Annotated in this window: 44 protein-coding genes (1 of these 44 running past the window's edge); 24 read left to right on the forward strand and 20 right to left on the reverse strand. The window is 63.2% G+C overall.

Going from position 1 to position 57,671, the window contains the following annotated elements:
* The 6 genes from QQF40_RS13440 to QQF40_RS13465 all read left to right on the forward strand — a co-directional run.
* Positions 1 to 4,636: beta strand repeat-containing protein (locus tag QQF40_RS13440; protein WP_285461631.1), on the forward strand; the 4,636-nt coding region annotated here is incomplete at its 5' end.
* Positions 4,637 to 4,733: 97 nt separating this feature from the next.
* Positions 4,734 to 6,908 carry a type I secretion system permease/ATPase gene (locus QQF40_RS13445; protein WP_285461632.1) on the forward strand — a complete coding sequence of 725 codons (2,175 nt, stop codon included), beginning with the start codon at positions 4,734 to 4,736 and terminating at the stop codon, positions 6,906 to 6,908.
* The gene (locus QQF40_RS13450; protein ID WP_285461633.1) at positions 6,901 to 8,283 is read left to right on the forward strand and encodes an HlyD family type I secretion periplasmic adaptor subunit; all 1,383 of its coding nucleotides are present in this window, start codon (positions 6,901 to 6,903) and stop codon (positions 8,281 to 8,283) included. The genes QQF40_RS13445 and QQF40_RS13450 overlap by 8 nt, the downstream gene beginning before the upstream one ends.
* A 33-nt stretch (positions 8,284 to 8,316) precedes the next feature.
* Complete coding sequence (locus QQF40_RS13455) at positions 8,317 to 9,624, forward strand: TolC family outer membrane protein (protein WP_175089211.1); 1,308 nt, start codon at positions 8,317 to 8,319, stop codon at positions 9,622 to 9,624.
* Positions 9,625 to 9,690: 66 nt separating this feature from the next.
* Entirely contained in the window at positions 9,691 to 11,640 is a 1,950-nt protein-coding gene (locus tag QQF40_RS13460; RefSeq protein ID WP_285461634.1) for a bifunctional diguanylate cyclase/phosphodiesterase, read from the forward strand.
* 22 nt (positions 11,641 to 11,662) lie between these two features.
* A complete protein-coding gene (locus QQF40_RS13465) occupies positions 11,663 to 12,331 on the forward strand; it encodes a transglutaminase-like cysteine peptidase (RefSeq protein ID WP_285461635.1) in 669 nt (222 codons plus the stop codon).
* A 163-nt stretch (positions 12,332 to 12,494) separates the two neighbouring features.
* On the opposite strand, the gene QQF40_RS13470 is transcribed toward QQF40_RS13465, so the two are convergent.
* A complete protein-coding gene (locus QQF40_RS13470) occupies positions 12,495 to 12,908 on the reverse strand; it encodes a DUF7079 family protein (protein WP_107336043.1) in 414 nt (137 codons plus the stop codon).
* A 350-nt stretch (positions 12,909 to 13,258) separates the two neighbouring features.
* Here QQF40_RS13470 and fabV point away from each other — a divergent pair, with 350 nt between their 5' ends.
* The 7 genes from fabV (at position 13,259) to astB (ending at position 22,281) form a co-directional block, all read left to right on the forward strand.
* On the forward strand, positions 13,259 to 14,461 hold the full coding sequence (gene fabV / locus QQF40_RS13475) for an enoyl-ACP reductase FabV (RefSeq protein ID WP_285461636.1): 1,203 nt from the start codon (positions 13,259 to 13,261) through the stop codon (positions 14,459 to 14,461).
* A 227-nt stretch (positions 14,462 to 14,688) separates the two neighbouring features.
* Complete coding sequence (locus tag QQF40_RS13480) at positions 14,689 to 15,690, forward strand: GlxA family transcriptional regulator (RefSeq protein WP_175089215.1); 1,002 nt, start codon at positions 14,689 to 14,691, stop codon at positions 15,688 to 15,690.
* A gap of 156 nt (positions 15,691 to 15,846) precedes the next feature.
* Entirely contained in the window at positions 15,847 to 17,067 is a 1,221-nt protein-coding gene (locus tag QQF40_RS13485) for an aspartate aminotransferase family protein (protein WP_175089216.1), read from the forward strand.
* Positions 17,068 to 17,090: 23 nt separating this feature from the next.
* On the forward strand, positions 17,091 to 18,152 hold the full coding sequence (locus QQF40_RS13490; protein WP_043334469.1) for an arginine N-succinyltransferase: 1,062 nt from the start codon (positions 17,091 to 17,093) through the stop codon (positions 18,150 to 18,152).
* Positions 18,152 to 19,183: an arginine N-succinyltransferase gene (gene astA / locus QQF40_RS13495; protein WP_285461637.1), complete on the forward strand. Its 1,032-nt coding sequence runs from the start codon at positions 18,152 to 18,154 to the stop codon at positions 19,181 to 19,183. Before QQF40_RS13490 ends, astA begins: the two co-directional genes overlap by 1 nt.
* Positions 19,184 to 19,334: 151 nt before the next feature.
* Positions 19,335 to 20,834, forward strand: a complete 1,500-nt coding sequence (astD, locus tag QQF40_RS13500; RefSeq protein ID WP_175089218.1) for a succinylglutamate-semialdehyde dehydrogenase — start codon at positions 19,335 to 19,337, stop codon at positions 20,832 to 20,834.
* Between the two features lie 100 nt (positions 20,835 to 20,934).
* Complete coding sequence (gene astB / locus QQF40_RS13505) at positions 20,935 to 22,281, forward strand: N-succinylarginine dihydrolase (protein ID WP_285461638.1); 1,347 nt, start codon at positions 20,935 to 20,937, stop codon at positions 22,279 to 22,281.
* Positions 22,282 to 22,397: 116 nt separating this feature from the next.
* On the opposite strand, the gene QQF40_RS13510 is transcribed toward astB, so the two are convergent.
* Positions 22,398 to 23,588 carry an MFS transporter gene (locus QQF40_RS13510; protein ID WP_175089220.1) on the reverse strand — a complete coding sequence of 397 codons (1,191 nt, stop codon included), beginning with the start codon at positions 23,586 to 23,588 and terminating at the stop codon, positions 22,398 to 22,400.
* A 585-nt stretch (positions 23,589 to 24,173) separates the two neighbouring features.
* On the opposite strand from QQF40_RS13510, the gene QQF40_RS13515 reads away from it, so the two are divergent.
* The 4 genes from QQF40_RS13515 to QQF40_RS13530 all read left to right on the forward strand — a co-directional run bounded on the left by QQF40_RS13515 (position 24,174) and on the right by QQF40_RS13530 (position 28,911).
* Positions 24,174 to 24,767: a (2Fe-2S)-binding protein gene (locus QQF40_RS13515; protein WP_502871436.1), complete on the forward strand. Its 594-nt coding sequence runs from the start codon at positions 24,174 to 24,176 to the stop codon at positions 24,765 to 24,767.
* Positions 24,754 to 27,138: a xanthine dehydrogenase family protein molybdopterin-binding subunit gene (locus QQF40_RS13520; RefSeq protein ID WP_285461639.1), complete on the forward strand. Its 2,385-nt coding sequence runs from the start codon at positions 24,754 to 24,756 to the stop codon at positions 27,136 to 27,138. The genes QQF40_RS13515 and QQF40_RS13520 overlap by 14 nt, the downstream gene beginning before the upstream one ends.
* A gap of 103 nt (positions 27,139 to 27,241) precedes the next feature.
* The gene (locus tag QQF40_RS13525; protein WP_285461640.1) at positions 27,242 to 28,267 is read left to right on the forward strand and encodes an XdhC family protein; all 1,026 of its coding nucleotides are present in this window, start codon (positions 27,242 to 27,244) and stop codon (positions 28,265 to 28,267) included.
* 32 nt (positions 28,268 to 28,299) lie between these two features.
* Positions 28,300 to 28,911 (forward strand): nucleotidyltransferase family protein, encoded by a 612-nt coding sequence (locus tag QQF40_RS13530; protein ID WP_285461641.1) that lies wholly within the window; start codon positions 28,300 to 28,302, stop codon positions 28,909 to 28,911.
* A 139-nt stretch (positions 28,912 to 29,050) separates the two neighbouring features.
* Here QQF40_RS13530 and QQF40_RS13535 read toward each other — a convergent pair whose 3' ends face one another.
* The 13 genes from QQF40_RS13535 to QQF40_RS13595 form a co-directional block, all read right to left on the reverse strand.
* Positions 29,051 to 29,461, reverse strand: coding sequence for a hypothetical protein (locus QQF40_RS13535; RefSeq protein WP_054555691.1), 411 nt, complete (start codon positions 29,459 to 29,461; stop codon positions 29,051 to 29,053).
* A 190-nt stretch (positions 29,462 to 29,651) separates the two neighbouring features.
* The gene (locus QQF40_RS13540; RefSeq protein WP_175089226.1) at positions 29,652 to 32,846 is read right to left on the reverse strand and encodes an efflux RND transporter permease subunit; all 3,195 of its coding nucleotides are present in this window, start codon (positions 32,844 to 32,846) and stop codon (positions 29,652 to 29,654) included.
* Positions 32,843 to 34,132, reverse strand: a complete 1,290-nt coding sequence (locus tag QQF40_RS13545) for an efflux RND transporter periplasmic adaptor subunit (RefSeq protein ID WP_285461642.1) — start codon at positions 34,130 to 34,132, stop codon at positions 32,843 to 32,845. The genes QQF40_RS13540 and QQF40_RS13545 overlap by 4 nt, the downstream gene beginning before the upstream one ends.
* Positions 34,133 to 34,466: 334 nt before the next feature.
* Positions 34,467 to 35,231 (reverse strand): transporter substrate-binding domain-containing protein, encoded by a 765-nt coding sequence (locus QQF40_RS13550; protein WP_175089228.1) that lies wholly within the window; start codon positions 35,229 to 35,231, stop codon positions 34,467 to 34,469.
* 249 nt (positions 35,232 to 35,480) lie between these two features.
* A complete protein-coding gene (locus QQF40_RS13555; RefSeq protein WP_225348169.1) occupies positions 35,481 to 36,233 on the reverse strand; it encodes an ABC transporter permease in 753 nt (250 codons plus the stop codon).
* A 41-nt stretch (positions 36,234 to 36,274) separates the two neighbouring features.
* Entirely contained in the window at positions 36,275 to 36,991 is a 717-nt protein-coding gene (locus QQF40_RS13560) for an ABC transporter permease (protein WP_043334396.1), read from the reverse strand.
* 41 nt (positions 36,992 to 37,032) lie between these two features.
* A complete protein-coding gene (locus QQF40_RS13565; RefSeq protein WP_285461643.1) occupies positions 37,033 to 37,857 on the reverse strand; it encodes a transporter substrate-binding domain-containing protein in 825 nt (274 codons plus the stop codon).
* A 187-nt stretch (positions 37,858 to 38,044) separates the two neighbouring features.
* Entirely contained in the window at positions 38,045 to 38,839 is a 795-nt protein-coding gene (locus QQF40_RS13570) for an ABC transporter ATP-binding protein (RefSeq protein WP_175089314.1), read from the reverse strand.
* 570 nt (positions 38,840 to 39,409) lie between these two features.
* Positions 39,410 to 40,432 carry a succinylglutamate desuccinylase gene (locus QQF40_RS13575; RefSeq protein ID WP_285461644.1) on the reverse strand — a complete coding sequence of 341 codons (1,023 nt, stop codon included), beginning with the start codon at positions 40,430 to 40,432 and terminating at the stop codon, positions 39,410 to 39,412.
* A complete protein-coding gene (locus QQF40_RS13580) occupies positions 40,429 to 41,247 on the reverse strand; it encodes a DUF1338 domain-containing protein (RefSeq protein ID WP_285461645.1) in 819 nt (272 codons plus the stop codon). The genes QQF40_RS13575 and QQF40_RS13580 overlap by 4 nt, the downstream gene beginning before the upstream one ends.
* A 336-nt stretch (positions 41,248 to 41,583) precedes the next feature.
* Complete coding sequence (locus QQF40_RS13585) at positions 41,584 to 42,141, reverse strand: lipocalin family protein (RefSeq protein ID WP_175089232.1); 558 nt, start codon at positions 42,139 to 42,141, stop codon at positions 41,584 to 41,586.
* Between the two features lie 164 nt (positions 42,142 to 42,305).
* On the reverse strand, positions 42,306 to 43,481 hold the full coding sequence (locus QQF40_RS13590; RefSeq protein ID WP_285461646.1) for a GGDEF domain-containing protein: 1,176 nt from the start codon (positions 43,479 to 43,481) through the stop codon (positions 42,306 to 42,308).
* A 131-nt stretch (positions 43,482 to 43,612) separates the two neighbouring features.
* Entirely contained in the window at positions 43,613 to 44,845 is a 1,233-nt protein-coding gene (locus QQF40_RS13595; protein ID WP_285461647.1) for a TauD/TfdA family dioxygenase, read from the reverse strand.
* 213 nt (positions 44,846 to 45,058) lie between these two features.
* Here QQF40_RS13595 and QQF40_RS13600 point away from each other — a divergent pair, with 213 nt between their 5' ends.
* Entirely contained in the window at positions 45,059 to 45,982 is a 924-nt protein-coding gene (locus QQF40_RS13600; RefSeq protein ID WP_285461648.1) for a LysR family transcriptional regulator, read from the forward strand.
* A gap of 182 nt (positions 45,983 to 46,164) precedes the next feature.
* Here the strand turns inward: QQF40_RS13600 and QQF40_RS13605 are convergent, their stop codons facing one another.
* A complete protein-coding gene (locus QQF40_RS13605) occupies positions 46,165 to 47,010 on the reverse strand; it encodes a M90 family metallopeptidase (protein WP_285461649.1) in 846 nt (281 codons plus the stop codon).
* A gap of 4 nt (positions 47,011 to 47,014) precedes the next feature.
* Positions 47,015 to 48,574, reverse strand: coding sequence for a carbon-nitrogen hydrolase family protein (locus QQF40_RS13610; RefSeq protein WP_043334381.1), 1,560 nt, complete (start codon positions 48,572 to 48,574; stop codon positions 47,015 to 47,017).
* A gap of 371 nt (positions 48,575 to 48,945) precedes the next feature.
* Between QQF40_RS13610 and QQF40_RS13615 the strand changes: the two genes are divergently transcribed.
* Both QQF40_RS13615 and QQF40_RS13620 read left to right on the forward strand, forming a co-directional pair.
* Positions 48,946 to 49,665, forward strand: a complete 720-nt coding sequence (locus tag QQF40_RS13615; protein ID WP_166020010.1) for a glutathione S-transferase N-terminal domain-containing protein — start codon at positions 48,946 to 48,948, stop codon at positions 49,663 to 49,665.
* Positions 49,666 to 49,751: 86 nt separating this feature from the next.
* On the forward strand, positions 49,752 to 50,441 hold the full coding sequence (locus QQF40_RS13620) for a glutathione S-transferase N-terminal domain-containing protein (RefSeq protein ID WP_285461688.1): 690 nt from the start codon (positions 49,752 to 49,754) through the stop codon (positions 50,439 to 50,441).
* A gap of 94 nt (positions 50,442 to 50,535) precedes the next feature.
* On the opposite strand, the gene QQF40_RS13625 is transcribed toward QQF40_RS13620, so the two are convergent.
* Positions 50,536 to 51,450: a LysR family transcriptional regulator gene (locus QQF40_RS13625; protein ID WP_285461650.1), complete on the reverse strand. Its 915-nt coding sequence runs from the start codon at positions 51,448 to 51,450 to the stop codon at positions 50,536 to 50,538.
* Positions 51,451 to 51,966: 516 nt separating this feature from the next.
* On the opposite strand from QQF40_RS13625, the gene modA reads away from it, so the two are divergent.
* From modA to QQF40_RS13645, 4 genes are all read left to right on the forward strand, one after another.
* A complete protein-coding gene (gene modA / locus QQF40_RS13630) occupies positions 51,967 to 52,767 on the forward strand; it encodes a molybdate ABC transporter substrate-binding protein (RefSeq protein ID WP_285461651.1) in 801 nt (266 codons plus the stop codon).
* Between the two features lie 174 nt (positions 52,768 to 52,941).
* Positions 52,942 to 53,634, forward strand: a complete 693-nt coding sequence (modB, locus tag QQF40_RS13635; RefSeq protein ID WP_043334370.1) for a molybdate ABC transporter permease subunit — start codon at positions 52,942 to 52,944, stop codon at positions 53,632 to 53,634.
* Complete coding sequence (gene modC / locus QQF40_RS13640; RefSeq protein WP_285461652.1) at positions 53,627 to 54,850, forward strand: molybdenum ABC transporter ATP-binding protein; 1,224 nt, start codon at positions 53,627 to 53,629, stop codon at positions 54,848 to 54,850. Before modB ends, modC begins: the two co-directional genes overlap by 8 nt.
* Positions 54,851 to 54,909: 59 nt before the next feature.
* A complete protein-coding gene (locus QQF40_RS13645) occupies positions 54,910 to 55,725 on the forward strand; it encodes an MOSC domain-containing protein (RefSeq protein WP_175089239.1) in 816 nt (271 codons plus the stop codon).
* Between the two features lie 129 nt (positions 55,726 to 55,854).
* Here the strand turns inward: QQF40_RS13645 and QQF40_RS13650 are convergent, their stop codons facing one another.
* Both QQF40_RS13650 and QQF40_RS13655 read right to left on the reverse strand, forming a co-directional pair.
* On the reverse strand, positions 55,855 to 56,829 hold the full coding sequence (locus QQF40_RS13650; RefSeq protein WP_285461653.1) for a histone deacetylase family protein: 975 nt from the start codon (positions 56,827 to 56,829) through the stop codon (positions 55,855 to 55,857).
* Positions 56,813 to 57,671: the 3' portion of a metallophosphoesterase family protein gene (locus QQF40_RS13655; RefSeq protein ID WP_285461654.1), read on the reverse strand. Its footprint extends 1,325 nt past the window's final position; only the last 859 of its 2,184 coding nucleotides appear in the window; its start codon lies off the right edge, out of view; its stop codon occupies positions 56,813 to 56,815. Before QQF40_RS13655 ends, QQF40_RS13650 begins: the two co-directional genes overlap by 17 nt.

The following is a 57,671-nucleotide window of genomic DNA, read 5'->3' on the forward strand; positions in this document are numbered from 1 at the left end:
GACCGTCACCGAGACCTACACCGTCGAACTCAGCGATGGCTCGACCACCACGGTCGACATCCTGATCACCGGCGTGGACGATGCAGCCCCCATCATCACGCTGGCTGACAAGGAAGTGACCGAGGCCACGGGGGAGACGGTCACTGACACCTTCCAGGTGGACGCGGATGCCGGCATCGCCAGCGTCACCATCAATGGCACGGATATCACTACGGCGTCAGTGGATAATCCCATCGTGATTCCGGGCGCGACTGATGACGAAGGCACGCTGACCATCACGGGCTACGATTCCGGCACCGTGTCCTACACCTATGTGGAGGATGGTACGGCTGCGGATCACTCGGCTGGTGACGATAGCGTGTTCGACAACTACGCCGTGGTCGTCACTGACCTGGCTGGGCAGAGCACCAGTGACAGTCTTGATGTCAAGATTCTGGATACCGCGCCTGTCGCCAATGACGATACCTACACCATTCGCGAAGATGATACGTCTCCGGATGGTGAACCGGTGATCAACACCAATGTCATTTCGAGTGTTGTCGGCGGCGGACAGGATGAGCTGGGCGCTGATGGCGTGACCATCACGCATCTCGATGGCACTTCACTGGTAGACAATGAGGGCAGCGTTACCGTCGAGGGCAGCTACGGTAGCTTGACCCTCAATACCGATGGCACCTTCAGCTATGACCTGGATGATGTACGTGCCCAGGCGTTGGGAGCGGGTGATCTGGTCAAGGAGGAGTTCGAGTACACCATCCTTGATGCGGATGGGGATTCGGATACCGCTGTCATCACCATCAATGTCCAGGGCTTGAACGACAAGCCAGTGGCCTATGACGATGGCCCGATTCTGGTCGAGGAAGATACTCCGGTCAGCGGCAACGTCCTGAGCAACGACGTCGACGCCGATGGTGATGAGTTGAGCGTCGTCAGCTTCACTGTTGACGGCGATACATACGACCCGGGCGAGACAGCGGATCTTGGCGAAGTCGGCACACTGCTTATCAATGCCGATGGTACCTTCACCTTCACGCCCGGCGAGAATTACAACGGTCCGGTACCTGACACCACCTATGTGATCACGGATGGCACCGAAGTTGATGAAGCCATTCTCAGCTTCCAGGGTGTCACGGCGGTCGATGATCCGGTTGTCATCAGTGCAGATGATGGGGCAGTGGCCGAAGATGGTGTGACACAAGCTTCAGGTACGCTGACCGCAACCGATGTCGATAGTGACGCCCCGACGTTCGCGCCGGCCACTGACGACAGCAGTCTCTACGGTACCTTCGCTGTCGATGCCGACGGTAGCTGGACCTATACGCTGGATAACGACACTGCCGCTGTGCAGGGACTGACATCTGCCGACACGATCAATGAGCAGTACATCGTGCAGCTCAGCGATGGTTCCACCACGACAGTGGATATCGTGATCACCGGTACTGATGATGCTGTGCCGGTCATCAGTTCACTGGAAGATCAGTCGGTCACCGAAGCGACAGGAGGTACTGTCACCGATACCTTTACCGTGAAAGCTGCGGCAGGTATTGCGGCAGTGACAATCGCTGGTGTGGATATCACGGACGCCAACACCGCACCGGTAGTGATCTCCAAGCCAGATGGCGAAGGAACGCTGACCGTTACTGGCTATGATGCCGACACCGGGGTGGTCTCCTACAGCTATGTGGAAGATGGCACTGCGGCTGATCATGCCGGTGGCGATGACAGTGTCATTGACGACTTCGCTGTCGTGGTGACGGATCTTGCCGGTCAGAGCACCACATCCAGTCTGGATGTCACCGTTCTGGACACCGCGCCGATCGCCAACGCTGATACCCGCAGCATGAACGAGAATCGTAGTGCTGCCGTTACCGGCAACGTGGTGGACGGCTCATCTGCGACGGCGGACACCCTGGGGGCCGATGCGGTCACCGTCACCGCCGTCACTTCTGGATCAGAAACCGTCACGGTGAGCGATGGCGCGGCGGCCGTGATCACGGGTGAGCACGGCGAGCTGACCCTGGCGGCGGATGGCTCCTACAGCTACCAGTCAGCACGCGACGACCTGCAGTACCTGGCGGTCGGTGAGTCGGTCACGGACGTCTATACCTACGTGATCACGGATGCTGACGGTGATACCTCCAGCACCACTCTGACGATCACCATCAATGGTCGCAACGACGGCCCGGCGATCAGTGTCAGCAGTGGCGACAGTACCGCCGCCAGCCTGACGGAGACGGATTCACCGCTGAGTGCCAGCGGGACTCTGTCGGTGGATGACGTGGATCTCAGCAACATCGTGACGCCGAGCGTCACCGGCGTCTCCAGTGCTGGAGACACCGGTACGCTGGACAACGATGACCTGCTTGCGCTGCTGGGCGTGGATACCGGGGCCATCATCGATGATGAGAGCACTGAAGGTACGCTCAACTGGTCCTTCGACAGCAGTGCTGCCGGGGAAAGCTTCGACTACCTGTCTGCAGGCGAGTCACTGGTTCTGACCTACACCGTCACTGTCACGGATACGGCAGGAGCGACAGCTACCCAGGATGTCACCATTACCATCCAGGGGACGAACGATGCCCCGGTGGTGACTGCGACTGAAGGCCGTGTCAGTGAAGAAGGGCTCGAAGGCGGTATCGCCGACAGTGATGCGGATGATGGCTTCACGGATACCACCGATGCCACCACCGTCACCGGTACGGTTTCCGTCACGGACGTCGATAGTGACAGCGTGTCGCTGGTATTGACGGCTCCTGCCACGGCCATCACCTCCGGTGGCAGTGCGGTGGCCTGGTCCGGCAGCGGTACCCAGTCAATGGTGGCAACCGATGCTGATGGCAATGAAGTCGCGACGGTGACCATCGATGACAGCGGTGCCTATACCTTCACTCTGAGTCAGGCGGTCGATCATTCGGGTGATGGTGAAGATGTCCTGTCTCTGGACTTCGGTGTGCTCGCAACGGATAGCGAAGGCGCCAACTCCACCGGCACGCTGACCATCGGCATCGAGGATGATGCACCCGAGCAGCAGGAAGCGCAGAGCTTCTCCTCGACGCTGGTGGACACAAATCTCACTATCATTCTTGATGTGTCAGGTTCCATGAATACAACTGATGGAATCGATGGTGAAACTCGCCTGCAGAGCGCCATTGATTCCATCAAGTCTCTGATTGAGGCCTACGATGACTTTGGTGACGTACGTATCAATCTGGTCACGTTCTCAACCATTGGCACAGCGCAAGATGCATGGATGACCGTCGGTGAAGTTGAAATCATATTGGATAGTCTTGTTGCCAATGGAGTCACTAACTACGACTCTGCGCTAGCTGCTGCCATCGAGAATTACTCCCAAGATGGGGCGTTGGAAGATGCGCAAAGCATTTCCTATTTCTTCTCCGATGGTGAGCCAAACTATGGTGATGGGGATTCTAGGGAATTGAATGTCCTTACCGGTGGGTTCGTGTATAGCGCTGATGCCGGTATCTCGAACGATGAAGAGGATATCTGGACTGACTTCCTGGTCGATAATGGCATCAAGTCCTACGCTATCGGCTTGGGTAGCAATGTCACAGAGTCCAATCTTGATCCGATTGCCTATGACGGCTCAGCGGTTGAAGACCTTGATAGCACTGTCGTTACCAGCTTTGAGGATCTCGACGATACCCTCGCCGCTACTGTCCAATCACCGGTCAGTGGTCAGCTTGTCTCGGGCAGCTCCGTGGATGGCAGTCTGTTGGGAGCGGATGGCGGTTATCTGCAGTCGGTCACCGTGGATGGCACGACCTACAGTTATGATCCGGATACCAATGCTGTTTCTGCCACTGGCACCGACAACAGCAGCTACGATGCAGACAGCCTGGAGCTGACCATTTCGACGGAACTGGGCGGCAGCATGCTGTTCAATCTGGGGAGCGGTGATTTCTCCTACACACCGCCGGAGAATGTCAGCGAGCGCTCCACGGACAGCTTCGATTACGTGACGGTCGACAATGACGGGGATACCAACACTTCCAGCGTCAGCATCGATGTCGACAAGCTGTCAGTCCTGATAGGTACCAGTGCCAACGATACCCTGACGGGGGACGGAGACGGGCCTTTCTATGCGGACTATCTGATCGGGCAGGCTGGCGATGACACCTTGAGTGGAGGTGTAGGCAGTGATCGTCTGGAAGGCGGCAGCGGCAGCGATACGCTGCGGGGCGGCACCGGCAACGATATCCTCTCTGGTGGTGAGGGTGATGATCTTCTGGTCGGAGGTACCGGCAATGACATCCTGACCGGCGGCGATGGTGCTGACACCTTCCAGTGGCTGGGTGGTGATGACATCAATAGCGAAGGCGGCATGGCGACGGATACCATCACCGACTTCAGTGTCGCGGATGGCGATGTCATCGATCTGTCTGATCTGCTGGAGGCTGATGAGGATGCCGATACGCTCTCGAGCTTCCTGCACTTCGAGTCAGATGGAGAGGGTGGTACCAATATCGAGATCAGTGTCGATGGGTCCGATGGCAGCAATATCACGCAAGAGATCAATCTGCAGGATGTCGACCTGACATCAGGTGGCGACACGGATACGCAGATCATTCAATCTCTGCTCGACAGCAACAGTCTCAAGACGAATGTTGACGGCTGAATCGATGTGATAGGGGAGATGGCTTAGGCTGTCTCCCCTTGCTGTATTAGACTTTGCCGTAGAGACATCTGCGAAGTGCCCTACTAAGGAGGACAGGTTGAGCGATCAACCCACGCCATTAAGACCGGAGCCTGTTGGCGAGAGGGAGGGCGATCCCCTTCTCAATGCGCTGGTCTTCATGGCGCGTTACCACGGCAATCCCAGATCTGCAGCAGTGCTGGTCGATGGTCTTCCCATGGAGGAAGGCCGTCTTCCCCTGGCACTTGTCAGTCGTGCCGCGGCACGTGCCAATCTGAGTGCCAAACTGGTCAATCAGCAGATCACGGCCATCAGCGACATGCTGATGCCGTGCATTCTCATACTCAAGGAAGAGCGTGCTGTCGTCTTGCTGGAGGTCGACAACGACGCAGGCAAGGCCAGGATCCATCAGCCTGAGGCCGAGGGTGATGAGCTGGTCGATATAGAGTCACTGGCTGAGCGTCATGATGGGCGTGTCGTCTATCTCAAGCAGGAGCACCGCTTTGATGAACGCGCACCGGAAACGCTCAAGCAGAGTGATGGCCATTGGTTCTGGTCAACGCTGAAGCTGTCGCGGCCGATCTATCGTGACGTGATTCTGGCGTCGATATTGATCAACCTGTTTGCCGTGGCATCGCCACTGTTCGTGATGAACGCCTATGACAAGGTGGTGCCCAATCTGGCCTTCAACACGCTGTGGGTCTTGGCGACAGGGATGGCGATCATCATGGTGTTCGACTTCGTGATGCGCCAGACACGTGCCTACTTCATGGATACGGCGGGCAAGAAGTCCGAGGTGTTGCTGACCTCGAAGCTCTTCTCCAAGACCATGAACCTGCGGATGGAAGCGCGACCCGGCTCCGTCGGTGGCTATGTGAAGCACTTGCAGGAGTTTGATTCGATCCGCGAGTTCTTTACTTCCGCAACCCTGACCACCCTGGTCGATCTGCCGTTTGCCCTGCTGTTCCTGCTGGTGATCTGGATCGTGGCGGGGCCATTGGTTCTGGTGCCATTCGTCGCGCTCGTGATCCTGCTCGTCTACAGTCTGGCGATCCAGAAACCGCTGCGCAGCAGCATCGAGCAGGGGTCTCGCCTGGCGACGGAGCGCAATGCGCGCCTCGTCGAAGCCGTCTCCGGCCTTGAGAGCCTCAAGCTGGCCAATGCTCAGGGTGAAACCCAGCGTCGGTATGAACGGGCTGTCGGGCAGATCGCGCATTGGGGGGTGAAAAGCCGCAACCTGACGACTTCTGTCAGCTCGCTTAGCATGTCGCTGACACAGGCCACCACGGTGGCGCTGGTCGTGTTCGGGGTCTATCTGATCGCGGATGCACGTCTGTCTGTCGGTGGTTTGATCGCCGCGGTCATGCTGTCCGGTCGTGCGTTGCAGCCGCTGGGGCAGTTGGCATTGCTGATCACGCGCATCGGTCAGACTCGCAGTGCGATGAGTGCGCTTGAGCAGATCATGGCATTGCCGGAGGAGTCGGAAGATCGTCGTTACGTTCACCGCGAGCACTTGCAGATGCGCATCGAATTCGATCGCGTCGGCTTTGCCTATGCGCCGAATACGCCGCCTGCCGTGTCGGATATCTCATTGACCATCGAACCAGGTGAGAGGATCGCGATCATCGGGCGTATCGGTGCTGGCAAGAGTACTTTGCAGCGCCTTATCTCTGGTCTGTATCGTGCCACGGCTGGCAGCGTTCGTATTGATGGGCTGGATCTCAATCAGCTGCATCCCGCCGACGTACGTCGGCACATCGGCCATGCGGGCCAGGACAGTGCACTGTTCTTCGGCTCCATTCGCGACAACATCACCCTCGGCCAACCACACGCCAGTGATGTACAGATCGAACTCGCGGCTGACGCCTCCGGCGTGACCGAATTCACTCGTCATCACCCTGAAGGACTGGACCGTCAGGTGGGCGAGGGTGGGCGCATGCTCTCCAGCGGTCAGCGTCAGACGGTCTTGCTGGCACGTGCACTCTTGATGCGTCCCCCGCTCTTGCTGCTCGATGAGCCCGGTTCGCACATGGATAACCGCGCCGAGCTGCGTCTGCGCAGAATGCTCAAGTCCCTGCCACGCAGCCAGACGCTGGTGCTGGTCACCCACAAGAGCAGCATGCTCGACGTGGTAGACCGCGTCATCGTCATGGAAGGAGGGCGCATCGTCGCCGATGGGCCCAAGCAGCAGGTGCTGAGCGCCTTGAATGAAGGCCGAGTCGCCGGGCGCAAGCAGGAGGTGAATCGTGGCTAAGGCACCGATTGAGCAGCGTGACCTTCACCATCTCGACGATGTCAGTTCAGCCGTCTTGCTGGCGACCCCCTGGAAGTCGCGCATCCTGATCTGGATGGTGCTCGCATTCGTGGTCGTCTTCATCATCTGGGCCAGCCAGGCGAGTCTGGAGGTCGTCACTCGTGGCTCCGGCAAGGTCGTACCCTCGACGCACCTGCAGGTTGTCCAGAACCTGGAAGGCGGTATCGTGCGCGAGATCTATATCAAGGAAGGTCAAGTCGTCTCGGCGGGGGAGCCACTGCTGCGTATCGACGACACCAGTGCAGGTTCCGATCTGCGTGAGCGTGTCTCGACCCTCGATGGCCTGCAGGCCACCATCATGCAGTACGATACCGAGCTTGAGTCCATCGAGGTCAACGCCTCCGCGGATGCCTGGAAGGATCAGGTGATCGTGAAGAATATCGAGTTGCCCTTCGATGAAGAATTCAAGGCGCGTAGTCCCGCTCTGGTGTCGCGTGCGATGACGGCATATCGCACGCATCTGAATCAGCTCAACAGTGGCCTCAATGGCGCGCGTGAGCAGATTCTGCAGAAAGAGCAGGAGTTGCGTGAGTTGAGGTCGCGCATCAACAGTCTTGAGCGCAGCTATCAACTGTCGCGTCGCGAGCTGGGCATGACGGCCCCGCTGGTACGTGAAGGCGTGGTCTCTCAGGTAGACCTTCTCAAGATCCAGCGTGAGGTCAACGACCTGCGGGGCGATCTTGAATCGGCGCGCCTGGCCGTACCGGGCAAGCAATCGGAGCTGGATGAGGCCATCTCGAATCGGGTCGGCGTCGCGCAGGAATTCCGCTCACGTGCCGCGGAAGAGCTCGCCAAGACCCAGGCGGATCTGGGTCGATTGCGTGAGGGGCGCACCAGTCTTCAGGACCGACTCGATCGTACTTTGGTGACCTCTCCGGTTCAGGGCGCCATCAAGACGCTGAATATCAATACCATAGGCGGCGTCATCGAGCCCGGGGAAGACCTGATGGAGATCGTGCCCATCGAGGATCAGCTACTGGTTCAGGCGCGAGTCGCTCCCAAGGACATCGGCTTCCTGAGAATCGGACAGCCGGCGGTCGTCAAGTTATCTGCCTACGATTTCACCATCTACGGTGGATTGGAAGGCAAGGTCGATCAGATCAGTGCGGATACTGTGCAGGATGAAGAAGGCAACAGTTTCTACGAGATCAAGGTGCTGACGGAGCAGAACCACCTTGGAAGTGACTCGGATCCGCTCACGATCATCCCGGGCATGCAGGCCAGTGTCGATGTGATCACTGGCAATCAGACCGTACTGCAATATTTGATGAAGCCGATTCTGCGCGCCAGGCAAGGTGCCTTGCGTGAACGTTGATCAAGGATTTGATGGATTCGAGGGTAACTCATAATGAAAAAGACACTCTTGGCGCTGAGCATCGCCGCAGGGATGGGGTTTGGCGTTCAGGCTTCGGCTGCGACTCTTGAAGAGGCCGTATCCCGAGCGGTAATGGAAAACCCGCGCACGCGCATTCAGGTATCACGCCATATCCAGCGACTCGAAGAAGCGGAAACCCAGCGTGGGGCGTATCGCCCGACGGTGGATCTGACCGGTCGTCTGGGTTATGGCAAGTTCGACTCGGAAGATGACGGTGTCAATGACGATGACGACTGGCACGATTACACACGTCTTGATCTGACCATCCGTCAGCTGCTCTGGGACGGCAACACGACAATCGAGCGCATTCGCCAGGCCGAGACAGAGGCGGATTACCAGCGCCTGCAGGTCGCGGCCGAGGCCAATGACATCGCGCTGGATACGGCCGGCGCTTATCTGCAGGTCATGCGTGATGAGCTGATTCTCAAGTACGCACAAGCCAATCTCGAGGCTCACCGCCGCATCTCGAATGATATCGGGCGGCGTGCGGAATCCGGCCTTGGTGCGCGCAGTGACGTGCGGCAGGTGGATGGTCGTCTGGCCAATGCCGAAGCCAGCGTGCTGTCATCGATCAACAATCTCGAGGATTCCCGCTCTGCCTATCTGCGTCTGGTGGGGGAGATGCCATCGGACCTCAGCATGCCGGGTATCGACACCAGCTTGCTCAGCGAGGATGTCGAGAGCGCCTACGTGCAGGCCAATCAGCGCAACCCGCTGTTGGCGGCGGCACGGGTCTCCATTGACGCTGCGCGCCATGAAGTGAATGCCGAGAAGGGGGATAATTACCCCGAGTTCAGTCTCGAGGGCAATCGCACGCTGGACAATGATTATGACCAGGACAAGAGCAAGTCAGACGACTGGAGCGTCGAACTGGTCATGCGCTACAACCTGTATCGTGGTGGCCGCGATCAATCCGAGATCCGCGGTCGTCAGGCAGCGCTGGAAGCGGTCGAGCACGACAATGATCGCGTGATGCGTGATGTACGTGACGAGATTCGTCTGGCATGGAATGCCCGCGAGAACCTCAAGCGTCAGATCGATTACCTGGAAAGTTATGTGCGTGCCGCGACTGATACTCGCGAGAGTTATCGCAAGCAATTCGATATCGGGCGTCGTACATTGCTGGACCTTCTGGATAGCGAGAGTGAGCTGTTCACCTCTCAACAGAACCTGATTCGCGCCCGTTTTGATCTGGAAACCGCCAACTATCGCCTGCTGTCGGCGACCGGCGCTCTGCTGGATTCCATGAGTGTTGCCGTCCCCGTCCAACAACAGGGCTAAGCCACCCACGGCGCTCCCGAACTCTGGAGGCGCTGCTGCCATGCTGATGGTTGATGAGGAAATCAGATGAGTCTTTCGCGCCGCCTGTTTACCTTGATGTTGCTGGTATTGTTGGGGTTCTCCCTCGGTATCTTCTTCATCCAGGTCAACAACACCCGTGATGCACTGGCCGAACGACAACGCGTCGAACTCTCGAATCTCGCCCAGAGCTTGAGTCTCGCGCTGGTGCCACATGTAGAGCTTGGCGATGCCGCCAGTGCCGAAGCCCTGATACGTGCCACGGTGGATGGTGGTCATGTGCGCGATGCAAGGCTGGAGAGCGTGGCCATCGCGACGCCCATCGCTTTCAATGTCGTGCGCGAGAGTCTGGCACCGGAGTGGTTTCGTGACCTGATTCCCATGCCGGTGGAATCGGCGAGCCGCGAGCTGCCCGGTGGTTGGGCGTCGTTGGGCACGATCAGCCTGACCGGTGAATCTGCCCAGGGCTACGACCAGCTCTGGCAGCTGGCCAAGCGTCTGGCGCTGTGGCTGTTGCTGGGCGGCCTGATCACGCTGCTGGTTGCCTCGTTGGTCATGCGCCGTCTGCTGCGCCCGCTGGAGCGCCTTTCGTCTCGCCTCAATGAGATGGAGACGCAGCGCTTCGACGCGCCGCTGGAGGAGACCAGCGTGGCGGAGCTCAAGGGCATTACCTCGGCGGTCAATCGTCTGGGACAGCGCCTTCAGACCCAGTTCGAGGCTCAGGCCGCGCAGCTGGCGCGTCTGCAGCGCCAGGCGGAAGAAGACTCGGTATCGGGGCTTGGCAACCGGGGCTATTTGAACCGAGCGGTCGATGAGTGGCTGAGCGAGCCGATGGGTGGCAGCTTCGCGCTGCTGCGTGTGTCGCATATCGAGGTGGTGTATCGCGAGCAGGGCTACAAGGGGCGTGATGCTCTGGTGAAAGCCATTGCGCGCAAACTGGAAGATCGTGAACTGGCGGGTGAGGCGATCATCGCCGCGCGCCTGGCCAATAGTGATTTCGGTCTGTTGCTGCCGGAAACCGATGAGACTCGGCTTCAGGAATTTCTCACGCTATTGGCGGAGGATATCGACCACCTGCTGGATGCCAATCCGCTGGTGGATATTCCGCCGGAGAACTGTGCCATTGGCGCCGTTCGGCGTGAGCCGGGCATGCAGCGTACCCAGATGTTTGCCGTTGCAGATGCCACGCTTCGTCAGGCTATCGAGCAAGGATCTGGCGTGGAGCTGGCCCCTGCGGGCGGCCGTGCACGTCCGCGAGGCGAATGGCGCGAGATCATCGAAAAGGCTCTGGACGCCCCCAAGGGGCTCGATTTCGTCGCTCAGCCAGTGTTGCTCAATGATGGCGGCGAGCTGCACCGCGAGCTGTTTGCCCGTCTGCGCGATGGCGATGAACTGCATCGTGCGGGTGACTTCCTGCCCGTGATTCGCCATTTCCGCATGGGGGCGCAGTTCGATCTGCGCGCTCTGGAGTGGCTGGCGTCCTATATCGACAGGATTGATGTTCCCAGACTGGCGCTCAACCTGACCGAAGAAACCTTCGACGATGAAGCCAGTTATATTGGCCTGCTCAACTGGTTGGCGGCGCATCCGCGTCTGTGCAAGCGTCTGGATATCGAGGTGTCCGAAAGCATCGCCCTCAGACATCAGGAGCGTATCAAGATGCTGTTCCGACATGCTCGTCGACTGGGTGCGCGGGGCGGCATCGACCGCTTCGCCCGAGAGCTGAAGGAGCTCAGCTATCTGTCGGCGCTGCGGCCTGATTACGTCAAGATCGACCAGGCGTTCTTCAAGCGCGAAGACGTCGACACCGAGCTGCTGCAGAGTCTGTGCATGACGGCGCATCAGGTCGAGTCGCAGGTCATCGTGACCCGCGTCGAATCCGAGGCTGATCAGGAGCGGGCGATGTCGCTGGGCGCAGATGGCTATCAGGGCTTCGTGTCACCGGCAGTCGATGTCATGGCAAGGCTCGCCAATCCAGCAGAAGATATGCCTCGCTAAGTGACATTCAGGGTGCCTCGACATGAATCATCGCCGCTGGTGGGAGGGTCTTGCGGTCGGGGTGCTGTTGGCGTTGTCGCTCGGTGCGGGTCTGGCACAGGCGGTGGACTCCCGCCAGTTCATCCAGATCTACGGGACAGGTGGCTGGAATCGTGTGCAGCAATGGCAGCAACTGTTGCAGCGTCTGGAGGGCGCGCCGGTCAGGCGTCAGTTGAGCGAAGTGAACGATTTCTTCAATCGTCTCGACTTCACCGATGATCTCAGCGTCTGGGGAGCGACCGATTACTGGGCGACGCCGCAGGAGTTTCTGGGGGCAGGGGCCGGTGATTGCGACGACTTCGCCATGGCCAAGTACCTGACTCTACGCGAGCTTGGCGTACCGGAAGACCGCCTGCGTCTGCACTACGTCAAGGCGCTCAGCCTCAACCAGTTCCACATGGTCGTGACCTATCAGGGCGTCAATACGCGCAATCCTGATGTACTGGACAACCTGAACAGTTCCATCCTGCCGGCCAGTGAGCGCACGGACCTGCTGCCTATCTACAGTTTCAATGGCAGTGCGCTGTGGATGAGCAAACGTCTGGAAGGGGGCAAGCGCATCAGCGACAGCCGCGGCCTTTCAAGTCTGTCTGATTGGCAGAAGCGCCGCGCACAAGGGGTGCTGAGAGTGCCGCGTCACCAACGGCCATGAGCCTGGCGTCGTCAGCCCCTCGAGGAATGGCGGTTGAGCTCCACCAGGCACTAGTTGAGCACTACAGGGCACCCCGTGACCTTCCGGTCGCGGGGTGTCTTGCCATTCAGGGGTCGCTGGCCAGAGCCCTCGTCAGGCTTCCCCGTGCAGATTGCGGGGCGCGCTAGCGGGGCGTGTTGCCGCGCAGGTGCAGGATCTCGAGCAGATTCCCGTAGCGATGGCGACTCGGCATCGTGGCCAGCCCGGAAAACAGCAGCCAGAACATGCGCCGGCCACGCGTCAGACGATGCGTATGCTGCAGCAGGCGCGACAACAGCTGACTGTCATCAAAGCCCTTGAAATTGGGTGTCATGCTGACCTGTTCTCGCACCAGTACCGGGGCCATCTCCAGCCGATAGAGCTTTTCCAGTTCCTGGAAGCTCAGCCCCTGGGCTTCGACGACTTCTGCCATGTGCTGATACTCGGCTTCACGCGGTTCGCGTTCCAGCCACAGTGGAGACAGCGCCAGCCAGATGTCCTGTCGGCGCTCGAGCAGGGCGGCCACATCGGGGGCGAGGTGAGCGTTCTGATCGTTCATGAAAACATCCTGGGCAGAGCCTGTCGGACAGTGCGGCTGGCAACCAGCGGCGAATGCAGGACGGCAGTGGAATGGCAGTACGTGAAAAGGCCTACATGATACGGCAGCCGCCGCGGTCGGCTCCAGTGATATGCAGGCAGATGGCGGATCATGACGGCAGGGCGGACAGCGTCGCCGACAGCCGCTAGAATAGCGCCCATGAGCTGGCACTGAGCCTGCTTTACGGGATTCGAACGCCCTATTTCACGATACGCTTCACCATCCAGGGACGGCCATTGCCTGCTGTCAGCGTGAAGCGAGTATCGCATCGGCGGGTACACGCCGGGCCAACAGCAAACGAGGTTCTTTACGTGATCATCAAACCCAAGGTTCGTGGCTTCATCTGCACCACCACACATCCCAAGGGCTGCGAGCAGAATGTCGCCGAGCAGATCGCCATCACCCGCAAGACAGTCGGTGACAAGCGTGACGGTGGTCCGAAGAAGGTGCTGGTGATCGGTTCTTCCAGCGGCTATGGCCTCGCGGCACGCATCACGGCAGCCTTCGGTTATGGCGCCGATACCCTGGGCGTGTTCTTCGAGAAGCCGGGCACCGAGAAGAAGGCCGGCACCGCAGGCTGGTACAACTCTGCCGCCTTCGACAAGTTCGCCAAGCAGGAAGGCCTCTACAGCCAGGCCATCAATGGCGATGCCTTCTCGCATGAGACACGCGCCAAGGCCATCGAGCTGATCAAGGCCAACATGGGCGAAGTCGACCTCGTCGTCTACTCGCTGGCCTCTCCGGTGCGCAAGCTGCCGGACAGCGGTGAAGTGAAGCGCTCCGTGCTCAAGCCGATCGGCGAGACCTACCGCGCGACCGCCATCGACACCAACAAGGACACCATCATCGAAGCGGAGGTCGAGCCGGCCACCGAGCAGGAAATCGAAGATACCGTCACCGTGATGGGCGGTCAGGATTGGGAGCTGTGGATGCAGGCGCTGGATGAGGCTGGCGTGCTGGCGGATGGCGCCCGCTCCGTCGCCTTCAGCTACATCGGTACCGAGATCACCTGGCCGATCTACTGGCACGGTGCGCTGGGGCGCGCCAAGGAAGATCTGGATCGCGCCGCCGGCAGCATCCACGAGAAGCTGTCCGCCAAGGGCGGTCGTGCCCACGTGGCCGTGCTCAAGTCCGTGGTCACCCAGGCCAGCGCCGCGATCCCGGTCATGCCGCTCTACATCTCCATGGTCTACAAGATCATGAAGGAGAAGGGCCTGCACGAAGGCACCATCGAGCAGCTCAACCGCTTCTACGCCGAGCGCTTCTATGGCGAAGGCGAGATCGCCACCGACGAGTCCGGCCGTCTTCGTCTTGATGACTGGGAGCTGAAAGACGACGTCCAGCAGGCCTGTCAGGAACTGTGGCCGCAGGTCACCAGCGACAACCTGTTCGACATCACCGACTACGCCAGCTACAAGCAGGAATTCCTGAAGCTGTTCGGCTTCACCCGTGACGACGTCGACTACGATGCCGATGTTGCCACCGATGTCGAGTTCGATGTCGTGCAGATGTAAGCACGGATAAAAGCTCTGATGAACGACAACGCCATCCTTCGGGGTGGCGTTGTCGTTTGCACAGCCTTTGTGGTGCTGTCTCTGGGGCGCTGGTCAGGCATTGGCGTAGCAGGCATGGCACAATATGGCGGCACTCTGATGGCAGTCTGGTGGCATGACTTTGATATCCACCGACATCCACCGCTCGTTTGACTCACCTTCTACCCGACGGATTCAGCGCCATACTCATGCCCGTGGATTCACTGGTTTCTCCCCAGGCCCAGCAACGCCAGATAGGCTTCGTGCTGCTGCCCGGCTTCTCGTTGTTGTCCCAGGCCTGTGCGCTGGAGCCCCTGCAAGTGGCCAATCAGCTCGCGGGGCAGACACTCTATCGGGCCGTCACCTTCGCGCTTGACGGGCGTGGCGTGGCGTCCGCGGCGGGCTTGAGCCTCTCGCCGGACAGTCTGGTCGCCAGTGATTCGCGCCATCTGGACGCCCTGTTCGTGTGCGGCGCTCAGCCGGCGGGGGAGGCGGGCCCGCAGGAGGTGGCCTCGAATCCCGCGCTGCTGGCCTGGCTCAAGCGTCTGGCCGAACGTGGCGTGATGCTGGGCGGCATCTCCACCGGCACCCGCGAGCTGGCTCGTGCCGGGCTGCTCGATGGCTATCGTGCGACGATTCATTGGCAGCGCGCCGAATCCTTCCGTCGCGACTTCCCGCAGGTCAACGTCTCCCATCAGCTTTATGAGCTGGACCGCGATCGTGTCACCTGCGGCGGTGGTACCGCGGCGATGGACATGATGATGACGCTGATCGCCCAGCAGCATGGTCGCGCGCTGGCCGAGAAGGTTTCCGAGCACTTCGTCTGCGAGCGCATCCGGCTGGCGGACGAGCCACAGCACGTGCCGCTCAAGAACCGTTTCGCCCATGCGCCGCAGCCACTGGTGGAGGCCGTGACGCTGATGGAGGCCAATATCGAGGAGCCGCTCTCTACCCACGAGATCGGCGAGCACCTCGGTATCTCGCGGCGTCAGCTCGAGCGGCTGTTCAAGAAGCATCTGCAGGCGGTGCCCAGCCGTTACTATCTGGATCTGCGCCTGGCGCGTTCGCGCCAGCTGCTGCGCGAGAGCGATCAGCCGATCGGCGAGATCGCGCTGGCCACCGGCTTTTCCAGCGCCGCTCACTTCTCCACGGCGTTTCGCAACCATTTCGGGCGCAGCCCCCGCGACGAACGTCTCATGCTGCAGGCCTGACACCTTACCTGGATGACAAAAGTCGCCTCCTGACATAAGTCGTCGTCCTTTCGCTGAAAGTCTTTGTCATCTCGCCTCCCTATACTCGAGTGTCATGACCCGTGGCTTGCCGATCATCGGTCGGCCACGCCAAGACCCCGCGATGAGGAAGAGACGATGACCCAGCTGACCCGTGCCGATTTCGACCATGCCATGGTGCCCAACTACGCACCCCAGGCTGCCATTCCGGTACGCGGCGAGGGTAGCCGTCTGTGGGATCAGGAAGGTCGCGAGTACATCGACTTCGCCGGTGGCATCGCCGTCACCTCGCTGGGTCACTGCCACCCGGCGCTGGTCAAGGCGCTCAAGGACCAGGCCGACAAGGTCTGGCACCTGTCCAATGTCTACACCAACGAGCCGGCACTGGCGCTGGCCAAGGCGCTGACCGAGCGCACCTTCGCCGACAAGGTCTACTTCTGCTCCTCCGGTGGTGAGGCCAACGAGGCCGCCCTCAAGCTGGCGCGTCGTTTCGCCCACGACACCCATGGCGAGAAGAAGGACAAGATCATCTCCTTCCGTCAGTCCTTCCATGGCCGCACCTTCTTCACCGTCAGCGTCGGTGGTCAGCCCAAGTATTCCCAGGGCTTCGGACCGATTCCGGGCGGTATCCAGCACGCCGAATTCAACAATCTCGACTCCGTGCGCGAGCTGATGGGCGATGACACCTGCGCGATCATCGTCGAGCCGCTGCAGGGCGAGGGCGGCATCATCCCGGGCGAGCAGGCCTTTCTGGAAGGACTGCGTGAACTATGCGACCAGCACGATGCGCTGCTGATCTTCGATGAAGTCCAGAGCGGTGCCGGCCGTACCGGCCACCTGTACGCCTACCAGCACTTCGGTGTGGTGCCGGACATCCTGACCACCGCCAAGGGCATCGGCGGCGGTTTCCCGCTGGGCGCCATGCTGACCACCGATCGCATCGCACCGGCCATGGCCATCGGCACTCACGGCTCCACCTACGGCGGCAACCCGCTGGCATGTGCCGTGGGTCTGGCGGCGCTCGAGACCATCGACACGCCGGAAGTGCTCGAGGGCGTCGCCCACCGCCACGAGTTGCTGCGCAACGGTCTGGAAGGCATCGCCAAGCGTCACGGTGTCTTCAAGGAAGTACGTGGCATGGGTCTGTTGATCGGTGCCCAGATGGCGCCGGACTACGCAGGGCGTGCCAAGGACATTCTCAACCTGGCGATGGAAGAAGGTCTGATGGTGCTGATCGCCGGTCCTGACGTGCTGCGTCTGGCACCGTCGCTGGTGATCAGCGAAGAGGAGATCCAGAGCGGTCTCGATAAGCTCGACCGCGCCGTGGCGAACTTCGTCGCCGCCTCTGCATCTGCATGAGCAGCGCCATGAGCAGTGCCCCGATGCTGGTGGTGCGGCCTGCCGAAAGCCGCGATCTGCTCGCTCTCGAGCGGCTCGCGGCCACGGCCACGCCTCGCCTGACCAATCTACCGGCACATCGTGATCGCCTCGAGGAGCGCATTCTGCGCTCCCAGCGGAGCCTTCGCGCCGAGATCGACTTCCCGGGCGACGAGATCTACTGCTTCGTGCTGGAAGATCTCGATACCGGTGAAGTGGTCGGTACCGCCTCACTGCGCGCCGAGGCTGGCGCGCGGGAGGCCTACTACACCTATCGTCAGGAAACGCTGATCCACGCCTCGCAGCAGCTCAACGTGCGCCACGAAGTGCAGACGCTGTCGCTGTCGCATGAGGTGTCGGACGCCACGCTGCTGTGCGCGCTGTCGCTGGATGCCCGCTACCGCGAGACGGATGCGGACAGCCTGTTGCGCCGCGCACGCCTGATGTTCATCGCCCAGTACCCGGAACGCTTCGCCACCGAACTGGCGGTGGCCTTCCCGGGCTATCTGGAAACGCGCGACGAGCGCCAGGTCAGCCCGTTCTGGGACAGCGTCGGCCAGCACTTCTTTGATCGTGATTTCAATGAAATCAATCAGATGGCCGGGGTGCGCTCCAAGAGCTTCATCGCCGAGGTCATGCCGCCGTTCCCGCTCTATCTGCCGCTGCTCACGCCCCAGGCGCGCGCCGCCATCGGGCGTGAGAATCCGCGCCATGAGTACGCCATGCAGGAGATGCTCGCCGAGGGCTTCTCGCGCTCGCGTCATGTCGACATCTTCGATGCCGGCCCCTTGCTGCTGGCGGAGTGCGAGCGTCTGCACACCTTCAAGCAGTGCGGTTGGCATCCGGTGCGTATCCGTCCGCAGGAAAGCCTGCCGGATGCAGTGCCGGCGATGGTAGCCAACCAGCGACTCGGCGATTTCCGCTGCGTGCTGGCGCGTTATGCCCTGACGCCGACCGGCCAGCTGATGCTGACGCCGCAGCAGGCCGAGGTACTGGGCGTGGAAGAGGGGCGTGCGGTGCTCGCCGTGCCGATGCCATTGCCGACGATGGATGAGGGAGAGTTGTAATGCGCATTCGTCCTATCGCTCGACACGATATCGAAGGCCTCAAGGTACTGGCGCGGGAAACCGGTGTCGGCTTCACCTCGCTGCCGGACAATCATGAGTTTCTCAGCGCCAAGATAGAACGCACCCTGGCTGCCTTCGAGGGCCGCGAGCCCGGCGATGATCGTCTTTACTTCTTCGTGCTCGAGGATGATCGCGACGGCAGCATCGCGGGCTGCTGTGCCATCGAGGCCTGCGTGGGCACCGATGCGCCGTTCTATCACTATCGCCTCGGTTCGCTGGCGCATTCCTCGGTGCAGCTCGATCTGCATCGCACCCTGGATACGCTGACGTTGTGTTCCGACCATACCGGTGATGCCGAGGTCTGCTCGCTGTTCCTGCGTGAGGGCTGGCGCAAGGACCGCAACGGCGCGCTGCTCTCCAAGGTGCGCTGGCTGTTCATGGCACAGTTCCGCGCGGCCTTCCCCGACAAGGTACTGGCCGAGATGCGCGGTGTCTTCACACCTGAAGGGCGTAGCCCGTTCTGGGAATGTCTGGGCAGCCACTTCTTCCCGATGGACTTCAATGAGGCCGACCGCCTCACCGGCATGGGTCATAAGAGTTTCATCGGCGAGCTGATGCCCAAGTTCCCCATCTATACGCCATTTCTCTCCGAGTCCGCGCGGGCTGCCATCGGGCAGGTGCATGAGCACACCCGTCCGGCGGTGGCGATGCTCAAGAAGGAAGGACTGCGCTGGGAAGGCTACGTCGACATCTTCGATGGCGGCCCGACGGTCGAGGCCTATATCGATGATGTGCGCGCCGTGCGTGACAGCCAGCTGGCAAGTGTCGAGGTGATCGCATCTGATGCCCCGGCCTGCGAGCGTCCCTCTGTGATGGCCGCCACCACCGGCATGGCCGACTTCCGTGCCAGCTGGATCAGCCACGACGTCACCCGGGACGACTCCGGCGCCTGCCATGTGCGTCTGTACCGTGATGAGGCCGAACGCCTCGGCGTCACCGGCGGCGACACGCTGCGCGTGCTGGCCGGCTGAAGCGTCCGCCACGGGCATCCGCTTCTTCGCGCCAACTCGCAGGCGTATACCGCCTTGCGTCCTTTTGCCATCAGCGGGGCAGATCGCCAACTGTCCCGTTACTCCTTGTTCAGCGTCGCTCGCGCGGCGCGCCCTTTCGATGAGGCATGCCATGACCACTACGAATTCGACTCCCGCCACACTCAACGTGCGTCAACAGCTCTTCATCGACGGCGCGTGGCAAGCGGGCGAGGCCGCATTCTTCACCAAGACCGACCCCGTCTCCCACGCACGTCTGTGGCAGGGCGCCGCTGCCACTGCCGCGCAGGTCGAGCAGGCCGTCGCGGCAGCGCGTCAGGCCTTCCCGGCCTGGGCACGTCTGGGCTTCGAGGCGCGTCTGGCGGTGGTGGAGCGCTTCCGCGATCAGCTGGAGCTGCACCGCGAAGCGCTGGCGGTCAGCATCGCCAGCGAAACCGGCAAGCCGCTGTGGGAAGCACGCACCGAGGTCGGCGCGATGATCGGCAAGATCGCGATCTCGGTGAAGGCCTATCATGAGCGTACCGGCGAGCGTGCCAAGGATGTCGCGGGCACCCAGGCAGTCCTGCGCCACCGTCCGCACGGCGTGATGGCCGTCTTCGGCCCCTACAACTTCCCGGGGCATCTGCCCAACGGCCACATGGTACCGGCGCTGCTGGCGGGCAATGCCTGCGTGTTCAAGCCCTCCGAGCTGACCCCGGCTACCGCCGATCTCACCCTGCAGTGCTGGGAGGCCGCGGGCCTGCCCGCCGGCGTGATCAATCTGGTGCAGGGCGCAGCGGAAGTCGGCCAAGCCCTGTCCCAGTCCGAGGGCATCGATGGACTGCTGTTCACCGGCAGTGCCAAGGTCGGCAAGCTGCTGCACCGCCAGTTCGCCGGTCAGGTCGGCAAGCTGCTGGCGCTGGAGCTTGGCGGCAACAACCCGCTGGTGGTGCGCGATGTGCAGGATGAAGCCGCTGCGGTACTGGCGATCATCCAGTCGGCCTTCGCCTCGGGCGGTCAGCGCTGTACCTGTGCGCGGCGCCTGATCGTGCCGCAGGGCGAGGTCGGTGATCGTCTGATCGAGACACTGGCCACGGCGCTGCGTGAGCTGCGGGTGGCGGGGCAGTTCGCGCAGGACGCCCCCTTCTATGGCGGCCTGGCAAGCGTCGCCGCGGCCGAGGGTCTGCTCAAGGCGCAGGACGATCTCGAAGTGCTGGGCGGCAACGTCATCGTGCGCATGCAGCAGGTGGAAGAGGGCACCAGTCTGCTCAGCCCGGCGCTGATCGATGTCACTGGCCTTGCGCTCGAGGACGAGGAGTTCTTCGGTCCGCTGCTCAAGATCCACCGCTACGCCGATTGGGACGACGCCATCGCGCTGGCCAATGACACCCGCTACGGCCTCTCGGCCGGGCTGATCGGTGGCGATCGCGCTGACTGGGACGACTTCCTGCTGCGCATTCGCGCCGGCATCGTCAACTGGAACCGCCAGACCACCGGCGCCTCCGGCGATGCGCCCTTCGGTGGCATCGGCGACAGCGGCAACCATCGCCCCAGTGCCTATTACGCCGCCGACTATGTCAGCTATCCGGTCGCCTCGATGGAAGCCGAGGAGCTGGCGCTGCCCGCGAACCTGCCGGCCGGTATCCGTCTGTAAGGCCGTCCATTCGGGCACCGCTGCCGCTTACCCATTGTTGACCACGACGCCCGCCGTGCCTGTTTGCTGAGCTGGCAAGGCGTCGTGGCAGGAGACCTTCATGTCCGATACTTCGTATCAAGAGATCAATTTCGATGGCCTGGTCGGCCCGACCCACAACTACGCCGGTCTGGCGCATGGCAACGTGGCCTCGATGCGCCACGGCGGGCTGGCCTCCAACCCGCGCGAAGCCGCGCTGCAGGGCCTCGACAAGATGAAGTCGCTGGCGGACCTGGGGTATGCACAGGGGATTCTGCTGCCGCAGCAGCGCCCGGACCTTGGGGCACTGCGTGACCTCGGCTTCACCGGCAGCAACGCCCAGGTGTTGAAGGCGGCCAGCGAGCAGGCCCCGCAGCTTCTGCGCGCGGTGTGTTCCGCCTCCAGCATGTGGACCGCCAACGCCGCCACCGTCACGCCGTCACGCGACAGTGGTGATGGCCGTGTGCACTTCACGCCGGCCAACCTGCAGTCCAGCTTCCACCGCTACCTGGAACCCGCGACCACCGGGCGCATCCTGGGTGCCATCTTCGCCGACGATGGCCACTTCGCGCATCACCCCGCGCTGCCCGCGACGCCGGCCTTCTCCGATGAGGGCGCCGCCAACCATACGCGGCTGTGCGATGGCCACGGCGGACCTGGCGTGCATCTCTACGTCTACGGCCGCCAGGCCTTCGGCGGTGATGGCGTCGAACCGCGTCGCTATCCGGCGCGTCAGACGCTGGAAGCCAGTCAGGCCGTCGCGCGTCAGCATGGTCTGAGCGAAGACCAGGTGGTGTTCGCCCAGCAGCATCCGGAGGCCATCGATGCCGGTGTCTTCCACAACGACGTCATCGCGGTGGGCAATGGCCCGGTGCTGTTCTATCACGAGCTGGCCTTCCGCAATGAGGAGGCGGTGCTCGACGAGCTTCGCGCCAAACTGTCCACGCCGCTGATCCCGATCCGCGTGCCGTTGGAAGCCGTCAGTCTCGAGGATGCCGTGTCGTCCTATCTGTTCAATTCGCAGCTGCTCTCCAACGACGATGGCAGCATGACGCTGGTGGTGCCGGGCGAGTGTCAGGAGAACGAGGCGGTGTGGAACGCGCTGCAGAATGCGATTCTGGCCGGCCCGAACCCGATCGGCGAAGTGCTGGTCAAGGACGTGAAGCAGAGCATGCGCAATGGCGGTGGCCCAGCCTGTCTGCGTCTGCGCGTGGTACTCAGCGACGCCGAGCGCGCCGCGCTGTCCGGGCGCGTGATGATGAGCGATACGCTGCATGCCGAGCTGGGTGCCTGGGTCAAGCGTCACTACCGTGACAGCCTGACGCCGGCAGACCTTGCCGATCCGCAGCTGGCCGAGGAAACCTTGGTGGCACTGGATGAGCTGACGCGGCTGTTGAAGGTCGGCAATGTCTACGCCTTCCAGCGCTGATCGCCCCCGCTGACGCCATGAACGACACAGCCCCATCGGTCTCGCCGGTGGGGCTGTGTCGTTGTGAAGGTGTGATCAGAGGTCTGAGGCTTGATAAGTGGAAGCCGTGGCGCCACTCAAGCCAGCTGTGGCTGCACCCTGCGCTTGGGCTCGCGGCGCACCGGCCAGTGCACGAGCGCGGCCAGCAGGCCGAAGATAGCGCTGGCGATCCACAACAGGTCGTAGCTGCCGGTCAGCTGATAGACCACACCACCGCCCCAGGCTCCCAGGAAGGCACCGACCTGGTGGGCGGCCAGCACCATGCCGAACACGAAGGCCTGACGTTTCTGGCCGAAGTAGAGCGCGACGGCCTGGCTGGTCAGCGGTACCGTCGATAGCCACAGCACACCCATGATCGCACCGAAGACATACAGTAGGGCGCTGCTGGGGGGAATGACCACCATCGCCATCACCAGCGCAGCGCGACACACGTAGATCAGTATCAGAAGCTGCGGCGGGTGGCGGCGGCCGCCCCAGGCCCCGAACAGGATGGTGCCGGCGATATTGAGCGCGCCGATGATCGCCAGCGTATTGCCGGCCACGTTCAAGGGCAGCCCGCAGGCGACCACGAAATTGGGCAGATGGGTGGCGATGAAGGCGACATGCACGCCGCAGACGAAGAAGCCGCCGGCCAGCGCCAGAAAGCGCCGGTCCTGCAGAAGCGGGCCCTGGCTCGGGACATCCTCCGCCTGTGTCTCACTGCCGGCCGACGGGCGACGCAGCAACGGCAGGGCCATGGGAATCAGCAGCAGACAGCTGGCGCCAAGCGCCAGCATGGCGATCTTCCAGTCGATCAGCACCAGCATCGGAGTCGCGACCGAGTAGATCAGCTGCCCGAAGGAGCCGCCGGCCGAGGCGATGCCCAGCCCGATGCCACGATGCTGGAGGGGGACCACGCGAGTGACGGCAGCCAGCACCAGCGGGAAGGTGGTCGCCCCGATGCCGATGCCGGCCAGTACGCCCGCGCCCAGCATCCACACCGTCGGGGTCGGCCAGAGGGCGGTGACGCCCATGCCGACCGCGTAACACAGACTGCCGACCAGAAAGACGCTGAGGGTGCCGAAGCGATCCGACAGCTTGCTGGCGATGGGCGCGGCCAGGCCGAAGACCAGATTCTGGATGGCAAGCGCGAATGACAGACTTCCCATGCCCCAGGTGAGTTCGCTGGCCATCGGTGGCAGCATGAAGCCCATCGCCTGGCGCGCCCCGGTGTTGATGGCGAGTATCAGCGCTGCCAACGCGATCGTTGCCTTCCAGTTCAGTTGCATGTCAGATCCTCATGCTGGCAATCGTTATTGTCGTTGTTCTTGCTGTTCCTGCCCCCGGTGCTGGCCATGGGCGGGACGTCCTGCATGAGGACTCTCGCTACATTAGGACTCTCGCTACATTTCACTTTATTCTCATAAAAGTACAGATGCCGGAAACGCCGCTGTCAGACGCGTCTGCGACACTCTCATCCATACCAGCCAGTCATATGCTTTCGCGGGAGCCCTCGCGCTGGGGCGTTGCCATCGTCCTCGACCGCTACCGTCCCTGTCCCTGGGCGGACCGATGTCATGCAAACATCTGCCGATGACAAGGCGTGAAACGCTATACTGTGTGGCATTCAAGCCAGTATCTGCATGGTCAGGATGAGCTCAGTGACATCACACTGTTTCCTTCTTGGCACCATAATGCCTGATCGTGACCTGTAGAATTCACCGATTCGAATCGTGCCAGGCCTCAAGGCCCGGGGTCGGTCCCTGACGCCGAACCAACGCCACGTCAGTCAGCTGACGCCTTGGCTGGCCACGACTCCCTGCACGCGTTGTCCGAACCCTGCCCCCTGCTTCATGCTCCTGAGGAGAAGCCCCTTGGCCAACTTCACTCTGAACGGCAAGGCCGTCAGTCTCGAGGTCGATCCGCAAACCCCGCTGTTATGGGTGCTGCGAGAGCACCTGGGTCTGACAGGCACCAAGTTTGGTTGCGGCATCGCCCAGTGCGGCGCCTGTACCGTGCACCTGAACGGCACAGCGGCGCGTACCTGTGTCCTGCCGGTGCTGGCCGCCGAAGGTGGTGACATCGTCACCATCGAGGGGCTGGCCGAGAACGATGATCACCCGCTGCAGCAGGCCTGGGTCGAGGAGCAGGTACCGCAGTGCGGTTACTGCCAGTCCGGCCAGATCATGCAGGCCGCCGACTTCCTCAAGAACACGCCCGACCCCACCGATGAGCAGGTCACCGCCGCCATGGCCGGCAACCTGTGTCGCTGCATGGCCTACGTGCGTATCCATCGTGCGGTGAAGCGTGCCGCCACCATCGCCAATGAGCGTGCCACCAGTCAGGTGAGCGGTCAGCAGACCGACGCCACGGCCGCGACTGCCGGCGTCGGCACCTTCGACCCGCGTGCCATGGCTGGCACCGCGTCCCATTCTGCTGTCGAGGAGACGTCTCATGGCAAGGTTTGATGACAAGCTGGCCGCGCATCAGCGCGAGCTTGCTGCCGCGCACAAGACTTCCTCGAGCCGCGGCGGCATCACGCGGCGTGGCTTCCTGATCGGCAGTGTGGCGGGTTCCACCATGCTGGCCTTCGGCGTGTCCGGCGCGGCGCTGGCCGCCGGGTCAGACGGCAAGGGTTCGGCCAGCGAGACGCTGTCCGCCGGCGCCTTCGAGCCGACCATGTGGTACGCCATCGCCACTGATGGCACCGTCACCGTGCATATCACCAAGTCCGAGATGGGCCAGCACGTCGCCACCAGCCTCGCGCGTCTGGTGGTCGAGGAGCTTGAGGCCGACTGGGACAGCGTCAAGGTCGATTACGTCGACAGCGCTCCCAAGTGGGGCTACATGATCACCGGCGGCAGCTGGTCGGTTCACCAGAGTTACCAGCCGCTGTCACAGGCCGGTGCGGCGGGACGTATCGCGCTGATCGAGGCGGGTGCTCAGCAGATGGGCGTGGCGGCCGAGAGCTGCAAGGCGCGCAAGGGGCGCGTCATCAGTGGCGATCAGTCGCTGGGCTATGGCGAGATCGTCGCGGCGGGGCTGGAGCGCAGCTTCTCCGAGGAGGAGCTTGCGGCCATCGAGCTCAAGCCGGCCTCCGAGCGTCGCGTGTTGGGCACCAGAGGCAACGCGCTGGACGTGCCGCCCAAGACCAACGGTCAGGCCGTCTACGGCATCGATTACACCCTGCCGGCAGAGATCGAGGCGCGTGTCGGCAAGACATTGCATGCGCGTCCGGTGATGCCGCCGAGCCGCTTCGGCTGCAAGGTCACCGCCGTCGATGACAGCGAGGCCCGCAAGGTCATCGGCTATCGCCAGACCATCGAGCTCAAGGACCCGTCCGGCATCTGCCAGGGCTGGCTTGCGGTCATCGCCGACAATTTCTCGGCGGCGATGCGTGCCACTGATCTGCTCAAGGTCGAGTGGAGCAAGGGCGACAGCTATCAGGTCGACGAGATGGCGATCCAGGCCGAGGGCCAGCGTCTGGTCAGCTCGCCGAGCCGTGACAATGGCTCGTTGCTGGTGGATCAGGGCGACCCTGCGCCGCTGCTCGAGAATGCCGCCACCACGGTGGAATCCACCTTCACCACCTCAAGCGTGCTGCACTTCACGCTGGAGCCGGCCAATGCGCTGGCCTACGAAGAGGATGGCCACTGGCACATCCACTGCGGCAATCAGCAGCAGTCCCTGCTGACCTCGCTGGTCACCAAGGCGCTGGAGCTCGAGGAAGGCAAGGTCACCCATCACCAGCTGTATCTGGGCGGTGGTTTCGGGCGTCGTCTGCATGGTGACTACGCCGTGCCGGCGGCGCTGGCGGCCAAGGCCGTGGGGCGTCCAGTGAAGATGATCTTCACGCGCCCCGATGACAGCCGCTTCGATTGCGTGCGTTCGCCCTCGGTGCAGCGTCTGCGTTCTGGTCTCGATGCCGAGGGTCGCGTGGTGGCCTCCGAGCACGCCGCCGCCGCCGGTTGGCCGACGGCAGCCCTGATGCCGGCCTTCATGGCAGAAGCCATCGAAGGTGGCGGCAAGCTGGATTCCTTCTCCATCAGCGGCGCGGATCACTGGTACAACGTCGGCACCCAGCGTGTCTGGGCGCAGCAGAACAAGGTCGCCCACGAGGCCTTCGTGCCCGGCTACCTGCGCTCCGTCGCACCTGGCTGGACGCTGTGGGCGGTCGAACAGCATATCGATGAGCTGGCGCTGGCGGCCGATCAGGACCCGGCCGAATTCCGTCTCGCGCTGCTGGATGCCGAAGGCCGCAATGCCGGCAAGGCGCCGGTCAGCACCGGCGGTGCCGAGCGTCTGCGCAACGTGCTCAAGCGAGTGATGGAGAAGTCCGGCTGGAGCGAGCGCGACAGTCTGCCGGCAGACACCGGCATGGGCGTGGCATTGAGCTTCGGTCAGGAACGTAGCATGCCGACCTGGGTGGCCTGTGTGGCGCAGGTCAAGGTCGATCGCGCCACCGGCGAGGTCAAGCTCGAGAAGCTGACCAGCGTGGTGGATGCCGGTACGCTGGCGCATCCGGATGGCGCCATGGCGCAGCTGGAAGGCTCGCTCCTGTGGGGCGTCTCGATGGCGCTGCACGAAGGCACCGAATACCGCGAGGGCGGTCCGGTGGCGCAGAATCTGGGTGCCTACCAGCCGTTGCGCATGCATCAGGTGCCGCAGATGGATCTCGAATTCGTCGACAGCACCGAAATGCCGGTCGGCCTCGGCGAGCCGGGCACCACGGTGGTCGCACCGGCGATCGCCAACGCCATTCAGCATGCGGTCGGCGTGCGCCTGCGTGACCTGCCGATGCGTCCGGCGGCGCTCAAGGCCGCGCTCAGCGAGGCCTGACCTTCTCCAGTGAATGCCTCTGATACCCGCCATTCCGGCATGCCCGGGTGGCGGGTTTCGTGTCTTCAGAGCGTGCGCAGGCTTCTGATATGAGAGATTGTTGATGCAACACCTTGATCTTGAAGTGATCCATCAGGCGATCGACTGGCTGGCACCCGCAGATGGCGAGCCATCTGCGCGTCCGATCTGGCTGTGCACGGTGCTGGCCACCTTCGGCTCCTCGCCGCGTGAGCCGGGCACCTGGCTGGTGGCGCGCGCTGATGGGCAACATCGTGGTTCGCTGTCCGGCGGCTGTGTCGAGGAGGACTTTCTGGCGCGCCTGGCTGACGGGGAATTCACCGCGCCCGCCCAGGTGATCCGCTATGGCGAGGGCGGCCATCAGGGCGCAGGGATCGCCTTGCCCTGCGGCGGTATCCTGGACGTACTGGTCGAGCGCTTCACCGCCTGTGACGCGGACATCGCGCACCTCGAGGCCCTGCGCGCGGCACTCGAGGGCCAGACGCCGCGTCTGCGACAGGTGATGCTGGAGGGGGATGGCGCGCGTAGGCTTGAGTGCGACAGCGGGCTGGGGGAGCGGGTCGAGCCTCTCAAGGGCCACATGGGTGAGGCCTACGGCTATCAGCTGCGGGTCGGGCCGGTGGCGCGTCTGCTGCTGGCGGGCCTATCGCCGGTAGCGGAAGCCTGCGCAGCTTTCGCCGTCAGCCTCGGCTTCGAGGTGATCATCTGTGAGCCACGCGAGGAAGTGCTGGCCGACTGGGATGCTCGCAAGGCGCCGCTCGAGGGCGTCAGCCTGCGCCGTGAGTTGCCGTCACGCTTCATCGCCGCCGGCGGCTGTCATGCCGCCACCGCCGTGGTCGCGCTGACCCACGACCCGCGTATCGATGATCTGGCGATGATCGAGGCGGTACGCCAGCCCGCGTTCTATATCGGGGTGATGGGTTCGCTGCGTACCTCAACGGCGCGCGCCGAGCGGCTGGCACGCAGCGGTGGTCTCAGTGACGAGGAGATTGCGCGCATCGTGATGCCGATCGGGCTGAAGCTGGGCAGCAAGACACCGGCCGAGATCGCGCTGGCGGTGATGGCCGATATCGTGCGTATCCGCCGTGGCCGCGCTCGCGAGAGCCTGTGAAGCCGCTCAGGAGACAGTCAGGGAGGCCGCCCATGAATGAGTCGATCATCCTGGTCATGGCCGCAGGGCAGAGTCGCCGCTTCGGCAGTGACAAGCGTCAGGCGCGTCTGGGAAATGGCCAGACACTGCTGATGGCGACGCTGTCGCGGGTCATGTGCTGTGAGGTGGACTGGCGTCTGCTGCTGCGTGAGGACGATGATCCCGCCGCATTGCTGGGAGAGGCGTTCGCGCGTGAGCATGCCGGGCGAATCTGGCATGCGCTGCAGGCGGGCAACGGACTCGGCGGGAGTCTTGGCGATGCCTTCCGTCAGCTCAGTGGTGAAGCGGCATTGGCGCATGTGCAGGTGGCGGCAGTCTGGCTGGCGGACATGGCGCAGATCACGCCGCAGACCTTTCATGCCCTGCAGGCCCAAGCAGATGGCGTGCACATCGTGCGACCGAGGCTTGAAGGCGAGGACAGCAGGCCCGGGCATCCGGTGCTGTTCGGGCGGACGCTGTGGGCAGAGCTTGCGACACTTGAGGGCGGCGAGGGCGCGCGTGAGGTGATCGCGCGACATCGCGAGGCGCTGCGTGAGGTGGCAGTCGGTGATGCCGGTATCCATCACGACATCGACACGCCAGCGATGCTGAAGCTCAGAGACTGAGACAGAGGGTCTTAGACAGAGGGAATGAGACTCAGAGGCTGAAACTGAAAGAAGTCATGTGCGCTGGAAACAGGCTCCCAGACAGCAAAAGGCCCCGTCACCATCAAGTGACGGGGCCTTTTGCTGTCTGCCTATCGCGTTACAGCGTACGCATATCCAGCAGCTTGATGCTCTGGATACGCGGCTCGCCCCAGCTCAGGTCGAGCACCCACTCGGCGTCGAAGTGCGTGTGCAACACGCTGCCATCGCGCATGGCGGCACGGTGCTCTCCGCCCATGCGCAGGGTGGCGCTGTCGAGGCTGTTGCGCTGCGCACGCACCCAACCGAGTGCATGGCCATTGACCAGCAGCTCGCTGCGACGCTGCTCCCAGTTGGCCAGGTACTCGCTGCCGGTCAGGGTTTCATCCAGCAGCTGGATGGAAGCTTCCTCGCCCAGCAGCTCCGCCAGTTCGATGGCAGGCGCCATGCGGTTGAGCATGGAGAACCAGCGGTGCGCGAAGTTTTCGAGTTCGGCCTCGAGGGCCAGATCATTGAAGGTATCGGCGTACATGGCACCTGCTCCCGAGTGGGTAGATATTGATGGGCATTATGCCGAGAGTCGTGAGCAGTAAACATGCCACGAACGGAATGGCAGTGTTGCCAACGGGGAGTCAATGCTTCAGTGGTTACTGAATCCGCGACGCCCCGTGGCGTTCGCCTGTCCTCGATCTCTCGACAGAGTGGTCGTATCAGTGAATGGCTCAGTGGGTATGCTGGCCTGACTCGCCATCGCTGTCCGACGTCCCAGTGTCCTGATGCGATTCACGTTTCTCGACCAGGCGGCGGATACCGACATAGAACAGCGGTGTCAGCAGCAGGCCGAACACGGTGACGCCGATCATCCCGGAGAACACCGCCACGCCCATCGCCTGACGCATCTCGCTGCCGGCACCGGTGGCAAGTACCAGTGGCACCACGCCGGCGGTGAAGGCCACCGATGTCATCAGGATGGGACGCAGACGCAGGCGACAGGCTGTCAGCACGGCATCCAGGCGGCTCTGACCTTCATGCTGCTGCTCACGAGCGAACTCGACCAGCAGGATAGCGTTCTTGCACGCCAGCGCCACGAGCACGATCAAGCCGATCCGCGTGAAGATGTTGTTGTCGCCCCCCGTCAGCCACACGCCGGCCAGCGCCGACAGCAGCGTCATCGGCACGATCAGGATGATCGCCAGCGGCAGCGACCAGCTCTCGTACTGGGCGGCCAGCACCAGGAATACCAACAGCACCACCAGCGGGAAGATGTAGATCATGGTGTTGCCGGCCAGCACCTGCTGGTAGGTCACCTCCGTCCACTCGTAGCCGATGCCCTGTGGCAGGTTGTCGGCCAGCACTTCCTCGATGGCGGCCTTGGCCTGATCACTGGAGATACCCGGCGCCGGTGAGCCGTTGATGTCGGCACTGACGAAGGTGTTGTAGTGCATCACGCGGTCCGGGCCGGTGGTCGGTGTCACCTTGACGAAGCTGCCCAGCGGAATCATGCGGCCGTTGTCGCTGCGCACCTTGAGGTTGCGGATGTCATCCGGGTCGAGACGCGCCGACTGCTCGGCCTGGGCGCGTACCTGATAGGTACGCCCGAAGCGGTTGAAGTCATTGACGTACAGCGAGCCCATATAGACCTGCAGGGTTTCGAAGGCACGTTCCACCGGCACGCCCATGATCATCGCCTGCTCGCGATCCAGATCGATGTCGTACTGCGGCACCTGGATGCGGAAGCTGGAGTAGACACTGCTCAGGCGCGGATCGGCGTTGCCCTTGGCGGTGATGGTCTGTACGGCGGCGAACAGCTCATCGAAGCCCTTGTTGCCGCGGTCCTGCAGCTGCAACTTGAAGCCACCCGTGGTGCCCAGGCCCAGAATCGGCGGTGGCGGGAAGACGGCGACGAAGGCCTCGTCGATGCCGGCGAACTTGCGATTGAGCTCGGCGGCGATCGCCTGACCGGAAAGCTCGGGCGACTGACGATCCTTGAAGTCATCCAGCGGTGTGAACAGGATGCCGGAGTTGGAGGCATTGACGAAGCCGTTCACGGAAAGCCCCGGGAAGGCCACGGTGTGCGCCACGCCCGGTGTGTCCAGCGCCAGTGCCTGCATCTCGTCGATGACCTCGGAGGTACGGTCGAGACTGGCGGCGTCCGGCAGCTGAACCATCGCGACCAGATACTGCTTGTCCTGCCCCGGGATGAAGCCGCCGGGCACGCTGTCGAACAGCTTGCCGGTGGCGCCGAGCAGGGCCAGATAGATAACGCCGACGATGACACCGAAGCGCAGCAGTTTCTTGATCAGGCCGGTATAGCCGTTGGCCATCGCATTGAAGGCACGGTTGAACGGCGCGAACAGCCAGCGACCGAACAGGCCGTCGATGACGCGGGTCAGCCAGTCCGGCTTGCTGCCATGCGGCTTGAGCAGCAGGGCGGAGAGCGCCGGTGACAGCGTCAGCGAGTTGAAGGCCGAGATGAGCGTCGAGATGGTGATGGTCAGCGCGAACTGCTTGTAGAACTGGCCGCTCAGGCCGCTGATGAAGGCAGTCGGCACGAATACCGCCGTCAGCACCAGCGCGATGGCGATGATCGGGCCGGTCACCTCGCGCATGGCGATCTGGGTGGCCTCGATGGGCGAGTGGCCCAGCTCGATGTTGCGCTCGACATTCTCCACCACCACGATGGCGTCATCGACGACGATACCGATGGCGAGCACCAGTCCGAACAGTGACAGCGTATTGATCGACACGCCCATCATCTGCATGACCGCAAACGTTCCGATCAGCGAGACCGGCACCGCGATCAATGGAATGATCGAGGCACGCCAGGTCTGCAGGAACAGGATCACCACGATCACCACCAGCAGGATGGCCTCGAACAGGGTGTCGATGACCGCCTCGATGGAGCCACGCACGAAGACCGTCGGGTCATAGACGATGTCGTAGCTGACGCCATCCGGGAAGGCGTCGGACATCTCGCTCATGCGCTCACGTACGGAATCCGACAGTGCGATGGCATTCGAACCGGGACGCTGGAAGATCGGCATCGCCACGGCATCCTTGCCATCCAGCTGCGCGCGCAGCGAATAGCTGTCGGCGCCCAGTTCGACACGCGCGACATCCTTCAAGCGTGTCAGACGGCCGTCTTCATCGATACGGATGACGATGTTCTCGAATTCCTCGGTGCTTTCCAGACGGCCACGAACATTGAGAAGACGCTGGAACTGGTTGTCGTCAGGCGAGGGCTGAGCACCGATGGAGCCGGCGGCGACCTGCTGGTTCTGCGCACGCAGCGCACTGATCACGTCACCGGCAGACAGGCCTCGCGCCGCCACGGCGTCCGGGTCGAGCCACACGCGCATCGAGTACTCGCCGGCACCGAACAGCTGCACGTCGCCGACCCCCTCGAGACGGGCAATATTGTCCTTGAGGTTCAGGCGCGCATAGTTGGACAGCCATAGCTGGTCATAGCGGCCGTCCGGGGATGTCAGGTGGACCACCATCGTCAGATTGGGCGAGGCCTTCTCGGTGGTGATGCCGAGTTGCTGCACTTCCTGCGGCAGACGCGGCGTGGCGCGAGCCACGCGGTTCTGCACCTGGACCTGGGCCTTGTCCAGATCGGTGCCCAGCGCGAAGGTCGCGGTCAGGGTCAGATTGCCATCGGAGGTCGCCTGGGAATCCATGTACAGCATGCCTTCGACGCCGGTGATTTCCTGTTCCAGCGGCGTGGCCACGGTGGAGCCGATGACCTCCGGGTTGGCGCCCGGATAGTTGGCGCGCACTACCACGGTGGGTGGCACGACTTCGGGATACTCGGAGATGGGCAGCTTGAACAGCGACAGCAAGCCGCCGATGACGATCAGGATCGACAGCACCGCGGCGAAGACCGGGCGCTTGATGAAGAAACCGGAGATGTTCACGAACGGCCTCCGGCTGCCTGACGGTCAGCCTCGGCGAGAGTCGCGGCCTTCTGGTCGTTGTCCTGGTTCAACTGGCGGGCAGCTTGCTGCCCCTGCAGGCGGGAGACACGCGCCGCCAGTGACTTGAGGGCACCGTCATCCTCGATGTCGACCAGCTTGGGGCTGATCGGCATGCCTGGGCCTGCCTTGGCGGGGCCAGCCGCCAGCACGCGGTCACCGGCGGCCAGGCCATCGGTCACGGCGCGCAGCGTGCCGAAGCGCGGACCTGTGCTGATGCCACGGTAGGCGAGGGTGTTGTCCTCACCGACCACCAGCACGAACTGACGATCCAGATCGGTGCCGATGGCGCGTTCCGGAATCAGTACGGCATCACGGATCTCGGGTGAGGCGATACGCAGGCGCGCGAAGGCACCCGGACGCAGAGCGGGATCATCGGCATTGAAGGTGGTGCCGATGCGCAGGGTGCCGGTATCGATGTCGACACTGTTGTCGATGAAGTCGAGCTCACCCTGGAAGGGGAAGTCTTCCTGTCCGGCCAGCTGCAGTTCCACCGGCAGATGGTCCTCGGCGCTGACATGCGCGAAGTCCTTGTTCCAGGTCAGCTCGCTGATGTCGATATAGGCGTCCAGCTGACGGGTCTCGACCAGAGTGGTCAACACGCTTTCCCCCGCCTGTACCGTGTTGCCACGCGTGATACGCGCATTGGACAGGCGGCCGTCGATCGGGGCACGGATGGTGGCGTAGTCCAGATCCAGGCGTGCACGCTCCAGCTGAGCGATGGCACCCTTGAGCTGAGCGCTCAGACCGGTGGCATTGGTGCTGCGCGAATCGGCCTCCTCGCGGGAGATCAGGTGGCGCTTGACCAGGCTGGCGGCACGACCGGACTCGCTGCGCGCGTTGGCCAGTTCGGCCTTGAAGCGAGCGACATCGGCTTCCAGTCGCTCGACCTCAGCCTTGAAGGGGCGCTGATCAAGACGTATCAGCGGCGTGCCGGCGGTCACCTGGCTACCTTCGGTGAACAGCACTTCTTCGACTTCGCCGCTCACGCGTGGGCGCAGTTGTACGCGCTGGGGAGATTCCAGGCGCGTGGTATAGGTGTGCCAGGCCGCCACCGGCTGCGAGATGGCAGCGACGACTTCCATCGTGGGGGGCGCCTGTTGCGCGCTGTCGTTCGCTTCACCACTGCCTTCACTGCAGGCGCTGAGCGTCAGCAGGCCGCCGAGGGTCAGCAGCAGGGAAGAAGCGATACGAGAAAGGCGCGCCGGACGTGAGTTCAGTCTCGACATGGGAATCTACCGTTGCAGAAGGAGTTGCACGGCATCCTAGAGAGACTGCGCATTATCGATAAGTCCCATCAGACACACTGCTTTGATGCTGAAATTGCACCAATTGTGTAGATGGCATGGTTTCCACGTGATGCGCTTGAGCGATTGGCCCTGTTCAGGTCGTGACAGGGTTGTCACAAGACAGGTGGCTGAATGTCACTGAACACTGCCTCAACGCAAAAACCCCGCGGCAGATGCCAACGGGGTTTGTTGTCGAACATGTCACTTGTGTCTATTGCCGCTCATCTCATGGCGCAGACATCACGGCATGGCTGGCATGCCGCTTGAGTCGAACTTACTGCTTCTCGCCGAAGTACTTGGTATGGATGGTGTCGTAGGTGCCATCGGCCTTCAGTTCGGCCAGGGCACCGTTGATCTGCTCGGCCAGGTCCTTGTCACGCTTGCGCATGGCGATACCGAAGCCGTCGCCGAAGTACTTCTTGGGCTCGGTGACCACTTCACCCACGGCCTTGTAGTTGCCGTTGCCGCCGTCGATCAGGGTGGACTTGCCTACCGGGAAATCGAGGAAGGCGATATCGAGGCGACCCGCGTCCATGTCCAGCACCAGGTCATCGGCGGTGGTGTAGCGTTTGACCTCGGCATTCTTGCCATAGAGATCAGTGACGTAGTTGTCCTGCAGGGTACCGCGCTGCACGCCGATGGCCTTGCCGGCCAGGGCCTCGGTGGAGGTGGCGCTCAGCTCGCTGTCGGACGGGGCGAACCAGGCGGAGGGCGGAGTGATGTAGGTGTCGGAGAACAGCACCTTCTCGCGGCGTTCCTCATTGATGGTCATCGAGGACATGATGGCGTCGTACTTGCGCGCCATCAGGCCGGGAATGATGCCGTCCCACGCCTGGATGACCCACTCGCAGTCGCGGTTGATCTTCGCGCAGATGGCATTGCCCAGTTCGATATCGAAACCGGTCAGCTCACCGTCGGGTGTCTTGTACTCCATCGGCTCGTAGGGCACGTCGACGCCGATGCGCAGCGATTCGGCCGCCTGAGCGCCACCGGCCATCAATGCTGCACCCAGCAGGGAGATTCCCAGAAGCTTCTTCATGTCAGTCCCATCCATCATTGTTGTTGGTCATACTGGCTGATCAGTGGCATCAGACACTCCCTCCTGAACACCAGTCGTCTGAGTCGGGAACATAAGGGGGTGTGTCATGCCAGTGGCTCCACACTAGCCCAGACCGAGGCTGTGGTGAAGAGGGTCAATGGACTAATTCAAACGGTCGTTAAACGAGATGAATTCCTGCCGTTATATCCTGATATGAAAAAAGCGCCCTCCAAAGGGCGCTTTTGACGTTCAGCTTAATGGTTTCAAGTGTGCCAGCAGGCGTTTCTCCAATTGCCGGAATATGGCAATGATGGTGAAGGTCAGACACAGGTAGATGGCGGCGACGAACAGGAAGGCCTCGAAGGGCGCATAGAAGCGCGCGTAGATGTCGCGTGCGGCGCCGGTGAGGTCCAGCAGCGTCACCACACTGCAGATGGCACTGGCATGCAGCATGAAGATGACTTCATTGCCGTAGGCCGGCAGTGCCCGACGGAAGGCACTGGGCAGAATGATGCGACGCATCATCTTGCCGCGTGACATGCCGTAGGCGCGGGCGGCTTCCATCTCGCCCTTGGGGGTCGACTGGATGGCACCGTGGAAGATCTCGGTGGTGTAGGCTGCGGTATTGAGCACGAAGGCCAGCAACGCCGGCACGAAGGGATCACGGAAGTAATCCCATAGCCAGGTCTCCTGGATACTGGGCACATGCACGCTGGTCACGCCCAGCGAGATGTCGAAGCCGTCGAAGAACACTACGCCGTAGTAGATCAGATAGAGCTGGATCAGCAGCGGCGTGCCACGGAAGACATAGGTGTAGAGATAGACCGGCATCTTCACCCAGCGACGGCGCGAACCGCGCATGATCGCCAGCGGTACGGCCAGTATCAGGCCGATGAGCAGCGCCAGACACACCAGCTGTACGGTGGTGACCAGCCCTTCCCAATAGTGCCAGAGAGTGGTCGCGGTGAAGATGTAGTTGTCGCTCAGCGCATCCTCGAGCATCCGGCCCAGCTGGGCGATGATGCCTGAGGAGCCTGCCTCATTCAGTTGTTCCATGCGCTAGCCTCCCCGAATCCGGCGTTATAGCGCTTCTTGAGACGTGCCAGTCCCCACTCGGACACGGTGGCGATCAGCAGATAGCCCGCTGCGACCGGCAACAGAAAGGTGAAGGGCTCGTGGGTCGCCTTGGCGGCCTCACTGGCGACACGCACCATGTCGACCAGCCCGATCACCGACACCAGGGCGGTGGTCTTGAGCAGTACCATCCAGTTGTTGCCCAGCCCCGGCAGGGCGTGGCGCATCATCAGCGGGAAGCGAATGCGCTTGAAGACCTTCCAGTCGTTCATGCCATAGGCACGCCCGGCTTCGATCTGACCGGCATCCACCGCCATGAAGGCGCCGCGGAAGGTTTCGCCCATGTAGGCACCGAAGATGAAGCCGATGGTGACGACGCCGGCAGTGAACTCATCGACATTGACGAAGACGTCGATGTCGTAGCTGTCGTACAGCCAGTCGGTGACCATGTTGATGCCGATCTGGCCACCGAAGAACAGCAGCAGCATCAGCACGATGTCCGGAACGCCGCGGATGATGGTGGTGTAGAGCGTCGCGAGCCAGCGCAGAGGTGTGGAGCGCGACATCTTGGCCGTCGCCGTCAATAACCCCAGCGCGATGGCCAGCAGCTGGGCCAGCACGGCCAGCTGCACCGTGACCCAGGCACCTTCCAGCAGGCTGGGCCCGTAGCCTTGTAGGTCAATCATGGGAAATCTCCCGTGAAGCGCCGAATAACCCGTTCAGCGGCTTACTGGTGGTTGTCGGACGCGGTGGCGGCGCTGGCGAAGTACTTGTCGTTGAGACGCTTGAGCGTGCCATCGGCCTTGAGCGCTTCCAGGGCACCATCGATGGCCTTCTTGAGCTCGCGGTCGCGCTTCTTCATGGCGATGCCGAAGCCGTCGCCGAAGTATTTCTTCGGCTCGCTGATGGCGCTGCCGGTGTTGACGAAGTTGCCATCATTGGCGTTGACCAGGGTGTCCTGACCGACCGGCAGGTCCAGGAAGGCGACATCGACGCGGCCGCTGTCCATGTCCAGCACCAGGTCATCGAGCTTGGTGTAGCGGCGCACTTCTGCCTTGCGGCCGTAGAGGTCGGTGACGTAGTGATCCTGCAGGTTGCCGCGCTGGACACCGATCACCTTGCCCTTGAGGGCCTCTGCATCGAGGTTGTTCGCGCCGGCCAGCGGGCTATCCGCCTTGACGAACCAGCCGGACGGCGGCGTGAAGTAGGGCTCGGAGAACAGCACCTGACGCTCACGCTCCGGATTGATGGTCAGCGCCGACATGATGACGTCGTACTTGCGCGCCATCAGGCCCGGGATGATGCCGTCGAAGTCCTGCTCGGTCCATTCGCAGTGAGTGGCGAGCTGGGCGCAGATGGCGTTGCCCAGTTCGATCTCGAAGCCGGTCAGCTCACCGCTGGGCAGCTTGTAGCCGAAGGGCGCGTAGGGCACGTCGATGCCCAGGCGCAGCGGGTCCGGCACATCGGCCGCCTGGGCGGCGCTGGTGGCAATGGCGAAGCTGGAGAGACCGAGGGTGAGACCCAGCAGGGCACGTGTCGCGAACTGTTTCATTGCTTGTCATTCCTGAAGTCTTGGACACCTCGAGGCTTGCCATTGGCGTGGCGCTCGCGGTGCTGAATCATGTGCCGGTCACGGGATCACCGTGCCGGATCTGCCACAGGCCGAGCGGTTGGCTCAGCGATGGGCCAAGAGATATTCAACAGTACTGGTGATCAGGGCTGCTGATCAGGGCGCTTTCTCAGTACTTGGGCGCCAGGAACTGCTTGAGGCGCTCCGACTGGGGATTGCCCAGCACGTCTTCCGGCTTGCCAGCCTCCTCGACCAGTCCCTGGTGCAGGTAGACCACCTGGCTCGAGACATCCCGCGCGAAGCTCATCTCGTGGGTCACCACCACCATGGTGCGGCCTTCCTCGGCCAGGTCACGCATGACCTTGAGCACGTCACCGACCAGTTCCGGGTCGAGGGCCGAGGTCGGCTCGTCGAACAGCATCACCTCCGGCTCCATCGCCAGCGCGCGTGCGATGGCGCCGCGCTGCTGCTGGCCACCGGACATCTGCGCCGGATAGTAGTCGGCGCGCTCGAGAAGGCCGACGCGGTCCAGCAGGCTGCGTGCGTGGGCGATGGCTTCCTTCTTCGGCTTGCCGAGCACGTGGATCGGCGCCTCGATGACATTTTCCAGCAGCGTCATGTGCGACCACAGATTGAAGCCCTGGAAGACCATCGACAGGCGCGCGCGCATGCGCTCGACCTGACGCCAGTTCATCGGTTCACGGCCACGGCGGCTTTCCTTGAAGCCGATCTGCTCGCCATGCACGAAGATGTCGCCACCGTCCGGCTGCTCCAGCAGGTTCATGCAGCGCAGAAAGGTGCTCTTGCCGGAACCGGACGCACCGATCAGGGTGATGACATCTCCCTTGTGTGCTTGCAGCGACAAGCCCTTGAGCACCTGATTGGTGCCGAAGGACTTGGTGATGTTGCGGACCTCGAGAGGCAGCGCGTCGCTGCTCGGGCTCTCGGCCACGGAAGATCTCATGGTCATGCAGTTACTCCAATCCGGACGTTGCCAGCCCTGGGGGCAATGACACGCCACGAGTCCGCCGCGGGGCGGTCGGGCTCGGGATACAGGTTCGTTGCCGACATGGCACGGCTGCCTGGCACTGCCTTCGCTGCCACTCGCTGACTTGCGCGACGCAGACGTGGTGAGGCGGCAAGGCGTGGCACGGGAGGAGTGGCGGAGAATGCCGTCAGGGGCATGGCCAGTTCCTCACGATCAGTCCGATTGATCGTCGTTCTCGCTGCCAGTGACCGTCTACAACAGGCCAAGAATGCCTGTGCTTGCATGTCGTGGACGGGAAAGGGGGCCGATTCTACCAGCTCAACGCAGGGTTCACCGCTATCTGGCGTGGAGGAATGTTACGACTTTGGTGGAGCGTGCAAGGACGCACGTGGATGCCGTCCGGCAGTGGGGGAGGAGTCTTCATGATCAAGGTCGCCTGTTGTCGTTGTAGTCAAGGCTTTCATCAGTGCAATCGCGCCGTCGTGCTGCGCCCTGCGGGGAGTGGGCGGGCAGAACGCCGGCGCTTGTTGTTCAGTGTCTGGGGACTCAGTCTGTCGGTGTCGAACTCTCGGCCAGCAGCAGGGCGGCGCGGGCGCCTATCTCCACCTTCGCGTTGGGGAAGACCACCCGAAGTGGCGTATCGCCGATGATGCAGGGGCCAGCAGCGGCGTCTTCGGCCACCACGCTGCCGGGGGCGAAGGCGGTGAAGTTGGCGACATCCTCGCTGAAGCACAGCGTGAAGTCGGCTGACTGACGCATCAATTCCACTTCCACCATGAAGTAGTCGATGGCCTCCGGGTCCGCTTCGGCGGGCGCCGTGCCGGTCGCCAGTGCCGCGAGCAGGGCTTTCATCGGTGCGAGCGCCGCCATGTCGTTGGCGCCGAACGGGCGTACCTGGCCGAGCTCCAGCGTGAAGGCGTCGGCATCATGGTAGTGGCGCGAATAGTGCGAGAAGGTCCAGCTGTGCTGATGCTGGTGCAGCACGGCCTGGATGCCGGCGGCGCTCAATATCGGCCACTGCGCTGCGCTGATGGCATCGCCATCACTGAAGGGCACCACCGCGAAGCGCGGATAGAGGCTGTCGCGGATGGCGGTGTGCATGTCGTAGTGCAGACGGCGCGTGCCCTCGGTCAGCGGGAAGCGAGCATAGAAGGTGTCCACGGCCGCCATCAGCTGACGCGCGCGCGCCGGCTCATCATCCGACGGGCAGTCGTTGCCTGTGACGCTTGCCTCGGCGCGCTTGAACAGCCGATTGAGATTGGTGGTGATGAAGCGCTCGCCACTGCGGATGGCGGGCAGGTTGCCCAGAATCAGCAGCAGTGGAGCCCCGATGATCAGATGACCGCTCTCCAGGCCTGCGATCAGTTCACCGAGCAGTTCGATGGGGGCGGTCTCGTTGCCGTGGATGCCAGCGGAGATCACGCACGGGCGCGCCTTGGGCCCCATGACGTCGGGGGTGATCTCCAGCACGCCGGACGCGACGATCTCATAGCGGCCGCCGGGAATACGGCCCATGCCACGTGCGCTGGCGTGGCCTTCGAGTGTCAGGTCTAGCCAGTCGGCAATCACGAGGCAGTCGGCTCCTGGCGAACATTGGTGGATTCGAAGATCTTGTCGGCGCTGGCCGCCACGAAGCCCTGATACAGCTCGCCATTGGCGTCGGGATAGCGGCGCGCGAATTCGTAGTAGCAGGTGGAGATTTCATGCTCCTCGCCACCGGCGAAGGTGAAGGTCTGGCGGTCGGCAAGGGTGGAGGCCTGCTCCAGCAGCACCTCGGGCGAGCCCTTGATGCGTCCTCCGGCCGGATTGATGCCAAGGCCAAGCGCCTCGACACGCGTCAGCACCTTGTCGAGCGTGTCGTGATGGCTGAGCGCGTTGACGCTGATGGTGAAGTGGTTGGCGCGCAGGCCGATGATCGACAGCCAGGCGGCATATTCGCTCTCTTCCATCAGACGCTGATACTGCTCGAAGCTGGGCGCTTTCCACAGGCGGCCCGACCACAGCACGGAGGGCTGGGTGACGGCATCCGGCGAGATCTGGCTGACCAGGCCATCGATGATCGCCTGGGCGCGCTCGGACAGCTCGTGGCATTTCAGCTCGGAGAGGAAGACGCGCGGCATGTCGGAAGATGGCGGTAGATAGCCGAAGGCGCGCAGTTTCTTCTCGCGGAAATCATAGGGTGCGAAGCGGGTATAGCCCAGCGCCAGCAGGTGAGGCTCCAGCGCGCTCAGGGTGATGGGCCCGCGATCGAAGGTGCGAAAGGCGACGTGGTCGTTGACGATGGTCTCGCCGTCAGCGATGAAGGCATCCTGGATCTTTTGGGCCTGGGGCGTCATGGCGACGTAGTCATCCCACAGGGCGCTGAAGAACTGCTGGATATCCATGGCACGGGCTCCCTCTGAACTGAGTAGCCCAGTGCAGCGAGGCGGCACTGGCACTGGGCGACAGCATCAAACGATTGGCATCAGGGTGGCGAACTCGGCGAGGCGCTACCCCGGAAGATTGTCAGCTCACCATTGGCGAGCCGCGCGCGCGTGACAAGATGCGAGGTCGGTTGGATGAAAGCGGCTGTCCGCACCATATAAACGCCACGCGCCGGTTTAGACCTTGGTTCCAGGCCTTGGGCTTTGGCTCTTGGCTACGGGGCTCGGAATCGGGGGCGGCCTGTGACCTCAAGCAACCACGACTCGCGCGAAGGCTTTTGATGTCAGCGTTCGGTGTCAGCTATCGGTGTTGTCAGGAGAAGGGCAGGCATCGCCCTGCTCGACCTTGATCAGCGCGTCGGTGGCGAAGCCCAGCTCGGCGGCCTGATCGACCAGCGCCTGATAGGTGACGTCATCCAGCTGTGGCTCACGCGCCAGTATCCACAGGTAGTCGCGATCGGCACCGGCCACCAGCGACCACTGATAGTCCTCATCCAGCGCCAGCACGTTGTAGCCGCCATAGAAGGGGCCGAAGAAGCTGACCTTGAGGGCCGCCGTCTCGCTGCCCCGGGTGAAGTAGGCGCGACCTTCGGCCTGACTCCATTCCCCTTGCTCGGCGTTGTAGCCGCGATTGATGACGCGCACGCCGCCGTCCTCGCGGGGCGAGTAATCGGCGCTGACACAGCTGAGGCCCTCCTCGAAGCTGTTGGGGAGGCGGGCGATCTCGTGCCATTCACCGTAGTAACGTTCGAGCTCGAAGCCCTCGACGGGCTGGGTGCCGGAGGGAACTCCGGCGCAGCCGCCGAGAAGGCCGAGGCAGCCGAGAGAGAAGGCTAGATGCGGCAAGCGTGTCATTGGCAGGCTCCATGCGCCAGTACGCCCCATTGATGAGTCGTGGGGTGTCCTGGCGTGATGCGGGTCATGAGAAGAAGGATGAAACGTCATCCTTGTCTCATTGGGGCGTCTGCCGCTGTCTCAAGAGGGAGGGTGGCGCGGTGAGATGCTTTAGGCGTCGAGCCTCACAGTACCAGACGCAGCGGATTGCCGGTGACGACGACGCCACGTCCGCGTTGCTTGGCCTCGTACATGGCGCTGTCGGCGCGTGCGATGACCGTTTCCGGCGTGGCGCCCGAGAAGGGGAACAGGCTGATGCCGATGCTGGCGCTGACGGCGATGATCAGCGGCTCGCCATCCACTTCCAGCGTGATGGGACGGCTGATGGCGTCGATCAGACGTTCCGCCAGCTGCTCCGGGCCCTTGCGGCCGTTGCCCTCACGGCTGATCAGCACCAGAAATTCATCGCCGCCCAGGCGACCGACGATATCGTTGCCGCGCAGGGTGTTGCCCAGGCGCTCGCCGGTGATGCGCAGCACCTCATCGCCGATGGCATGGCCGTGGCGGTCATTGACGGGCTTGAAGCCATCGAGGTCGATGAACAGTGCGGCCTGCACCGTGCCGGGGGTCTGAATGTCGAGTATCTGGTCGAGGCGTGTCAGCAGGGCGCGCCGGTTGAGCAGCCCGGTGAGTGAGTCGCACATCGCATGGTCGCGCAAATCGTCCCGCTCGCCGGTGATATGACATTCATGCAGGAAGAGTTGCCGGCTCTGGCGCTCGCGCGAGTAGGCGCTCATGCCCGCCAGCAGATTGGCGGCCATCATGAAGAACGCCTCGTTGGCTTCCACCAGTACATCGGAGCCATGGTGCATCACCGCGCAGCTGGCAGTGCAGCCCATCCATATCAGCAGTCCGCAAGCCATGGCATAGATGAACTGCAGCCCCAGCAGGGTATAGGTCCAGAAGACCACCAGCATCAGGGTGACGAAATAGACCGGGAAGACACCGTGTTCGTCATCATGATGCCCTGCGGCGTGTTCGTGCCCCACGTGGAACATCGCCAGCGTCCCCAATGCTGCCGCCAGCGAGGCCAGGGACAGGAAGCCGTTGACGTGATGTCTGAAGCGCGGGAGGCGTGACAGCAGGAACAGGCCCAACACGCTGACCAGAATACTGGCGCGCAGCAGCAGGAAGGCCTCGTAGTGCTCGTCCATGCTGATCTCGATCAGTGCATAGGAGGCGAACAGCAGACAGCTCAGCGGGATGGTGATCCGGCTGAGCTTGTGTGAGGTCTCGATCTGTCGACGACGATAACGTCGTTCCAGGGTGTCATCCGCAAAGCAGAGTGTCATGGGATTCATGGGGCGATACCTGAGTTACCAGACTCTCAGGATGCCACTGCCTTGCGTGGTATGCCCTGGAGGAACCGCCGCAACCTTTGCCTGCGGTTCAACGCTATTTCAGGCACTCGACAGCATGCGGGCTGTCGTGCTCACGATTCGGGGAGGTCGGCACTGGCCAGCTGGCGCGCCGTGACGCGCAGCGCGGATTCCACCATGTCGTAGTCCACATAGCAGCCCTGCAGGTGGCGGCGACCGGTCGTCGGGTCGAAGGACTTGCGACCGTGCATCACGCGGCGGTTGTCGAAGGCCACCATCTGGCCGGCTTCCAGCTTGAGATGCAGGCGGAAGGCCGGTTCGCGCAGGATGCTCCAATACTGACGATAGGCGCTGTACCAAGCCTGCATCTGTTCCAACGGCAGGCGCAGGCTGTCGCGGATCCAGTTGTTGAAGCGCACCTCGATGACCTTGTCGTTGGCATCCAGATGGATCACCGGCTCGCGCACTACCAGGTCCGTATTTTCGTCGGCAAAGCGGAAGTCCACCGGGGTCTCGGCCAGCAGCCTGAAGGCCTGCGGGTCCCGCTCACGCAGGGCCTCGGCGACCGCCATGCCATCTCCGAAGATGGAGTCTCCGCCTTCGGCCTCGTTGGCCAGGCAGTAGAGCATCTGGATGTCCGGCGGCTGACGCCAGTTGGGCAGGTCGGTGTGCAGCTCCAGCGCGATCGGCGTGTAGGCGGCGTTGTTGGGCGCCTGCTTGGAGAAGACCTCGAAACGGCCACCGAAGTTGGTCGCGCGGATCGGGCCGATGGTCGCGGCCACCTGGTCGATCTCGCCGCCTGCCGTCGGGCCGGCATCCAGAATCGCGAAGCCATCGCGGCACAGCGCTTCCAGCCAGCCCAGGCGCGCCTGCCCACCGGCCATGTAGTCGGCAAAGGCGGTGATGTGGGGCTTGTGGTCCTGCTGCCAGGCCTGGCTTGCGGGAACTGGCGTGGCGGGCGGTGCATCACTCGGGCGACGTTGCAGCAACCAGCCGGCATCGAAGCGGCTGGTGTGGCCGTCTTGCCAGACGACGACGAGATTGCCTTGCTCGACATGCATCTGGTGCACCGTCAGGGCCGCATCATCCATCAGCATGAAGGTGCGCTCGAAGGTCTGCGGGTGACGGCAGAGATCGCAGACGCAGTGGTCGCGCAGCCAGATCAGCGGCAGTCGGGTCTGCTCACCGCTGGCCCAGGCCAGTGACGCCAGGGTCTCGTCGTGGTCTGCCTTCACCAGTGGCGCGCCCTCGTGATGGGGCAGGTATTCCTTCATGTCCCACTGATGGCGTGCCTGTGGCGCTTCAGTGTCTTGGGTGTCAGGGGCAGATGCGATGAGAGTCTCCATGGGCGCCGTCCTATGTCGTGTGAGCAGTAGCAGGTGAGCCGTCGCGTGTCGCGTGGCTGAGTCGTATGCCTGAGCCGTGTCGCTGAGCCGTGACCCGAGAATGAGACCATTGTCCCCCTCGTCATCACGGCTGGCCAACGCGAAATATGACGGCCATGACTTAGCTGAGCTAATGTGTGCCGATTGACCTTCATGCTCTGATGCGAGATAGCCATGCACGAACCTTCCCCCACGACGCCGAATGCCTTGCCGCGCCCCCTGCCGCCGCTGGCCTGGTTGCAGGCGTTCGAAGCCGCTGCGCGCCTGATGAGCTTCACGCGTGCCGCCGATGAGCTGAGCGTCACCCAGTCGGCCATTAGCCAGCGGATTCGCCAGCTGGAGGACCGCCTTGGTCAGCCATTGTTCGTGCGTCACGCCCGCAGCCTCAATCTGACGCCGGCCGGTCAGGCCTGGTTGCCTGCGCTGCAGGATGGCTTCCAGCGTCTGCAGGAGGGCACGCTGGAAGTCTTCGGCCCCTCGCGCGCCGCGCCGGTCAGCCTGCGGGCGACCCCGATGAGCCAGCAGGCCTGGCTGTTGCCGCGGCTGGCGAACTTCCACCGTGACCAGCCCGAGATCGCGTTGCGTCTGGTCAGTGCCTTCTGGCAGAGCGATTTCGATGGCGAACAGGTGGATATCGAGCTGCGCTATGGCCTGGGCGACTGGCCGCAGGTGGAGGCGATCCAGGTGGGGGCAGGGCAGGAGAGAATGGCCGTCGTGGCGAGTCCGGCGCTGAGCGCGCAGCTGACTTCGGCGGCGGACCTGGCCGGCATGACGCTGCTGCATGCCGCAGGCTTCGCGGTGGGCTGGCGGCGTTGGCTGGTGGCGGCAGATCAATTGGGGCTGGAGAAGACGACCTCTACCATCAGCTGTGACACCCAGGTGATGACGCTGGAAATGGCGCGTCTCGGCATGGGGGTGGCACTGGTGCATGAAGGCCATTTCCGGCAATGGCTGGCATCCGGCAATGGCGGGCTGGAACAGGTCTTCGCGCTGACGATCCCCGCCGAGCAGAACTTCTGGCTGGTGCGCTCCAATCAGCGCCCGATGCGGCCCACCGCACAGCGTGTCTGGGATTATCTGTTGGCGGAGCCACAGTGAGCGATGCAGGCGACGTTTTACGCCACTGCTGATCGAGTCTGCGTGTCTGCTGACGCGCCTTGAATAGTATACCGTTAGCTTGAGGTGAGGCCCGGCGCGGTAAGCGGCTGCTATCTCTTCTCTCGCTCTTTCCTCGGCTGGCTGGCGCCTTGACTGCCTGGTGCCTCGTCTGTCTGGCGTAGTCAGTCGGAAGGCGGTGGGCAACGTGCCAATGGCGACTGCTGGAAGAAGCGTTCCAGCAGGGCATACAGCGCCGGATAGGCCGCGTTGAGCTCATCCGGAGCAGTAAAGAAATACTCGCAGCAGACGGCGAAACACTCGGCGGGGTGGCTGGCGGCGTAGTCATCGATGGGCGTCGGCTCACCACGTGACAGGCGCGCGTTCAGGTCATCCCACACGGCAGTGAAGGTGGCGTGCCACTCCGCCGCACTGATATGACGCGGCAGGGGCGGAAAGCCATCGGCATCGGTGGCATTGGCCATGTCGAGCTTGTGGGCGAATTCATGGATCACCACGTTGAAGCCGCTCCAGTCACCGCTGGCGGCCAGGTCTTGCTGGGTGACCACCACCGGCCCCTGATACCAGGTCTCGCCGGCGCGGGTGTCTTCGAAGACATGCACCACACCGGCGTCATCCATCTCTTCCACCTCGCACCGCACGGCCTGCAGCGGCAGCATGATCTCGTGCACGCGAGCGCCGGCGTCCTGCCAGCGCTCGGTATGCGTCCAGCCGTTGAGCAGCAGCATCGCCTGGGCAGACAGCGCCAGCGCCTCGAGCTGTGAGAGCGGCTCGGCGCTGGTCAGCTTCCAGTCGCTCAGCTGATGGCGGGCGCGCCGTTCAAGACGCGCCAGTGCCTCGGCGTCGAGTCCATCGAGGATCGGCAAGCGCTCGCGGACTGCCTGCCACGCGTCATCCTGCGCTGTCTCGCCAGCGTGGGAAGCGGCCGAGGCAATGCAGGCGTCGGGGGCTGATGTATCACGGCCATGACGACTGGAGCGCTGCCACAGCCGTTGCCACCAGTGTGACATCGCTTCAGTCCTGACGGCTGCCGGACTTCCACGACCAGTCACGCAGACGCAGCTCGAAGAGGTCCTTGCGGCGATCCTTCAGGTTGGTCACCGAGCCTTCGCTGCGCACCACCTTGAGACGCTCCAGGTCGAGATCCGAGAACATGATCATCTCGGTGTTCGGCGTGGTCTCGGCCATCACCGCGTCATGCGGGAAGGAGAAGTCCGACGGCGAGAACACCGCTGACTGGGCGTACTGGATGTCGAGGCTCTCGATGGACGGCAGGTTGCCGACGCTGCCGCAGACCACCACGTAGCATTCGTTCTCGATGGCACGCGCCTGGGCGCAGTTGCGCACGCGCAGGTAGCTGTTCTTGGTGTCGGTCCAGAACGGCACCATCAGGATGTCCATGTCCTGATCGGCCAGCAGGCGCGACAGTTCCGGGAACTCAACGTCGTAGCAGATCAGCATGCCGATGCGTCCGGCGTCGGTCTCGAACACGGCCAGCTCGTCACCGCCCTTGATGATCCAGTCGCGGCGCTCCTGCGGCGTGATGTGCAGCTTGGCCTGACGGTCGATCTCGCCATCGCGGTGACACAGGTAGGTGACGTTGTAGAGCTCGTTGTCGTCACCGATCTCGACCATGGAGCCGGCCACGATGTTGATGTTGTAGGCCACCGCCATGCGCGAGATTTCCTGCTTGAAGCGCTCGGTGAAGCCGGCGAGGTAGCGAATGCAGCGTACCGGATCGCTCTGGTCTTCCAAAAGGCCGATCAACGGCGTGTTGAACAGCTCCGGAAAGACGGCGAAGTCACTCTGGTAATCCGACAGGGCGTCGACGTAGTACTCGACCTGCTGCAGCACGGATTCGACACTGTCGAACTTGCGCATCTGCCACTGTACGGCGCCGACGCGAATCATCGTCTTGCGGCTTTCCAGCACGCGCTCGGCGGGCTCGAACAGGATGTTGCTCCACTCCAGCAGCGTGGCGTAGCCCTGGGAATCCTCGTCTTCCGGCAGGTACTGGCGCAGCAGGCGCTTGACCAGGAAGCCGTTGGCCAGCTGGAACGACAGGATGGGATCATGGATCTCGCGACGCTCCACCTTGTCGATGTACTCGGAGGGCGAGAGCTCGGCGGCGTATTCGTGGTACTGGGGAATGCGCCCGCCGGCCAGAATCGAGCGCAGATTCATCGAGCGGCACAGGTCCTTGCGCGCCTCGTACAGGCGGCGACCGAGGCGATAGCCGCGGTAGTCGACGTCGATCAGCACATCCAGACCGTAAAGCGCATCACCATCCTCCTTGTTGAGGATGATCTCGCGCTGGCCGATCAGGTCGTCGTACTTGTGCGGGTTGGAGAAGGCGTCGTAATCCACCAGCGCCGTCAGGGCGACACCCACCAGCCTCTCGCCATCCTCGATCACGATCTGGCCATCGGGGAATTCGGCGATCAGGCGGTTGATGGTGTGCTCAGGCCAGGCGCCACCGATGTCGTCGTAGATGCCGTCCATCAGGCGCTTGAGCTGGGGGTAATCTGACTCCTGCAGGTTGCGCAGGTTCAGGTGCAGGTCTTCGACGGACATCGAGACTCCTTGGAAAAATGAAAGAGGGGATCAGGGCAGGGAGTGGCTGGCGCGAAACTGACAGGCCCCATTATTCGCGCTGTCGAGGCCGGGTGTCATCAATATCCTTTGGTCAATGACCGGCCCTGGTCACGCAACCCTCATCAATGGGTCCAACCTCGCGTCACTGCAAGGGTGAGCGAGCCTTCGCGACTTGAGTGGCGCTCGGTGCGATATTGAACGAATGCTCATTTTGCTTGCATTTGCGCGGCACAACGTCCAAAACATTGCCAGGGGCAGGAGCGCACAGCGAAGTCATGCCGTTCACATCAAGCCTCACTGACACCAGGCCTCAATGACGTCAGGCCTCAATCACAACAAAGGAAACCCGCATGACCCCAGTCCTCTATGAATTGCGTGGCCGTGATGACCGCCTGCGTTTCTCGCCGTTCTGCTGGCGCGCGCGTCTGGCACTCGCCCACAAGGGTATCGAGGCAGAACTCGTGCCGATGCTGTTCACCGACAAGAGCCCGATCGACTTCTGTGATTCCACCACGGTGCCGGTACTCAAGGATGCGCACGGCGTGGCGATGGACAGTTATGACATCTTCAAGCATCTGGACGCGCATTATCCGAACGCCGGCAATGGCCCGCTGATCGGTGATGCCCAGGCGCAGGCGCGTCTGAATTTCGTCAAGGTCTATGCCGAGCAGGTCATGGCCGTCGGTTTCTTCCGCCTGGTGGCGCTGGATCTGGTGCAGGCCATTCACCCGGATGACCGCGAGTACTTCCAGAGCGCGCGTGAAGCCCGCTTCGGCATGTCTTTCGAGGAGTTCCATAACGTCGAGATCGCGCGCGGCATTCTCGACAGCGCCTTCAAGCCGCTGCGTGGCCTGCTCGCCAATCAGCCCTTCATGGATGGTGATGCTCCGGCGGCGGCGGATTACCTGATCTTCGGTTTCTTCATCTGGGCCCATATCGTCTCTGACACCTCGCCCTTCGGCGAGACGGAAGACCCCAGTGATCCGCTGGTGCAGTGGCGCGAGCGCATGATGGATCTCTACGACGGCATGGCGCGCAAGGCGCCACGTGCCAGCGAGATTGCGCAGTAATCTCGCATCGCAGATGACCTTTCTCATGGCCCGAACGCTGAAGGGCGTTCGGGCCATGTCGTCTCGTTCCAGACAAGGAGCTCATGATGATCGATCTGTATTACTGGACCACGCCCAACGGCCACAAGATCACGATCTTTCTGGAGGAAGCCGGACTCGAGTATCGCCTCATTCCGGTGAACATCAGCAAGGGTGAGCAGTTCGCGCCGGAGTTTCTGGCCATCTCGCCCAACAATCGCATGCCGGCGATCGTCGATCATGCACCAGCCGATGGCGGTAAGCCGATCTCGGTGTTCGAGTCCGGTGCGATTCTGGAGTATCTGGCCGACAAGACTGGCAAGTTTCTGCCGCGCGAGACGCGCGCGCGCAATGACGTGCTGCAGTGGTTGCATTGGCAGATGGGCGGCCTGGGGCCGATGCTGGGCCAGGTGCATCACTTCAAGCACTACGCGCCAGAGCCGGTGAAGTACGCCATCGAGCGCTATCACAGGGAAGGCGAGCGCCTCTACGGCGTGCTTGAGCGCCAGCTTGCGGGGCGTGACTTCGTGGCGGGGGACGAGATGAGCATCGCCGACATGGCCATCTGGCCGTGGCTGAAGGCCGAGAAGCAGGAGATCGATCTGACGCGCTTCCCGACGGTCGCCGCCTATCGTGCCCGCATCGCCGAGCGTGATGGCGTCAAGCGGGCAATGGCGCGTATCGATGACATCAATCCGGCCGCCAATGTGGCGATGGATGAGGAGGCGCGCCGTCATCTGTTCGGCCAGCAATCCTGACGGGCAGTCAGTGCTGCCGTGAAGCTGTGAAATCGTGGAGCTGAAAAACGTGAAGCAACCGCTGAACGGCCTGCAGAGTTGTCAGGCCGACAGGTCAGCGGGTCCAGTCCGTCGGCACACGACGGCGGATATGGTCGAGCAGGGCACCGAGCTTGCGCGGCGGGTGCCCGAAGGGATAGTGCAGGCTGACCGGAATCGACGGCCCCTTCCACTCGGGCAGGCAGGCCTCGAACTGTCCCGGGTGCGCCTTCGCCCGAGTGCGCACGTGATAGTCCGGTAGCAGGCCGATACCGGCGCCATGCGCGATGTGGTCGGCGTGCACCACCACGTTGTCGACCGTGAAGCGTGACGGTGGCAGGCTCAGGCGATACTCGCCTTCCTCGGGGTGGTTGAGCACCAGATTGGGGTGATGGCGGTCGATCAGGTTGACCCAGTCATGGGAGGTCAGCTCGCTGGGATGCTGCGGATGGCCATGCTGGCGCAGATAGCTGGGGTGGGCATAGAGATGTTGCTGCTGCTGACCCAGGATCTCCTCGCGCAGCCCGGTGTCCTTGGCCGGCCCTTCCCACAGCCACAGCATCACCTGGTCGTCATCACGCGACGGCGGCAGGTGGTTGGCGGTCAGGGTCAGGCGGATGCCCGGATACTCTTCGATGAAGTCGGTCAGCACATGATTGAACCAGCCACGCAGGAAGTGCGGATGCGCGCTGACGGTGATATCACCGCTGATCTCCTCGCGCAGTTCATCCAGCGCGATCTGCGAGCGCTCGCCCAGCGACAGCATCTGCTGGCAGTACTGATAGAACAGCGTGCCGGCCTCGGTGGGAATCAGGCGGTTGGCCTGACGATGCAGCAGTGGCTGGCCGAGTTGATGTTCGAGATGACTGATCCGGCGGCTGAGCGTGGACTTGGAGATACCGAGATGCTCGGCTCCTGCGCCCAGATTGCCGTAGCGCATGATGGCATCGAAGGCACTGAGGCCCTGAAATTCGTCAAGTACTGGAGGCATGACTTGGTGGCACCCGCCGCTGTTGTCTGCCGTTGAAGCGGCAAATGGCGTGAAAGAAAGCATGAAAGCAGGAATCGCGTCGTTGCTGGGGTGTGGGGCCAGCGTCTCCCTGCCATTTTGGCCAGCATTGTAGCCGATCTGGCCGAGAGAATGGCATACATGTGAGTGATTCGCGTTTGCCTGTAGCCGGATGCTGCGAAATACCCGCCATCTGGCGGCTGTCGCTGGCGTTCGACAAACAGGGTTGACGGTTTCCGCGCCCTGCGCGGCAATTGCGCCCACATGAGATGCACATGGCGAGCGAGCGCGGCATCATGGCGAGATCAATGCGCAGCAGGCCTCGTCGCTGCGTGTCACTGTTCAAGGACCCTGTAGATGTCATTCGCTACCCGCTTGCGCGCCCGGGCCGCCTTGCTTGCCTCTCCGCTACGGCTTGCGTCATCAGTGCCCACTCCTTCGTCAGCGCTATCTCCTTCATCAGCGCTGTGGAGGGGCGCCAGGCTGGCGGCCCCGTTGATGCTGGCATTGCTGGCCGCGCCCGCTCAGGCAGCCGAACGCCCCCAGATCCGTGTCATGGCCGCCGCCTCGCTGCATGATGCGCTGGATGCCATCGAGGCGCGCTACGAGCGTCTCGCCGACGTGGATATCCAGCCGGTCTACGCCTCGTCCTCGACCCTGGCGCGTCAGCTGGCCAATGGGGCTCCAGCGCAGCTGTACCTGTCGGCCAATGAGCGCTGGATGGACTGGCTGGAGCAGCAGGCCGGTATCGTCGTCACCGGCCGTCACGACCTGCTGGGCAACCGTCTCGCGCTGGTCGCGCCTGGCCCCAGCCAGCTGGATGCCAGTGTCAGCAATGCCGAGGATGTCACTGATGTAACCGAGCGCCTCGCCGCCACCGGCAGCAACACTCGCCTGGCCGTCGGCGACCCCGACCACGTGCCCGCGGGCATCTATGCGCGTCAGTCGCTTCAAGCGCTGGGACAATGGCAGACGCTGCGCTCGCGCCTGGCCAGCGCCGAGGACGTGCGCGCCGCGCTGGCGCTGGTCGAGCATGGCGAGGCCCCGCTGGGGATCGTCTATGCCACCGACGCCGCCATCAGTCATCGGGTGCATCAGATCGGCCTGCTGCCCGACAGCAGCCATGACCCCATCCGCTATCCCGCCGCCTTGATCAGTCGTGGCGGTGATGCGCCGTCGTCACAGGCCGAGGCCTTCTCGGCCTGGCTCTCCAGCAACGAGGCCGGCGCCATCTTCCATCGCTTCGGCTTCAGCACGCTCGCCCAGCAGGAGCCTGCTGCGCAGCCTGAGGCCGACTAGCCGCTGGACCAGCGTCGAGGTGCCTTGCGTCATACGCCGGCATGTCATCGGCAAGGTGAGGCCGCTACACTGGAAGCCTGCTGTCACATCGGCGTGAGCAAGGAGGGCAGGGCTGTCTGCCGGCTCTTGGCGTCACGTCATGTGCGAGAACCTGTCTTCGTCTGAGGAAGATCCATGCTGAGTGCGCTGGAATGGGAAGCCCTGAGCCTGAGCCTCAAGGTGGCTTGCGTCGCGGTCGGTCTGAGCCTGATTCCCGGCTTTGCGGCGGCCTGGTGGCTGGCGCGACGTGAGTTTCGTGGCAAGGCACTGGTCGATGGTCTGCTGCATCTACCGCTGGTACTGCCGCCCGTGGTGGTCGGTTATCTGCTGCTGGTCACCTTCGGGCGCAATGGTGCCATCGGCCAGTGGCTGGCCAAGGTCGATATCGTGCTGCCCTTCACCTGGCAGGGCGCGGCGCTGGCGGCAGCGGTGATGGCCTTTCCGCTGATGGTGCGCGCGATGCGCCTGTCGCTGGAGGCCATCGACCCGGGGCTGGAGGCCGCGGCCCGCACCCTGGGTGCCAACCCGCTGCGTGTGCTGTTCACGGTGACCATGCCGCTGGCGCTGCCGGGCATTCTCACCGGTGGCATGCTGGCCTTCGCGCGTGCGCTGTCGGAATTCGGTGCCACCATCACCTTCGCCGCCAATATTCCCGGCGAGACCCGCACGCTGCCGCTGGCGCTCTATACCCTGATCCAGACCCCGGGCCAGGAAGGCGCCGCGGCCAGGCTGTGCGCCATCGCCGTCGTCATCGCGATGCTGTCGCTGCTGGCCTCCGAATGGTTGGCACGTCGCGCGCGACTGCGCATGGAGGGGCGTGATGCTTGATTTCCACCTCCATCGTCAGCAGGGCGCCTTCACGCTGGATGCCACGCTCAAGGTGCCGGCGCGCGGCGTCACGGCGCTCTTCGGGCGTTCCGGCAGCGGCAAGACCACCATCCTGCGCCTGATCGCAGGCCTCGAACGTCCCGACCATGGCCATCTGCGCCTGGACGGCGAGTGCCTGACGGGCGGCGAGAACGATATCTTCGTGCCGGCGCATCGCCGCAGGCTCGGGGTCGTCTTCCAGGAACCGCGCCTGTTTCCGCATTACAGCGTGCGCGGCAACCTCCGCTACGGCATGCCGCGCGCCCTGACACCCGCCCAGCGCCAACGGAACCAGTCACGTCTGCATGAGATGGTGACGCTGCTGGGCATCGAGGACCTGCTGTCGCGCATGCCCGGCCAGCTGTCCGGTGGCGAGGCGCGGCGTGTCGCGATCGGCCGCGCCCTGTTGTCACACCCGCGCATGCTGTTGCTGGATGAGCCGCTGACCGGACTCGACGGCGCCCGCAAGCAGGAGCTGCTGCACTACATCACGCGGCTGGCGCGCGAGATCGAGATCCCGATCCTGTTCGTCAGTCATGACACCCGCGAGCTGTTCGCGGTCGCCGACCGCCTGGCGCTGGTGGACAACGGCCGCATCACGGCCAGCGGCGAGATCGGTGACATGCTGTCACGGCTGGACCTGGCACCGCAGACCGGTCGCTTCGAAGCGGGCTCGCTGCTGACCGCCGAGGTGCTGTCGCACGATGATGACTGGCAGCTGACGCGTCTGGGGCTGGGCGCCGGGTTGAGCCTCAAGCTGGCGCGGCTGGCGATGCCGGTGGGGCGTCGTGTGCGACTGCGTCTGCGGGCGCGTGACATCAGCATCGCGCTGGAGACGCCGTCCCACACCAGCCTGCGCAATGCCTTGCCGGCCGTGATCCACGAGATCGAGAGCGAGCGTGGTCACGCCAGCGCCGAGCTGGTGCTGGGCATTGCCGGCCAGCGGGTGAGGGCGCGAGTCGATCGTCTGGTCTGTCAGGAGCTGGGCCTCAAGGTCGGGCTGGGCGTCAAGGCGCTGATCTCCAGCGTGGCGCTCTCGGGTCCCGACGTGATCAGTCTTGACGCCATGGATGACGACATCCCCGTGGTGAATGCGGCCCAGCCGATTGCGGCCCAGCCGATTGCGGCCCAGCCGAATGCGGCCCAGCCGAATGGCTCTGCTTCGTCCGCGAGCTGACACCGCTCGCGCCGTTCACTGATTTCTCGAATTGATGGACTCTGGCAAGGAAACCTCTCATGCAGTTGACCCACCTGTGGCGCTATCCCCTCAAGTCCGGCGCCGCTGAAGCGCTGGAGACAGTGACGCTCGGCGAGGAAGGGCTCGCGCAGGACCGCCGCTTCGTGGTGGTCGCGGCGCGTGGCAAGTTCGTCACCGCGCGCACGCATCCCGAGATGCAGCGCCTGGCCTTGCGCGAAGACGCCAGCGGCCAGTGGCGACTGTGGCATCTGGACCGCCCCGAATGCGGCAGCGTCAGCTTTGCTACCGATGACCAGGCCGAGCGTCTCGACATCCAGGTATGGGCCGATCGGTTCACTGCCTTGAGCGTGAGCTTTGAGGCTGATGCCTGGCTGAGCGAGCAGATCGGCATGCCGGTCAGGCTCTGCTGGCTGGGTGAGCGCTCGGAGCGCTATCGCGAGATCATCGCGCAGCGCGTCAGCGCCGCCGATGGCTTCCCGCTGCTGCTGGCCAATCAGGCTTCGTTGGCGGCGCTCAACGCCCAGACCCCGAGTGCGGACCATGGCATGGATCAGTTCCGGCCCAACCTGGTGATCAGCGGCGCCGAGGCATGGGCCGAGGATGGCTGGCAGGAAGTGCGCATCGGCGAGACACGCTTCACGCTGGTGTCCTCCTGCACCCGCTGTGCGATGGTCAACGTCGACCCGGCGACGGGCGACAAGCGTGACGACGGTGAGCCGCTCAAGACGCTGGCACGGGTGCGCCGCTTCGCGGATGGCCAGGTGCACTTCGGCTACAACCTGGTCGCGGTTGACCCTTCACGCAGCGCAAGCGTGAAGGTCGGCGATGAGGTGGAAGTGACGCGCTTCAAGTGAGTCCTGTCATGTAGCGGCTGCTGGTCCGCCGACATCGCATGTCGCTGGCGCTGGACAGCAGCATGAAAACGCCCGCCATCAACGATGGCGGGCGTTTTCGTTGTCACTCCGGAGCGTGGGCTCCGTTGCTCAGGCGGGAGGCCCGAACAGGACAGGTTGTCCATGGGCTTCGCGCCAGATATCCAGCGCGGCGCGATGCAGTTGGCTGTGACGCCATGCCAGCGCCTCGATATCGCGGTCATAGCCGCCGCCGATCACGCAGGCCACGGCGGCGCCCGCCGCGCGACAGCGCTGGATGACATGCCGCTCGCGCCGGTAGAGGCCGCTGTCGCTCAATTCGAGATGGCCGAGCCTGTCCGCGACATGCGGGTCGACACCGGCATCGAAGATCACCAGCTCCGGGCGTACCCGCGCCAGCACCTCCTCAAGCGTACGCTCCAGCACCGCCAGGTAGTCCGTATCGCCCATGCCCCTGGGCAAGGGCACATCCAGATCGCTTTGCTGCTTGCGTGCCGGGAAGTTGCTCTCGGCATGCAGTGACAGCGTGAAGACCCGCGGCTCGTCGGCGAAGATCAACGCCGTACCGTCGCCCTGATGCACATCGAGATCGACGATCAGCACGCGCTTCACGCCGTCCGCCAGCGCCTGATGCGCCGCCACGCCGATGTCATTGAGCAGGCAATAGCCGCTGGCGGCCTCCGGGTGGGCGTGATGGGTGCCGCCCGCGGTATTGCAGGCCAGCCCGCGTTTGAGCGCTTCGCGCACGGTGGTCATGGTGCCGCCCACGGCCAGCACGCTGCGCTCGCGCAGTGCCTCGCTCCACACGAAACCGCTGCGCCGCTGAGCCTGCACGCTCAGGGTGCCAGTGAGAAATTCATGTACATAGCGGCGGGTATGCACGCTGAGCAGGTCGTCTTCCTCGGCGGATTGAGGCGTCACCCAGTCGACGGCCGAGGCGCAGTCGGCCAGCTGGCGGTCGAGCAGACGCTTGAGCACGCTGAACTTGTCCATCGGGAAGGGATGCTTCTCGGGCAGCGCGATCCGATAGCCGGGATGATGGATCAGCGCCAGCGGCGGGCAGTGGGCATCAGCGACGGGGCACAAAGTGCACCTCCTGGCCGTCGGTGGTCAGCTGGCGAATGGCAGCGGGGCGGCCTTCGCTGTCCAGATCGATCAGCCCGATGCCGCAGGCATTCAGCAGGCGTTCGCCCTGACTGGCCGCATCGTGACGGCGCGGCGTGACACGCATGTTGCGCCGGCGCGTCAGCAGATTGAGCGGCGAGCGCGGGGCATACAGCCAGCGATTGAGACGGTCGAGCACATCCAGCAGGCCGACCGGGAAGCGATTGCGGATGCCGCTGCTGGTGATCTGCCAGATGTTCGGGCTCGAACGGCGATGCTTGAGGCGCACGTCGTAGGCGAAGGAGTAGTGCACATCGCCGGACAGGATCACGAAGTTCTGCGGCGTGCGCGAGTGGCGGAAGATGTTGAGCATCACGCTGGCCGCGCCGCGATGCGCCATCCAGTTCTCGGCATCGACCATCAACGGCTTGCCGGCCAGCGTGAACAGTTTCTGGATGCTCTCGATCAGCTTGACGCCGAACATCGGTGCCGGGGACACCAGCACCACGGCTGGATGGTCGACCAGGCGTTGCTGGAGTTCACTCAGTGCCTCCCAGTCCATCAGCCCCGAAGGATGCGAGAGCTTGCGCTCGCTGCGCCAGCGGCGGGTACGCGTATCGGCCACGATCAGCGGCGGCGTGGTGTCGAGCTGATAATCCCAGCTTTCACAGCGATGCAGGCGGGCGATCAGCGCCTCCTGACGCTCGACATCGAAATGGCCGTCTGCGGCCTTGGCAGTGTGATCAGATTGCGCCGTGTCGGCGGAGATCTTGTCGGTAAGCGCCTTGTCAGTGCCAGTCAGGGCATGAGTGAACAGCGCCCGG

The organism is Cobetia sp. LC6 (assembly GCF_030264805.1).
In the GTDB taxonomy this organism is placed as follows: Bacteria; Pseudomonadota; Gammaproteobacteria; order Pseudomonadales; family Halomonadaceae; genus Cobetia.

Excerpts from the sequence above, each read along its gene's own strand:
- modB (WP_043334370.1), top strand. The coding sequence starts at position 52,942 with ATGCTGAGTGCGCTGGAATGGGAAGCCCTGAGCCTGAGCCTCAAGGTG.
- QQF40_RS13625 (WP_285461650.1), bottom strand. The coding sequence starts at position 51,450 with ATGCCTCCAGTACTTGACGAATTTCAGGGCCTCAGTGCCTTCGATGCC.
- QQF40_RS13595 (WP_285461647.1), bottom strand. The coding sequence starts at position 44,845 with ATGGAGACTCTCATCGCATCTGCCCCTGACACCCAAGACACTGAAGCG.
- QQF40_RS13535 (WP_054555691.1), bottom strand. The coding sequence starts at position 29,461 with ATGTACGCCGATACCTTCAATGATCTGGCCCTCGAGGCCGAACTCGAA.
- QQF40_RS13580 (WP_285461645.1), bottom strand. The coding sequence starts at position 41,247 with ATGGATATCCAGCAGTTCTTCAGCGCCCTGTGGGATGACTACGTCGCC.
- QQF40_RS13530 (WP_285461641.1), top strand. The coding sequence starts at position 28,300 with ATGAATGAGTCGATCATCCTGGTCATGGCCGCAGGGCAGAGTCGCCGC.
- QQF40_RS13470 (WP_107336043.1), bottom strand. The coding sequence starts at position 12,908 with ATGAACGATCAGAACGCTCACCTCGCCCCCGATGTGGCCGCCCTGCTC.
- QQF40_RS13460 (WP_285461634.1), top strand. The coding sequence starts at position 9,691 with ATGAGTCTTTCGCGCCGCCTGTTTACCTTGATGTTGCTGGTATTGTTG.
- modC (WP_285461652.1), top strand. The coding sequence starts at position 53,627 with ATGCTTGATTTCCACCTCCATCGTCAGCAGGGCGCCTTCACGCTGGAT.
- astD (WP_175089218.1), top strand. The coding sequence starts at position 19,335 with ATGACCACTACGAATTCGACTCCCGCCACACTCAACGTGCGTCAACAG.
- QQF40_RS13600 (WP_285461648.1), top strand. The coding sequence starts at position 45,059 with ATGCACGAACCTTCCCCCACGACGCCGAATGCCTTGCCGCGCCCCCTG.
- QQF40_RS13615 (WP_166020010.1), top strand. The coding sequence starts at position 48,946 with ATGACCCCAGTCCTCTATGAATTGCGTGGCCGTGATGACCGCCTGCGT.
- QQF40_RS13565 (WP_285461643.1), bottom strand. The coding sequence starts at position 37,857 with ATGAAACAGTTCGCGACACGTGCCCTGCTGGGTCTCACCCTCGGTCTC.
- QQF40_RS13645 (WP_175089239.1), top strand. The coding sequence starts at position 54,910 with ATGCAGTTGACCCACCTGTGGCGCTATCCCCTCAAGTCCGGCGCCGCT.
- QQF40_RS13465 (WP_285461635.1), top strand. The coding sequence starts at position 11,663 with ATGAATCATCGCCGCTGGTGGGAGGGTCTTGCGGTCGGGGTGCTGTTG.
- QQF40_RS13485 (WP_175089216.1), top strand. The coding sequence starts at position 15,847 with ATGACCCAGCTGACCCGTGCCGATTTCGACCATGCCATGGTGCCCAAC.
- modA (WP_285461651.1), top strand. The coding sequence starts at position 51,967 with ATGCTGGCATTGCTGGCCGCGCCCGCTCAGGCAGCCGAACGCCCCCAG.
- QQF40_RS13545 (WP_285461642.1), bottom strand. The coding sequence starts at position 34,132 with ATGTCGAGACTGAACTCACGTCCGGCGCGCCTTTCTCGTATCGCTTCT.
- QQF40_RS13585 (WP_175089232.1), bottom strand. The coding sequence starts at position 42,141 with ATGACACGCTTGCCGCATCTAGCCTTCTCTCTCGGCTGCCTCGGCCTT.
- QQF40_RS13510 (WP_175089220.1), bottom strand. The coding sequence starts at position 23,588 with ATGCAACTGAACTGGAAGGCAACGATCGCGTTGGCAGCGCTGATACTC.
- QQF40_RS13455 (WP_175089211.1), top strand. The coding sequence starts at position 8,317 with ATGAAAAAGACACTCTTGGCGCTGAGCATCGCCGCAGGGATGGGGTTT.
- QQF40_RS13560 (WP_043334396.1), bottom strand. The coding sequence starts at position 36,991 with ATGATTGACCTACAAGGCTACGGGCCCAGCCTGCTGGAAGGTGCCTGG.
- QQF40_RS13570 (WP_175089314.1), bottom strand. The coding sequence starts at position 38,839 with ATGAGATCTTCCGTGGCCGAGAGCCCGAGCAGCGACGCGCTGCCTCTC.
- QQF40_RS13610 (WP_043334381.1), bottom strand. The coding sequence starts at position 48,574 with ATGTCCGTCGAAGACCTGCACCTGAACCTGCGCAACCTGCAGGAGTCA.
- QQF40_RS13590 (WP_285461646.1), bottom strand. The coding sequence starts at position 43,481 with ATGAATCCCATGACACTCTGCTTTGCGGATGACACCCTGGAACGACGT.
- astB (WP_285461638.1), top strand. The coding sequence starts at position 20,935 with ATGTCCGATACTTCGTATCAAGAGATCAATTTCGATGGCCTGGTCGGC.
- astA (WP_285461637.1), top strand. The coding sequence starts at position 18,152 with ATGCGCATTCGTCCTATCGCTCGACACGATATCGAAGGCCTCAAGGTA.
- QQF40_RS13490 (WP_043334469.1), top strand. The coding sequence starts at position 17,091 with ATGCTGGTGGTGCGGCCTGCCGAAAGCCGCGATCTGCTCGCTCTCGAG.
- QQF40_RS13525 (WP_285461640.1), top strand. The coding sequence starts at position 27,242 with ATGCAACACCTTGATCTTGAAGTGATCCATCAGGCGATCGACTGGCTG.
- QQF40_RS13550 (WP_175089228.1), bottom strand. The coding sequence starts at position 35,231 with ATGAAGAAGCTTCTGGGAATCTCCCTGCTGGGTGCAGCATTGATGGCC.
- QQF40_RS13520 (WP_285461639.1), top strand. The coding sequence starts at position 24,754 with ATGGCAAGGTTTGATGACAAGCTGGCCGCGCATCAGCGCGAGCTTGCT.
- QQF40_RS13605 (WP_285461649.1), bottom strand. The coding sequence starts at position 47,010 with ATGTCACACTGGTGGCAACGGCTGTGGCAGCGCTCCAGTCGTCATGGC.
- QQF40_RS13555 (WP_225348169.1), bottom strand. The coding sequence starts at position 36,233 with ATGCTCGAGGATGCGCTGAGCGACAACTACATCTTCACCGCGACCACT.
- QQF40_RS13480 (WP_175089215.1), top strand. The coding sequence starts at position 14,689 with ATGCCCGTGGATTCACTGGTTTCTCCCCAGGCCCAGCAACGCCAGATA.
- QQF40_RS13620 (WP_285461688.1), top strand. The coding sequence starts at position 49,752 with ATGATCGATCTGTATTACTGGACCACGCCCAACGGCCACAAGATCACG.